This is a genomic window from Vreelandella piezotolerans (genome assembly GCF_012427705.1).
GTDB lineage: Bacteria > Pseudomonadota > Gammaproteobacteria > Pseudomonadales > Halomonadaceae > Vreelandella > Vreelandella piezotolerans.
In genome coordinates, this window is the sequence record NZ_CP048602.1 from 2,414,259 (window position 1) to 2,471,929 (window position 57,671).

The 57,671-nt window shown below is 59.4% G+C and carries 44 protein-coding genes and 1 tRNA gene (2 of these 45 cut by a window edge); 21 read left to right on the plus strand and 24 right to left on the minus strand.

Annotated features, from left to right (window positions below):
• A protein-coding gene (locus GYM47_RS11125; protein ID WP_422822693.1) for a DUF6694 family lipoprotein crosses the window boundary here: on the plus strand, positions 1 to 442 show its 3' portion. The gene continues 365 nt to the left of window position 1, outside the view; only the last 442 of its 807 coding nucleotides appear in the window; its start codon lies off the left edge, out of view; it ends in the stop codon at positions 440 to 442.
• A 70-nt stretch (positions 443 to 512) separates the two neighbouring features.
• Here GYM47_RS11125 and serB read toward each other — a convergent pair whose 3' ends face one another.
• From serB to pgi, 4 genes are all read right to left on the minus strand, one after another.
• Complete coding sequence (gene serB, locus GYM47_RS11130; RefSeq protein WP_153842823.1) at positions 513 to 1,430, minus strand: phosphoserine phosphatase SerB; 918 nt, start codon at positions 1,428 to 1,430, stop codon at positions 513 to 515.
• A 3-nt stretch (positions 1,431 to 1,433) separates the two neighbouring features.
• Positions 1,434 to 3,686: a DNA topoisomerase IV subunit A gene (gene parC / locus GYM47_RS11135; RefSeq protein ID WP_153842822.1), complete on the minus strand. Its 2,253-nt coding sequence runs from the start codon at positions 3,684 to 3,686 to the stop codon at positions 1,434 to 1,436.
• Positions 3,687 to 3,693: 7 nt separating this feature from the next.
• A complete protein-coding gene (gene parE / locus GYM47_RS11140; protein WP_153842821.1) occupies positions 3,694 to 5,589 on the minus strand; it encodes a DNA topoisomerase IV subunit B in 1,896 nt (631 codons plus the stop codon).
• 182 nt (positions 5,590 to 5,771) lie between these two features.
• On the minus strand, positions 5,772 to 7,475 hold the full coding sequence (pgi, locus tag GYM47_RS11145) for a glucose-6-phosphate isomerase (protein WP_153842820.1): 1,704 nt from the start codon (positions 7,473 to 7,475) through the stop codon (positions 5,772 to 5,774).
• 114 nt (positions 7,476 to 7,589) lie between these two features.
• Between pgi and cmoA the strand changes: the two genes are divergently transcribed.
• Both cmoA and cmoB read left to right on the plus strand, forming a co-directional pair.
• Complete coding sequence (gene cmoA, locus GYM47_RS11150) at positions 7,590 to 8,333, plus strand: carboxy-S-adenosyl-L-methionine synthase CmoA (RefSeq protein WP_153842819.1); 744 nt, start codon at positions 7,590 to 7,592, stop codon at positions 8,331 to 8,333.
• Position 8,334: 1 nt separating this feature from the next.
• Positions 8,335 to 9,345, plus strand: coding sequence for a tRNA 5-methoxyuridine(34)/uridine 5-oxyacetic acid(34) synthase CmoB (gene cmoB / locus GYM47_RS11155; RefSeq protein WP_153842818.1), 1,011 nt, complete (start codon positions 8,335 to 8,337; stop codon positions 9,343 to 9,345).
• 16 nt (positions 9,346 to 9,361) lie between these two features.
• Here cmoB and GYM47_RS11160 read toward each other — a convergent pair whose 3' ends face one another.
• The 4 genes from GYM47_RS11160 to GYM47_RS11175 all read right to left on the minus strand — a co-directional run bounded on the left by GYM47_RS11160 (position 9,362) and on the right by GYM47_RS11175 (position 12,891).
• Positions 9,362 to 10,036, minus strand: coding sequence for a zinc metallopeptidase (locus GYM47_RS11160; RefSeq protein WP_139527088.1), 675 nt, complete (start codon positions 10,034 to 10,036; stop codon positions 9,362 to 9,364).
• Between the two features lie 183 nt (positions 10,037 to 10,219).
• On the minus strand, positions 10,220 to 11,338 hold the full coding sequence (locus GYM47_RS11165; protein ID WP_153842817.1) for an App1 family protein: 1,119 nt from the start codon (positions 11,336 to 11,338) through the stop codon (positions 10,220 to 10,222).
• Positions 11,338 to 11,901, minus strand: coding sequence for a type 1 glutamine amidotransferase domain-containing protein (locus GYM47_RS11170; protein ID WP_139527086.1), 564 nt, complete (start codon positions 11,899 to 11,901; stop codon positions 11,338 to 11,340). The genes GYM47_RS11165 and GYM47_RS11170 overlap by 1 nt, the downstream gene beginning before the upstream one ends.
• Positions 11,902 to 12,009: 108 nt before the next feature.
• Positions 12,010 to 12,891: a helix-turn-helix transcriptional regulator gene (locus GYM47_RS11175; protein WP_153842816.1), complete on the minus strand. Its 882-nt coding sequence runs from the start codon at positions 12,889 to 12,891 to the stop codon at positions 12,010 to 12,012.
• 168 nt (positions 12,892 to 13,059) lie between these two features.
• Between GYM47_RS11175 and GYM47_RS11180 the strand changes: the two genes are divergently transcribed.
• From GYM47_RS11180 to GYM47_RS11190, 3 genes are read left to right on the plus strand one after another with little or no spacing between them, the layout of a single operon-like run.
• Complete coding sequence (locus GYM47_RS11180; RefSeq protein ID WP_153842815.1) at positions 13,060 to 13,764, plus strand: ABC transporter permease; 705 nt, start codon at positions 13,060 to 13,062, stop codon at positions 13,762 to 13,764.
• Positions 13,761 to 14,498, plus strand: coding sequence for an ATP-binding cassette domain-containing protein (locus tag GYM47_RS11185; protein WP_139527083.1), 738 nt, complete (start codon positions 13,761 to 13,763; stop codon positions 14,496 to 14,498). Before GYM47_RS11180 ends, GYM47_RS11185 begins: the two co-directional genes overlap by 4 nt.
• 39 nt (positions 14,499 to 14,537) lie before the next feature.
• Entirely contained in the window at positions 14,538 to 15,353 is an 816-nt protein-coding gene (locus tag GYM47_RS11190) for an ABC transporter substrate-binding protein (RefSeq protein WP_153842814.1), read from the plus strand.
• 58 nt (positions 15,354 to 15,411) lie between these two features.
• Here GYM47_RS11190 and GYM47_RS11195 read toward each other — a convergent pair whose 3' ends face one another.
• The 8 genes from GYM47_RS11195 to GYM47_RS11230 form a co-directional block, all read right to left on the minus strand.
• Positions 15,412 to 16,998: an ABC transporter substrate-binding protein gene (locus tag GYM47_RS11195; RefSeq protein ID WP_153842813.1), complete on the minus strand. Its 1,587-nt coding sequence runs from the start codon at positions 16,996 to 16,998 to the stop codon at positions 15,412 to 15,414.
• 37 nt (positions 16,999 to 17,035) lie between these two features.
• Positions 17,036 to 17,926, minus strand: a complete 891-nt coding sequence (locus tag GYM47_RS11200) for a homocysteine S-methyltransferase family protein (RefSeq protein ID WP_153842812.1) — start codon at positions 17,924 to 17,926, stop codon at positions 17,036 to 17,038.
• A gap of 88 nt (positions 17,927 to 18,014) precedes the next feature.
• On the minus strand, positions 18,015 to 19,460 hold the full coding sequence (gene cysN / locus GYM47_RS11205; RefSeq protein WP_153842811.1) for a sulfate adenylyltransferase subunit CysN: 1,446 nt from the start codon (positions 19,458 to 19,460) through the stop codon (positions 18,015 to 18,017).
• Positions 19,460 to 20,419 carry a sulfate adenylyltransferase subunit CysD gene (cysD, locus tag GYM47_RS11210; RefSeq protein ID WP_153842810.1) on the minus strand — a complete coding sequence of 320 codons (960 nt, stop codon included), beginning with the start codon at positions 20,417 to 20,419 and terminating at the stop codon, positions 19,460 to 19,462. The genes cysN and cysD overlap by 1 nt, the downstream gene beginning before the upstream one ends.
• Positions 20,420 to 20,607: 188 nt before the next feature.
• On the minus strand, positions 20,608 to 21,342 hold the full coding sequence (locus tag GYM47_RS11215) for a phosphodiesterase (RefSeq protein ID WP_153842809.1): 735 nt from the start codon (positions 21,340 to 21,342) through the stop codon (positions 20,608 to 20,610).
• Between the two features lie 39 nt (positions 21,343 to 21,381).
• Complete coding sequence (locus GYM47_RS11220) at positions 21,382 to 21,828, minus strand: DUF1249 domain-containing protein (protein WP_139527076.1); 447 nt, start codon at positions 21,826 to 21,828, stop codon at positions 21,382 to 21,384.
• Positions 21,829 to 21,837: 9 nt separating this feature from the next.
• On the minus strand, positions 21,838 to 22,488 hold the full coding sequence (locus tag GYM47_RS11225; RefSeq protein WP_153842808.1) for an NUDIX domain-containing protein: 651 nt from the start codon (positions 22,486 to 22,488) through the stop codon (positions 21,838 to 21,840).
• A gap of 106 nt (positions 22,489 to 22,594) precedes the next feature.
• The gene (locus GYM47_RS11230; RefSeq protein ID WP_139527074.1) at positions 22,595 to 23,239 is read right to left on the minus strand and encodes a TRAP transporter TatT component family protein; all 645 of its coding nucleotides are present in this window, start codon (positions 23,237 to 23,239) and stop codon (positions 22,595 to 22,597) included.
• A 197-nt stretch (positions 23,240 to 23,436) separates the two neighbouring features.
• Here GYM47_RS11230 and greB point away from each other — a divergent pair, with 197 nt between their 5' ends.
• The gene (gene greB, locus GYM47_RS11235) at positions 23,437 to 23,979 is read left to right on the plus strand and encodes a transcription elongation factor GreB (RefSeq protein WP_153842807.1); all 543 of its coding nucleotides are present in this window, start codon (positions 23,437 to 23,439) and stop codon (positions 23,977 to 23,979) included.
• Positions 23,980 to 24,011: 32 nt separating this feature from the next.
• On the opposite strand, the gene GYM47_RS11240 is transcribed toward greB, so the two are convergent.
• The 3 genes from GYM47_RS11240 to GYM47_RS11250 all read right to left on the minus strand — a co-directional run bounded on the left by GYM47_RS11240 (position 24,012) and on the right by GYM47_RS11250 (position 27,598).
• The gene (locus GYM47_RS11240; RefSeq protein ID WP_153842806.1) at positions 24,012 to 25,001 is read right to left on the minus strand and encodes a methyltransferase; all 990 of its coding nucleotides are present in this window, start codon (positions 24,999 to 25,001) and stop codon (positions 24,012 to 24,014) included.
• On the minus strand, positions 24,998 to 25,816 hold the full coding sequence (locus GYM47_RS11245; RefSeq protein WP_153842805.1) for a methyltransferase domain-containing protein: 819 nt from the start codon (positions 25,814 to 25,816) through the stop codon (positions 24,998 to 25,000). The genes GYM47_RS11240 and GYM47_RS11245 overlap by 4 nt, the downstream gene beginning before the upstream one ends.
• A gap of 111 nt (positions 25,817 to 25,927) precedes the next feature.
• Positions 25,928 to 27,598 carry a methyl-accepting chemotaxis protein gene (locus GYM47_RS11250; RefSeq protein WP_153842804.1) on the minus strand — a complete coding sequence of 557 codons (1,671 nt, stop codon included), beginning with the start codon at positions 27,596 to 27,598 and terminating at the stop codon, positions 25,928 to 25,930.
• Between the two features lie 290 nt (positions 27,599 to 27,888).
• Between GYM47_RS11250 and GYM47_RS18620 the strand changes: the two genes are divergently transcribed.
• The 4 genes from GYM47_RS18620 (at position 27,889) to GYM47_RS11270 (ending at position 31,075) form a co-directional block, all read left to right on the plus strand.
• Positions 27,889 to 28,218, plus strand: a complete 330-nt coding sequence (locus GYM47_RS18620; protein WP_139527056.1) for a four-helix bundle copper-binding protein — start codon at positions 27,889 to 27,891, stop codon at positions 28,216 to 28,218.
• Positions 28,219 to 28,475: 257 nt separating this feature from the next.
• Positions 28,476 to 29,105, plus strand: coding sequence for a transporter substrate-binding domain-containing protein (locus GYM47_RS11260; protein WP_153842803.1), 630 nt, complete (start codon positions 28,476 to 28,478; stop codon positions 29,103 to 29,105).
• Positions 29,102 to 30,052, plus strand: a complete 951-nt coding sequence (locus GYM47_RS11265) for a cation efflux transmembrane domain-containing protein (protein WP_153842802.1) — start codon at positions 29,102 to 29,104, stop codon at positions 30,050 to 30,052. The genes GYM47_RS11260 and GYM47_RS11265 overlap by 4 nt, the downstream gene beginning before the upstream one ends.
• Before the next feature lie 9 nt (positions 30,053 to 30,061).
• Positions 30,062 to 31,075: a potassium channel family protein gene (locus GYM47_RS11270; RefSeq protein ID WP_153842801.1), complete on the plus strand. Its 1,014-nt coding sequence runs from the start codon at positions 30,062 to 30,064 to the stop codon at positions 31,073 to 31,075.
• Between the two features lie 7 nt (positions 31,076 to 31,082).
• Here the strand turns inward: GYM47_RS11270 and GYM47_RS11275 are convergent, their stop codons facing one another.
• The gene (locus GYM47_RS11275) at positions 31,083 to 32,813 is read right to left on the minus strand and encodes a GGDEF domain-containing protein (RefSeq protein WP_231125573.1); all 1,731 of its coding nucleotides are present in this window, start codon (positions 32,811 to 32,813) and stop codon (positions 31,083 to 31,085) included.
• Positions 32,814 to 32,936: 123 nt separating this feature from the next.
• The gene (locus tag GYM47_RS11280; RefSeq protein ID WP_153842800.1) at positions 32,937 to 33,158 is read right to left on the minus strand and encodes a DUF333 domain-containing protein; all 222 of its coding nucleotides are present in this window, start codon (positions 33,156 to 33,158) and stop codon (positions 32,937 to 32,939) included.
• Between the two features lie 221 nt (positions 33,159 to 33,379).
• Here GYM47_RS11280 and GYM47_RS11285 point away from each other — a divergent pair, with 221 nt between their 5' ends.
• From GYM47_RS11285 to GYM47_RS11295, 3 genes are all read left to right on the plus strand, one after another.
• Positions 33,380 to 36,628, plus strand: a complete 3,249-nt coding sequence (locus tag GYM47_RS11285; RefSeq protein WP_153842799.1) for a PAS domain-containing protein — start codon at positions 33,380 to 33,382, stop codon at positions 36,626 to 36,628.
• Between the two features lie 138 nt (positions 36,629 to 36,766).
• The gene (locus tag GYM47_RS11290; RefSeq protein WP_139527050.1) at positions 36,767 to 37,255 is read left to right on the plus strand and encodes a pyridoxamine 5'-phosphate oxidase family protein; all 489 of its coding nucleotides are present in this window, start codon (positions 36,767 to 36,769) and stop codon (positions 37,253 to 37,255) included.
• On the plus strand, positions 37,248 to 37,802 hold the full coding sequence (locus GYM47_RS11295) for a CAP domain-containing protein (protein ID WP_153842798.1): 555 nt from the start codon (positions 37,248 to 37,250) through the stop codon (positions 37,800 to 37,802). Before GYM47_RS11290 ends, GYM47_RS11295 begins: the two co-directional genes overlap by 8 nt.
• A 31-nt stretch (positions 37,803 to 37,833) precedes the next feature.
• On the opposite strand, the gene GYM47_RS11300 is transcribed toward GYM47_RS11295, so the two are convergent.
• Positions 37,834 to 37,910, minus strand: a tRNA-Arg gene (locus GYM47_RS11300).
• A 65-nt stretch (positions 37,911 to 37,975) separates the two neighbouring features.
• Entirely contained in the window at positions 37,976 to 38,923 is a 948-nt protein-coding gene (locus GYM47_RS11305) for an AEC family transporter (protein ID WP_153842797.1), read from the minus strand.
• A gap of 130 nt (positions 38,924 to 39,053) precedes the next feature.
• Between GYM47_RS11305 and GYM47_RS11310 the strand changes: the two genes are divergently transcribed.
• Entirely contained in the window at positions 39,054 to 42,131 is a 3,078-nt protein-coding gene (locus GYM47_RS11310; protein ID WP_153842796.1) for an EAL domain-containing protein, read from the plus strand.
• Here GYM47_RS11310 and GYM47_RS11315 read toward each other — a convergent pair.
• A complete protein-coding gene (locus GYM47_RS11315; RefSeq protein WP_153842795.1) occupies positions 42,128 to 44,143 on the minus strand; it encodes a sensor domain-containing diguanylate cyclase in 2,016 nt (671 codons plus the stop codon). The two genes, GYM47_RS11310 and GYM47_RS11315, sit on opposite strands and share 4 nt — an antisense overlap.
• 267 nt (positions 44,144 to 44,410) lie before the next feature.
• Here GYM47_RS11315 and GYM47_RS11320 point away from each other — a divergent pair, with 267 nt between their 5' ends.
• The 6 genes in view from GYM47_RS11320 to GYM47_RS11345 are tightly spaced (at most 1 nt apart) and all read left to right on the plus strand, a layout consistent with a single transcriptional unit that may run on beyond the window.
• Positions 44,411 to 46,429, plus strand: coding sequence for a capsular polysaccharide biosynthesis protein (locus tag GYM47_RS11320; protein WP_153842794.1), 2,019 nt, complete (start codon positions 44,411 to 44,413; stop codon positions 46,427 to 46,429).
• A gap of 1 nt (position 46,430) precedes the next feature.
• Entirely contained in the window at positions 46,431 to 47,666 is a 1,236-nt protein-coding gene (locus tag GYM47_RS11325) for a capsule biosynthesis protein (RefSeq protein WP_153842793.1), read from the plus strand.
• Entirely contained in the window at positions 47,663 to 48,472 is an 810-nt protein-coding gene (locus tag GYM47_RS11330; protein ID WP_153842792.1) for an SDR family NAD(P)-dependent oxidoreductase, read from the plus strand. The genes GYM47_RS11325 and GYM47_RS11330 overlap by 4 nt, the downstream gene beginning before the upstream one ends.
• Before the next feature lies 1 nt (position 48,473).
• The gene (locus GYM47_RS11335) at positions 48,474 to 50,093 is read left to right on the plus strand and encodes an LTA synthase family protein (RefSeq protein ID WP_153842791.1); all 1,620 of its coding nucleotides are present in this window, start codon (positions 48,474 to 48,476) and stop codon (positions 50,091 to 50,093) included.
• Positions 50,090 to 57,415, plus strand: a complete 7,326-nt coding sequence (locus tag GYM47_RS11340) for a type I polyketide synthase (RefSeq protein ID WP_153842790.1) — start codon at positions 50,090 to 50,092, stop codon at positions 57,413 to 57,415. The genes GYM47_RS11335 and GYM47_RS11340 overlap by 4 nt, the downstream gene beginning before the upstream one ends.
• On the plus strand, positions 57,412 to 57,671 hold the start of the coding sequence (locus GYM47_RS11345; protein WP_153842789.1) for an aminotransferase class I/II-fold pyridoxal phosphate-dependent enzyme. 1,072 nt of this gene lie beyond the right edge of the window; 260 of the gene's 1,332 nt are visible here — the first part of the coding sequence; its start codon is at positions 57,412 to 57,414; its stop codon lies beyond the right edge, outside the window. The genes GYM47_RS11340 and GYM47_RS11345 overlap by 4 nt, the downstream gene beginning before the upstream one ends.

The window sequence follows — 57,671 nt, forward strand, 5'->3', positions numbered from 1 at the left end:
ACAAATCCGCATCGATAACGCTCGCTACTACCTTGCCACTAGCCCCTTTGGCGCGCTAGAGCCAGTGATCGAATTGGCCGTAACGAATGGCACGGATCACACTATCTCAGAGCTCATGCTGCGTGGGTTACTGGAAAGCCCCGAGCGGGATATCGCCTGGGTGGATCAAACCTTCTACTACGTGATTTCAGGGGGGCTAGCGCCCGGCGAAAGCGCCACCTGGAGCCTAGCACCCAACCGTTTCGGGCCCTGGGGCAACGATCAAATTCCCCGCAATGCCGAACTATCGCTGACCCTCTTGGGCGTCAACGATGCCAACGGCGAGCCGCTATGGAACGCGCCACCGCTCACCGACAGCGAGACGGAACGACTCACATCGCTGCGCGAGGAGTATGAAGGAATACGCCCTCAAACCGCAGATAGCGGCGCTAGCGATGATTAACAGATAGCCACTCATAAAACGGCGGCGCTGAGCAGATCAGCACCGCCGTTTTCACCGATCTGTCGCCGACTTAGAGAAGCTCAGCGTCGCTATAGCCCAGCAGATACAGCACGCCATCCAGCCCCGCCACGGAAATGGCTTGTCGCGCTTCTGCCCGCACTAGCGGTTTGGCGCGAAAGGCAACCCCCATGCCTGCCGTCGCGAGCATTTTTAAATCGTTTGCGCCATCGCCCACGGCAACGGTCTGCGCCAACGGCACCCCTTCCCGCTTGGCGATCTGCGTCAGCAGCGCCGCTTTACGCTCCGCATCGACGATGGGCTCCTGCACCGCGCCGGTCACTTTGCCCTGCTCGATGACCAACTCGTTGGCATGAATTTCGTCGAAACCCAGCCGCTCCTGCAAATAGCGAGCGAAATAGGTAAAGCCCCCGGAAAGAATCACGGTTCGGAAGCCCAAGCGTTTCAAATTGACCAGCAGGCGCTCGACGCCCTCCATGAGCGGCAGCTCTGCGGCAATGTTCGCCAGTACCGACTCTTCGAGACCTTCCAGCTTGCTCATGCGCTCGCGGAAACTGGCTTTGAAATCCAGCTCGCCGCGCATGGCTCGCTCGGTCACTTCTGCTACTTCTTCACCGACGCCATGGCGCCGGGCCAGCTCGTCGATCACTTCCGCCTCGATCAGCGTCGAGTCCATGTCGAAGCAGGCCAAACGCGGCGCCTCGCCGGAGCGGAGTGGCTGTACGACGAGATCCACACCATGGGTATCTCCTAGCGCCAGCGCCGCCTGACGCAGCGCCGTGAGCGATTCGGGCGCGCCGCTGACGTGAAGCTCCAAACAATCCATGACGCTACCACGTGCCGTGTCAGCCAACGTCTGGCGACGCTCCTCCTGTAGGCCAAACTGCTCCATGAGCGACGCCACTGCCAGCTCCACCGTTGCCGTCAGGCGCGGCGCTATCAGCGTGACCACCACATTCCCGCGTGCCATCCGTTACTCCCCTGCTTCTAAACGATCGACTTTTTGGAAACCTCGCGGCAGCTTACTGCCCCGCCGCCCGCGCTCACCGCGATAATACGCGAGATCGTCCGCTTTGAGCGTCAATTTACGTTTGCCAGCATGAATGATCAGTTCACTTCCTTCCGTCACGATGGCGATGTCGCGCACGAACTCTTCCCGGCGCGACGCGCGGGGGCCGGGGATATCGAGCATTTTGTTGCCCTTGCCCTTGGCCATTTCCGGCAACTGATCCAGAGGAAACAGCAGCAAGCGCCCCTCATTGGAGACCGAGGCGACCCAAAGTCCCTCGCCCTCCGGCACCTCGATGGGAGGCATGACGCTACACCCCTTGGGCACGCTGAGCACGGCTTTACCCGCCTTGTTTTTGCCCGTGAGCGCTTCGAGCTGAGCCACGAACCCGTAACCGCCGTCGCTGGCCAGCAGAAAGCGCGTGGTAGGCGGCGCAAGCATCAACCCCGCCATTTGTGCCCCGGCAGCGACATTCACGCGGCCCGTCACCGGCTCGCCCTGCCCTCGTGCACTGGGTAAGTTATGTGCCGCCAAGGTATACGCGCGGCCCGTATCGTCCAACAGCACCAATGGCTGGTTGGTCTTGCCACGCGCAGCGAGACGAAAGCCATCGCCCGCTTTATAAGAGAGCCCCTCCGGGTCGATATCGTGGCCTTTGGCCGCACGAATCCACCCCTTATCCGACAGCACGACGGTAATCGGGTCGGCGCCCAGCAGCTCCACTTCTGACAGCGCCTTGGCTTCGCTGCGCTCGACCAGCGGCGAGCGGCGGTCGTCGCCATGTTCTTTACCCGCAGCGCGAATCTCTTTTTCGATCAGCGTGGTGAGCTTGGCGTCGCTCGCCAACAGCCCTTGCAGGGTCTTCCGCTCTTTCTCCAGCTCGTCCTGCTCACCGCGAATCTTCATCTCTTCCAGCTTGGCGAGATGACGAAGACGCAGCTCGAGAATCGCTTCTGCCTGACGCTCGCTCAGGCCAAAGGCACTCATCAGCGCAGGTTTGGGCTCATCCTCTTCACGGGTGATACGAATCACCTCGTCGATGTTCAGATACGCCGTGAGCAGGCCTTCCAGAATATGCAGCCGATCTTCCACCTTGCCAAGGCGGTGCTCCAAGCGGCGGCGCACGGTGGCACGGCGGAAACGCAGCCACTCCCCCAGCATGTCGGTCAGCGGCATCACCCGCGGGCGCCCATCCAGGCCGATCACGTTCATGTTGACCCGCACGTTCTTTTCGAGATCCGTGGTGGCAAACAGGTGCGCCATCAGCGATTCGACATCCACACGGCTCGAGCGCGGCTCGATCACCAGGCGGGTTGGCTCTTCGTGGGTCGACTCGTCGCGCAGATCGGCGACCATGGGCAGCTTCTTCGCCTGCATTTGCGCGGCGATCTGCTCCAACACCTTGGCACCGCTAACCTGATAAGGCACGGCGGTAATGACGATATTGGCCTCTTCGCGCACGTAGCGGGCGCGCAGCTTGACCGAGCCACGGCCGGTCTCGTAGAGCTTACGCAGATCCGCTTTCGGCGTGATGATCTCTGCATCCGTCGGGAAATCCGGGGCAGGGACGAACGCCATCAAGTCCGCCGTGGTGGCCTCGGGGTGACGCAGCAGATGGCAAGTGGCCTCCACCACCTCGGAGACGTTATGGGGCGGAATATCGGTGGCCATGCCCACGGCAATCCCGGTGCCCCCGTTGAGCAGCACGTGGGGCAGCCTCGCGGGCAATACCACCGGCTCCTGCATGGTGCCATCGAAGTTGGGCGCCCACTCCACGGTGCCCTGGCCCAACTCACTCAGCAACACCTCGGCAAATTTGGAAAGCTTGGCCTCGGTGTAGCGCATGGCCGCAAACGATTTGGGGTCATCGGGGCTCCCCCAGTTACCTTGGCCATCCACCAGCGGGTAGCGGTAGCTGAACGACTGCGCCATCAGCACCATGGCTTCGTAGCAGGCGCTATCCCCGTGGGGATGGAACTTACCCAGCACGTCACCCACGGTACGCGCCGACTTCTTGTACTTGGCATTGGCGTGCAGCGCCAGCTCGCGCATGGCGTAAATGATGCGCCGCTGTACAGGCTTCATGCCATCGCCAATGTTGGGCAACGCGCGGTCTAGAATGACGTACATCGAGTAGTCGAGGTACGCTTTTTCGGTGTAATCGCGCAGGGACAGACGCTCGATGTCGCCCTCCGCTACCTGAATATCCATGGTCATCGGGGGGTCATACCTCAATGTCTGCCAAGTTACCGTAATCTTCTAACCACTTCTTGCGGTCGCTGGCGCGCTTTTTGGCGAGCAGCATGTCCATCATTTCCAGGGTGCCGTCGCCCTCGTCCAGCGTGAGCTGTACGAGACGGCGGGTTTCCACTGCCATGGTGGTTTCGCGTAGCTGCAGCGGGCTCATCTCCCCCAGCCCTTTGAAGCGCTGAACGTTGGGGGTGCCGCGTTTTTTCGCTAGCTGTTTCAAAATGGCGGCTTTCTCGCTCTCATCCAGGGCGTAATGCACCTCTTTACCCAGGTCGATCCGGTAGAGCGGCGGCATGGCCACGAAGACATGCCCGGCATCGACCAGAGCGGGGAAGTGTTTGACGAACAGCGCGCAGAGCAGCGTGGCGATGTGCAGCCCGTCGGAGTCGGCATCCGCCAGGATGCAGATCTTGTGATAGCGCAGCTTTTCGAGGTCGGCGCTGCCCGGATCAGCACCAATCGCCACGGCAATATCGTGCACTTCCTGGGAGCCGTAAATATCGTGGGAGTCGACTTCCCAGGTGTTGAGGATCTTGCCACGCAGCGGCAGGATGGCCTGAGTATCGCGGTTACGCGCCTGCTTGGCGCTGCCACCGGCCGAGTCCCCCTCGACTAAAAACAGCTCGCTCTGCGCCGGGTCCTGACCGGAGCAGTCCGCCAACTTGCCGGGTAGCGCTGGGCCTGACGTGACCTTCTTCCGCGCAACCTTCTTCGACTTCTTTTGACGCTGCTGGGCGGCGCTGATCACTAGCTCGGCTAGCTGTTCGGCCTGCTCGACGTGATGGTTCAGCCACAGCGAAAAGGCGTCTTTGACGACCCCGGACACGAACCCCGCAATGGTGCGCGACGAGAGGCGCTCCTTGGTCTGTCCCGCAAACTGGGGGTCGAGCATTTTCACCGAAAGCACGAAGGAGGCGCGCTCCCATAAATCCTCGGCGGTCAGCTTGATGCCGCGTGGCAGCAGGCTGCGGTATTCACAGAACTCCCGGAGGGCGTCTAGCAGGCCGGACCGAAAGCCGTTGACATGCGTGCCACCCTGGGGCGTGGGAATCAGGTTGACGTAACTTTCGAGCAGCGCCTCGCCGCCCTCCGGCAGCCACTGAATGGCCCAGTCCACGCCGTGCTCGTCGTCGCTGAAGTGGCCGACGAACGGCTCTTTGGGCAGCACCTCGTAACCATCGGTGGCTTCGGCCAAGTAGTCGCGCAGGCCATCGGCGTAGGCCCACTCGGTTTTGGTGCCATCCGGCTCGACCAGGGTGACCGCGAGCCCTGGGCACAGCACCGCTTTGGCACGCAGCAGGTGTTTCAGTTTGGAGAGCGCGAGCTTCGGGCTGTCGAAGTAGCTCTCGTCCGGCCAGAAGCGTACCAGGGTGCCGGTGGCACGTTTGGCGGCCTTACCGACTTCGTGCAGCTCTTCGACTTTTTCGCCGTGCTCGAAGGCAATGGCGTGACGGGCGCCGTCGCGGGTGACTTCGACTTCCAAGCGTCGCGACAGCGCATTGACCACCGAGACGCCCACGCCGTGAAGGCCGCCCGAAAAGCGGTAGCTCGACGAAGAGAACTTACCGCCCGCGTGCAGCTTGGTGAGAATGAGCTCGACCCCCGATACGCCGTGCTCCGGGTGCAGGTCGATGGGCATGCCCCGACCGTTATCCTGCACCTCGATGGCGCCGTCACTCTGCAGCACCACGCTAATGCTCGACGCATGCCCGGCCAGCGCCTCGTCGACACTGTTGTCGATGACTTCTTGCGCGAGGTGATTGGGACGCGAGGTATCGGTATACATACCGGGACGCTTGCGCACCGGCTCGAGCCCTGAAAGGACCTCGATCGAACTCGCGCCGTACTGGGAGGCATCAAACTGGGTCATGTAACGTCGGTTCCTGAAAAAACGGACTGAACAAAAGCGCAGAAGCGGTCTGGCTGAGTGGCGTGCAAAGACGCCACCTCGAACACTTATCACAGAGGCTCAACACGATAGACCGCGCCTAAACGCACACAGGATAGCGGAAAAGCAAAAAGCTGTATATCCAGCCATATAGATCGAACGGCCTACGCCTGCTCTGCTGCCCACAATGCCTCGATGAGACCGCGGCTAGACGCATCCATACGAGCGATATCGCCCTCGCCATCGATGATGGCCTGGGTATCGGTGGCAATCTGCTTACCCAGCTCGACGCCCCACTGATCGAAGGGGTTGATGTCCCAAATGACGGCCTGAACGAAGACCTTGTGCTCGTAAAGTGCAATCAGCGCGCCCAACGTGGCGGGCGTCAACTGATCCAGCAGCACCGTGGTCGAGGGCTGATTGCCCCGGTATCGCTTGTGCTCGGGGCGCGGGCCATCCTCGTCCAACGCATCGTCACCCAGCATCAGCACGCGGGATTGGGCAAAGCAGTTGGCCAACGCCAGGCGATGCTGGGCCTTCAAGTGGCGGCGGGTATCCGGCTCCTCGACCTCGTCGTAACGCTTCAGGGGAGCAATGAAATCGCAGACCACCGGTTGGGTGCCCTGGTGCAGCAACTGATAAAAGGCGTGCTGGGCGTTCGGGCCGAGCTGCCCCCAGAGTACCGGGCAGGTGGAGTAGTTGACTGCTTGGCCCTGTCGGGTGACCGACTTACCGTTGGACTCCATCTCGAGCTGCTCTAGGTAAGCGGCAAAGTACTCCAACCGTCCGTCGTAGGGCAGAATCGAGTGGGCGCGAATATCCAGAAAGTTGACGTTCCAGATGCCCGCCAAGCCCAATAGCACCGGCAGGTTGTCGGCCAGCGGCGCATCGCGGAAGTGGCTATCCATAGCGTGGGCACCCGCCAACAGTTCTCGAAAATGCGCCATGCCTACCACCAGCGCGATCGGCAGCCCAATGGTACCCCACAGCGAGTAGCGCCCGCCGACCCACTCCCAAAACATCAGCTGATGGTCAGAGGCAATCCCCCACTCACTCATCTTTTCAGGGCTGGCCGATACACCGATGAAATGCTGGCGCACGATCAGCGCCTCGCTGATCGGTTTGGCATGAGGGCTCGCGTCCGGCAGGTCGGCGTGCTGGGTGAGTCGCCCGATCAACCAGTCGCGGGCCGTGTTCGCATTGGAGAGCGTATCGATGGTGGTGAACGACTTGGACGACAGCACGAACAGCGTGGTCTCCGGGTTGAAACGGCTGAGGTAATCCGCCAACTGAGAGCCGTCCATGGTCGAGGCAAAATGCACCTCGACCGGATGAATATCCCGGGGCCGATAGTCCGATAGCGCATGGGTCACCATGAGCGGCCCCAAATCCGAGCCGCCCACACCTAAGTTCACCACGTGACGAATCGGCTTGCCGGTGGCCCCACGCCACTGGCCAGCGTGCAGGCGCTGCACCAGACGCTCCATCTGCGCCAAGCTGTCATGCACGGCCTCGACGATATCCTCGCCTTCCACGTCCAGGCTCGCATCCGCAGGTAAGCGCAAGGCAGTATGCAGCGCCGGGCGGTTCTCACTGACGTTCACCCGTTTGCCGCTCAACAGCGCCTCGATGGCACCGGGGACGCCCGCTTCGTGCGCCAGCGCCAGCAGATGCTCCAGCGTATCGTCGTCCCAACGCTGCTTGGAAAGATCGAGGGTCAGCCCCGCTACCTGACGCGTAAAGTGCTGCCAGCGTCCAGGGTCGTCCCCAAACAGGTTTTTCAAGTGAACGTGTTTAAGCGCTTGCGCATGCTGCTGTAACGTTTGCCAAGCGGGAAGCGTATCGGGAGTTGCTGTTGCGAAAGCCATGTGCCCTCTCCTGTGGCGTCGTTCCGTGAGGCAGGAATCTGAATGGATCAGGCCTGTTCTGCGATAACAAGGGCGCGTAAACTACGCAGCCTCATTAACCATCCTGGCTTGCCCATGAGTGATGCATCTTACCGCGACGCTATCTTTTCAACACCCCTAGACAAGGTGGCTAGGTTCTCCTTTGATGAGCAGGTCGTCGCGTGCTTCCCTGATATGATCCGCCGCTCGGTGCCCGGCTATGGCCAAATCCTGGGTATGCTGAGCCTGATTGCCAAACGCCATCTGCGCCACGGCGCCCACGTATACGATCTGGGCTGCTCGCTGGGCGCCTCCGGCCTTGCCCTGGCAGGCGCCCTGCCCGCCGATGCGTTCCGCTATACCGGTATCGACCTTTCCCCGGCCATGGCCGCCCGCGCCAAGCAGACCTTTCTCGAGGAGTGCCCCGACCATGCGTTGCAGGTCGAAGAAGCCGATATTCGTACCTACGAGTATGCGCCGTCGGGGATGATCATTCTCAACTTTACGCTGCAATTCTTGCCCCCGGCCGACCGGGATGCGCTGCTCGAGCGCCTTTATGATGCACTGGAGCCCGGCGGCGTGCTGATTTTGTCGGAAAAGACCGTCGATGCCGACGAGCGCGACAATGCCTGGCGGGTCGAGCGCTACCACGACTTCAAGCGTGCCAACGGCTATAGCGATATGGAGATCAGCCAAAAGCGCACCGCGCTCGAGAACGTGCTGATTCCCGATACGCTCGATGCGCTGCACGAGCGCTTGTCGCTGGCGGGCTTCCCCCGCTCCATGACTTGGTTCCAGTACCTGAACTTCACCTCGCTGATCGCTTTCAAGGAGGGTTAAGGTGGCGCTACTCCCCGACGATCACCGCGCGCTGTATCAAGCGTTTCTGGACCAAGCCGCCCAGGATGCCTCGCTGACGCCTTGGCTGGCTAAACTCCCCGAGCAGCTCGCCAGCGGACTGGACCGCCAGCGCCACGGCGACCTCTCTGCCTGGGAAAAAGCCGTGGCCAAATTGCCGCCGCTGCCGGACGAGCGCCGTGTGGATTTGAACAGCGATACGCTGACAGTCGAACTCGAGCTCACCGACAGCCAGCAGCGCCAGTGCTTCAACCTGCTGCGCAAGCTGGCCCCATGGCGCAAAGGCCCGTTTAGCCTGGGGGGTATCGAGATCGACACCGAGTGGCGCTCGGATTGGAAATGGCAAAGGGTCTCCCCGCATCTGGCACCGCTTAAGTATCGCAAAGTGTTGGATGTCGGCGGCGGCAGCGGCTATCACGCTTGGCGGATGGCGGGTGCAGGTGCCGCTTTCGTGTTAGTGATCGACCCATCGCCGCGCTTTTACTGGCAGTTCCAGGCAGTGCGCCATTTCGTTGGCAACGCCGACGACGGCCGCACGCAGTTTCTGCCGGTGGGTATCGAAGACGTACCGGAGAACCTGGGTTTCTTCGATACGGTGTTCTCCATGGGCGTGCTTTACCACCGTCCATCGCCGCTCGAACACCTGCAGCAGCTAAAAGACGCTTTGGCCCCCGGCGGCGAGCTGGTACTGGAAACCCTGGTGGTGGAAGGCGACGAGCAGACCGTGTTCGTCCCCGGCGAGCGTTACGCCGCCATGCCTAACGTCTACTTTCTGCCCTCCTCCAAAGCGCTGTGCCACTGGCTTTCGCGCTGCGGCTATACCAATGTGCGGGTCGTTGACGAAGCAGTGACGACACTCGACGAGCAGCGCTCCACCGAGTGGATGACCTACCAGTCGCTGGCGGACTTTCTCGACCCCCATGATCGCAGCCGCACCGTCGAGGGCTATCCGTCGCCGCGCCGGGCGGTGATTCTGGCAAACAAGCCGACGTAGGCAATCTCAGCGTCGCCTAACGCCGGAGAATCACCAGCCAGCGGCCTAGGTTCATCACGCTGGCCAGTGACGCGGCCACGTAGGTAAAGGCGCAGGCGGTGAGAACGTGGCGGGCACCGGCCATATCGGCGGGAGGGACGTACTCTTTGAGCAGAGGCAGCGCACGATTGAAGCTGGCATCGAACTCCACCGGCAGCGTGACGAGATGCACCAGCGCCGCCGTGCCGAAGCTGATCACCGCCATGGCAATGACCATGGCCAGCCCACCGGGTAACCGCGTGAGTAGGAAGAGAAAAGGCGCGGCCATCATCAAAATGGCGCCCAGCTTTTCGGCTTTTTGCGCCAGCGTGACCAAGCGGCTGCGTGCCAGCAGCGGCGCGTAGCCTTCATGGTGCTGAATGGCATGACCCACTTCATGGGCGGCAACGGTCACCGCCGTGAGCGAGCGGCCATCGTAATGGTCGGGGGTCAAGCGCACGCAGCGCGATTCGGGGTCGTAATGGTCCCCCTGCTCGGTACGCTCGACTCGCACGCCCTCGACGCCCAAGCGGCGCAGCAGATGCTCGGCCAACTCCGCGCCGGTGCCCGGGTAGTCGTCACGCCCACGGGTATGGCGCTTCAACACCCACTTCGCCCACAGATTGGGCAAGACGAAAATGGCCAGTGCCAATACGACAAGAAGAATCAGCATCGCAACACCGCAGACCTGCCAGTTAGGAATACGCCAGCATCACCCTATCGATGGGTAATGAGAGGACCGTTCGAGTAGCGTTTCGTTATTCGAATAGGGTTTTCGATAATAGTTTTCGAGAATCGCTCATCGAGAATCGCTCTTCGAGATTAGTTTTTATCACGAATGGCGGGGAAACACAGCTTAGGCAGGCTCGTTGCGATGCGCTTCCACATCACGCTGAACGGCCTGCAAGCCACGCGCCGAAATATCGCCTTGGGCGTGGGCGTGTTCGGCAATCAAAATGCTATCTGCCGCCAGGACCAGCTCACACTCGGTATGGGCTAACTCATCGCGCAAGCGCTGAATGGCGGCCTCCCGCTGTGGATTGTTATCGACACGACGTATGTAGATCGATTTGATCCGATCCGGGTAGGCTTTGACGACCTCCGTATAGACTTCGGGGTCATGTTGACCGCTATCACCAATCAAGATGCAGGGCATGTCGTCGTATAACGCCAGCATACGATCGATGAGTTCTCGTTTGTGTGCTTCCGCTCGGCGGGGCCATGGTTTGCGCCAGGAGATGCCCCACTCGCGCAAAAACAGTATTGGCCCAATCGGAATCCGGTTCATTTGGAAAAAGGCTTCCAGCATCTCATAAATAGCCCAAGGACCCCGGGAGACGTATAGGATCGGGCGTTCACCCTTTTCGGTTTGGCCACGGTAAAGCGCTTGGTAGAGCGACGCCACACCGGGGAATGCCGTTCGGCGGTGCGGCTTACGCACGAACAACCGATAGAGCATTTTGAGCTTTTCCGCGACACCCGTGAACATCACCGTATCATCGATATCGCTAATCACTAGCAGATCCGCTTCAGGAGGTGGAACATAGACCTCGACACTGGTACGAACGGGTGGGTGTCCCTTGGCGCGCACCAAAATATCGGCGCGGTGCCAGGAAACGTCGACCGGCAAGGGCGTCTTGATAGGCAAGTGAGCATCAAAGTAGCCGTCGCGGTCGGTGGTCAAGCAGAGCTGGTTGTCGCCAATTCGTAGATCGACCTGGGCATTGGCGAGGCCACGACGAAAGACACGACGCGCCACATCGGCGGTATCGCGCAGCACGCCGCGTCTTGGAATGGCGCGACCGAGTGCCGCTTGGCGGAACACTCGGCCCATAACGAAAACTTCCTGCTGGGAGCCATAGCCACGATAGGGATGTACCATCACCCCACTGCGGCCGCTGTCCCGCTTCATCGGTTTTGCAATGACGTGGGCAAGCCTTTTGGCGAAGCTTGCCCACTGGTGGTACCACGCCATTAAGCGTGCTGACCTGAATGCCGCCCTTCCTGCAGCTCCTCCAGCAGTTTGGCGTTGAAGGCGTCCAGATCTTTAGGAGTACGGCTGGTCACGAGACCGCTATCGACCACTACCGGCTCGTCGACCCAGTTGACACCCGCATTGCGCAGGTCTTGGGCAACGCTGGGCACGGAGGTCATCTTGCGCCCGTCAACAACGCCTGCATTTATGAGAATCCAAGGCGCGTGACAAATGGCAGCAACAGGCTTGCCCGCTTGAAAGAACGCTTTGACGAAGCTCAGCGCGTCTTCATTCAAACGCAGCTCGTCAGGGTTGAACAGGCCGCCTGGGAGGACCAGCGCGTGATAGTCCGACTCGTGGGCATCGGCTAGCGCCTTATCGGCATCGTAAGTATCGCCCCAATCGGTTTCGGCCCAGGCGCGAATGCCCTTGCCTTCCGGGGACACGACATGCACCTCGACACCTTCTTTTTGAAGCGCCGCGCGAGGCACGCTCAGCTCGGACTCTTCGAAACCGTCGGTGGCGAGAATGGCCACGCGTTTACCGTTCAGTGCTTGATTCATCATGCTCTCCTTTTCGTGATGAGTGTGCGTTTACAACGCCTCTCCCAGTGTGGCGCATCTTATACAATCGTCAAGCGCAGATACCGAAATCGTCCAGCCGCTAGGCGCTTAAGCGTTGTACAACACGCGACCCAGCAGGCGCACATCGTAACCGCTCAGCGTACTGGCCCGCTGGGCAAAACGGGCCGTACGGGCAAACGCAAAGAGCGCCTGTACGGCAGGCTCGAAATAGCTGCGTCGATGCATCACTACATCGAACGACTCCTCTACGAGCGGGACGAACGCCAACTGCTGGCGCTGTGCCGCGGCCTTCATACCAAGGCCGACATCGGCATCGCCCTGAGCGATGGTCAGCGCCAAGTCGTCTTCGCTGAGCGCAGGGTGCGCCGCCCATCTCAAGGCTTCCGGCGGGATGCCCGCCTGCTCTAGCAAGCAGCTCAAGAGTTGCGCGGCCCCGGCACCCGGCTGGCGATGGGCCAGCACGGCTTTGCGCTTGGCAATGTCGTCCACCGATTGAATGCCCAGCGGATTACCCGGAGCTAACAGCAGGCCCTGGCGTCGTGTGGCCCAGTGCAATACGATCAAATCGCGCACGCCCCCAAGGCCCAACGCGGCCGGTTCGTTATAGCGCCCGGTAGCTGCGTCCAGCAAATGAATTCCCGCCAGCATCGCCTTGCCCTCCAGCAAGCGGCGCACGCCGTCGCCACTGCCCTGACACAACGAGGCCAGATCGCTGCCACTTTCGCGCACGGCCCACTCCAACAGCGGGTCCTGGCTGCCCACCAACACGGGCGGCGGCGGCTGCCGCTGCGCTTGGTCGCCCTCCAAGTGGCTAAGCACCCACATATCGACATGCTGGCGGGGAAACAGCAACTTTCCCGTAGCACGGCTGCAGGGAATATGACCTTGTCGGACGAGGTCGTACACCTTGCGCTCTTTCAAACGCAAATAGTCTGCTACTTCAGCGGTGGTCAAATAGTCGTTCGGCATGGTTCATCCTGCATCCAACTGCGTATGACTGCATATATTTCAGCAACCAATGCATTACATCAAGTAAACGTACACTATGCAGCTTGACGAACATGCTGAATTTTTCTCTTTATTCCGCGGCAATCGCACTGGCGTGTGCGCAACCCGGTGCTATTGAATCAGGTCCTTATGGCAGCTAGTGATAATCCTTTCTACACGGCGCTCACGCTGATTCTGGGCATGGACTCGAACTTGATCGACATCGTGGCGCTTTCGCTGCAGGTGTCGCTGAGCGCCGTGCTGATCGCCAGCGCTTTGGCGCTGCCGGTGGGTGCCGCGCTGGCGTTGTGGCGCTTCCCTGGTCGCAACGGCATGATCGTGGTGCTCAACGCGCTGATGGGGTTACCGCCGGTCGTGGCGGGTCTATGCGTCTATTTGATGCTCTCCAGAGCGGGGCCGCTGGGATCGCTTGGCCTGCTGTTCACACCCAGCGCCATGGTGGTTGCCCAAGTCATCCTGGTCTTTCCCATTATCGCTGCGCTGACACGCCAACAAGTGGAAGCCTTGCACCACGAGTATGACGAACAGCTTCGCTCACTCGGGCTAACGCCGCTACGCATGATGCCCACCCTGCTGTGGGATGCACGCTTTGGCCTGCTGACGGTCGTTTTGGCTGGCTTCGGCCGTGCCAGTGCCGAAGTGGGTGCGGTGATGATCGTCGGTGGCAATATCGATGGGGTGACGCGCGTGATGACCACCAGCATCGTGCTGGAAACCAGCAAGGGCGATCTGCCGTTGGCACTCGGCCTGGGCATCATCCTGCTGGCGCTGGTCACGTTGATCAATGCGCTGGCCCATGCGGTCAGTGAAGCGGCCAAGAGGCGATTAGGATGAACGCACCGCTCACTTCCTCCTCTCTCACCCCACTGGCCGATGTGCCAGCCCTACACTTTCAGCAGGCGAGCTTTACCCACCGCGGCCACGCATTGTTGGTGCCGACCACGCTCACGCTGTCTGGCTGTCAGCGCACGCTCATCATGGGGCCCAACGGAGCGGGTAAAAGCCTATTCATGCGCTTGGCCCACGGGCTGCTCAGCCCAAGTAGCGGCCAAGTCCGTTGGGAGGGCAAGCCGCCGGTGCAGGCCATGGTGTTCCAGCGGCCGGTTCTGCTACGCCGCTCGGTGATCGATAACTTGCGCTATGCGCTGGCCGTCAAAGACGTGCCACGCCCAAAACGCCAAGCGCTCGCCCTACAAGCGTTGGAAAAATTTGGCCTTGCCGCACTGGCCAAGCGCCCTGCCCGGGTGCTGTCGGGCGGCGAACAGCAGCGTCTAACCCTGGCCCGCGCTTGGCTGCTGAACCCCGCCGTGCTGTTTTTGGATGAACCGACCTCGGCCCTCGACCCTGCCGCCATCAAAGCCGTCGAGGACGCGGTCAACGAATTTCACCAGAGCGGCACGCGCATCGTGATGACGACCCACGACTTGCACCAGGCGAAGCGGCTCGCCGATGACGTGCTGTTCATGTATGGCGGACAGGTATTGGAACACACCCCCGCCGAGCGTTTTTTCGACGCCCCGACCTCTTCCCAGGCCAGGGCGTTCATCCGGGGCGAGCTGGTTTGGTAAGCCCCACCCAGCGTTGAACAAGACCCAAAGGAGCAGACCGTGAACAAAACCACCACGCTAATCACCGCCAGCGTATGCACGACCGCCTTGGCCTGGAGCGCTTCGCTACTCGCGGATGACGATTTCATTACGCTCGCCTCTACGACCTCGACCGAAAACTCAGGACTGTTCGACGCCATCATTCCCACCTTCACCGAGGCCACCAGCATCGGTGTGCGCGTGGTGGCCGTCGGCACCGGACAGGCGTTCGAAATCGGCCGCCGTGGTGATGCCGACAGCCTTCTGGTACATGATACGGCAGGCGAGGAGCAGTTCGTGGCGGAAGGTTACGCTACGGAGCGTTTGGACGTGATGTACAACGACTTCGTGATCGTAGGGCCCAGCGACGACCCGGCGGGCATCAGTGACAGCGAGAGCGTCGCCGACGCCTTTGCACGTATCGCCGAGAGCGAATCACCGTTTGCCTCACGCGGCGATGATAGCGGTACGAACCGCGCCGAGCTGCGTTTGTGGGAAGATGCGGGCGTGACGCCCCAAGGCGAGTGGTACCGGGAGCTCGGCAGCGGTATGGGCCCGACATTGAACACCGCTGCGGGTATGGACGCTTACACCTTTACCGACCGTGCCACCTGGGTCGCGTTCGATAATCCGCAAAACCTCACGCTGCTCTTCGAAGGCGACGAGGCGCTGTTCAATCAGTACGGCAGTCTACTGCTCTCGGAGGAGCGTCATCCGCACCTGAAGCACGATTTAGCCGCCCAGTGGCATCAATGGCTGGTCTCTGAGGAAGGCCAGCAGGCGATTGCCGACTTTGAAGTAGACGGCCAACAGTTGTTTTTCCCCAACGCTGAGTAAGCCTATCGACAAAGCGCCAGCCCGCATTGAACGGGCTGGCGCAGGAATCACCCTCGGTTCAACTGGCGATCCACATCTTTTCGACCGAGCGAGTCGCTACTTCTCCCGGCACGTCGACATACCCCCGCACGTTGGCGCGATTGGCCGAAATCGAATCCATATACAGCGGTGCCACGGTGCTACCCTCCTGCTGATAGAGCACCTGAATGTCGTGGTACATCTGACGCCGCGTGGCCTCGTCCTGCTCGCCGCGCGCCGCGATGATCAATTGATCGAGCTGCTCATTGGCCCAGCGCGCTTCGTTCCACGGCGCGTTGGATAAATTGACCATGGAGAGATAGGCATCCGCCGTAGGGCGGCTCGACCAACCGGACGCGCAGAATTCGTGCTGACGCCACACTTCCGACCAATAGCCATCGGCGGGTACGCGATTGACCTCCAGCGGGATGCCTGCGCGCTGGGCCGACTGCTGATACAACTCCGCTGCCGACACCGCCCCTTCGAAGGTCGCGCCATCCGCAGTGCTCAACCGAATGGGCCTGTCCATACCCGATTGGCGCCAATGGTGAAGCGCTTTGTCAGGATCGAAGGCGTGGCTGGGCAGGTCGGTGGTGAAATAGCGGTTGCTGGGGAACAGCGGCGTATCGTTACCTACTTGGCCATAGCCTTGCACCAGCAGATTCAACAGCTGCTCTCGGTCGAGGGCGTATTTCATGGCCAAACGAACGTCTTTGTTATCGAAGGGCGCACGATCAGCCAAGCCAGGAAACGTCACTTGGAAGCTGCCCGAATTACGGTTGATGGTGAGCGATGACGCGCCCTCCAAACGGCTGACGATGCTCGGCGTCACGCGGTTGACGAAGTGCACCGACCCACTCATCAGCGCCGCCACCCGGGCGGTGGCATCGTTGAAGGCGCGGGTTTCGACGCTATCGACGAAGGCACGATCCGACTTCCAGTAGTTGTCGTTGCGCTTGACCAGGGTACGCACACCCGGCTCGAAGCTTTCCAGCACGAACGGCCCGGTGCCGATACCCTCATCGAAATTGGCACCTGCCGGCGTGATGGCAAAGTTTACCTCTCCCAGCAAATACGGCAGATCCATATTGGGGGCAGAGAGCGTCATGACCACGTCGTGGCTGCCACGGGCGGCCAGCTCGGTGATCTGCTCCATGTAGCCCTTCACCGCCGAGGGCGAGTCCTCGGCTCGGTGATGGTTCAGCGAGTAAACCACGTCCTCGGCGGTGAGGGTCTTGCCGTTGTGGAACGTCACCCCTTGCCGCAAGGTAAACACCCAGTGCGTCGCATCCGTCGTCTCCCAAGACTCGGCCAAACCGGGCGCCAGAGACCCGTCATCGTGAAGTTCGGTCAGGGTGTTAAACAGCTGGCGCCCCACATGGTACATGTACTGCTCGAAGTAGTAGGCCGGGTCCAGGCGGTCGCTGCTGGAGGCATTGTCGATCGCCAAAATGAGATGCCCGCCGCGTTGCGGAGTGGCCTCCGTTTGCGCGCTCGCCCAGCGCGGCAGCAGTAGCCCGCCCAAAGCGCTGGCAGACACCGACAGCGCGGCGGAGCGCTGCAGAAACTGGCGCCGGGTCACGCCTGCCAAGTGCCCCTCGGCGGGCACGTCCGTTCCTTTCTTCATGGGGGAGTCGTCCTATGCAATCAATTACGACCAGCGGTCAGTCACGCACCGCCTCGGCCAACTTGGCAATATGCTCGGGGCCAATGCCACAGCAGCCGCCGATCATGCTGGCCCCCGCCGCCTGCCAGCGCTTGGCGAAGTCGGCGTAGGCGTCTGGCCCCAGGTCATCGCGCATATCGCTCACACCGGCGTTGGCGGCGATGCGGTTGCTCTGCGGCACGAAGCTATTGGCGTACACCCCCAAACGCAGCGTGGCCCCTTTGGCGTCCACGGCCGCCTGCGCCTGGCGTAGCGCCTCTTCCATCAACTCGGCTTGGCTACAGTTGAACAGCAGCGCCTCGCCACCCGCCTCGAGCACCGCATTTACTGCCGCCTCCACCCCCTCGCCGGAGCGCAGCGCGCAGGGCAGTTCGCCGTTTTCGTCGGCGTCTTGCAAGGTGAACGAGAACCAACGCGGACGAGGATCGTTCCCCAGCGCAGTGGCCACCGCTCGAGCCTCCTGCGTGGCGCCCAGCGTCTCTGCCAGCCACACGTCCACGTAAGGGGCCTGCCCTTCGATCAGCGTTGCCAACAGCTCGGGCGCGCGCTGGGCATCGAAGAGCGCCGGCTGATAGGAGCCGAACAGCGGCGGCAGCGATCCGGCGACGGTCACCGCCTCCCCCGCCACGCTGTCACGCGCCAACTTTCCCGCCAGCGTCGCCAGCGCCAGGCCGCGCTCGGCAAAACACGCCTCGCCAATATGAAACGGCACGACGGCATAGGCATTGGTGGTAATCACCTCGGCGCCCGCTTGGATGAAAGCGCGATGCGCTTGGGTCACACACTCGGGGGCTTCCATGAGCGCCAGCGCCGACCACTCCGGCTGGCGAAACGGCGCTCCCAGCCGCTTTAACTCACGCCCTAAACCACCGTCCAATAGGGTTAACATCGACTCTCGCTCCTTGGTGTCTCGATTCAGCTTTACCTAAAAGTTGACGCCGCAGAGCGGCGTCAACAAGGGTTCAATGGGGGCAGTGTTAGCGTCCCAGCAGTGACCCAATATCTTTGGCTTCCCAATGCGGGAAATGTTTACGCACCAGGGCGTTCAGATCGCGCTCGAAGGCCGCCCAGTCGGTGGTCACCGCCTGCTCGCGAGCGTTCACCACGCCGCGAATCATACCCGCGCCCACGGTCACGTTGGTCAGCCGGTCGATCACGATGAAGCTGCCGGTGCCTGGGCTGGTGCGATAGTCGTCGACGGGGATAGCGGCGGTCAACTCCACCTCACAGCGGGCAATGGCGTTGAGGCTCAACGCATCGGTGGCATGCTTCTCCAGCGTGTTGACGTCTATCTGGTACTCGATGGCGCTGACCTGCCCCGCCAAATCCCGGGTGGCCAGCTTGATGTCGTAGAGCTTGCCGGGCGTGAGGGCATCTTCGTGCATCCACACGATATCGGCGCTGAAGACGTTCGACAGCGGAATCTCGGCATCGGCGCTGACGATCCAATCGCCGCGGGAAATGTCGATCTCGTCTTCCAGGGTGACGGTCACCGCCTGGCCGGGATAGGCCGCATCCAAGTCGCCGTCGAAGGTCACCACGCGCGCCACACGGGACGTTTTACCGGACGGCAGCGCCTTGACCGCCTGGCCTGGGCGCAACACTCCTGCCGAGAGCGTGCCGCAGTAACCCCGAAAGTCCAGGTTCGGGCGATTGACGTACTGAACAGGCAGACGCAAGTCGGTGAGGTTCTGGTCGCGGGTGATCTCGACGTTTTCCAGCAGTTCGATCAGCGTTTTGCCCTCGTAGCGCTGGCCATCCTCGAAGTACCAGGGCGTTTGCTCGCTGCGGTTGACGACGTTGTCGCCATTGAGCGCCGACATTGGCACGAAGCGGATGTCCGGCGCCTGCAGGTTGGTGGCGAATTCGCGGTACTCGTCGACGATCTCGTTGAAGCGCGCTTCCGAGAAGCCCACTAAGTCCATCTTATTGACCGCAATGACCAAGTGCTGAATACCCAGCAGGTCGGCAATGAAGCTGTGGCGACGTGTCTGGGTCTGCACACCGTAACGTGCGTCGATCAAAATGATCGCCAAACTGGCCGTCGAGGCGCCCGTGGCCATGTTGCGGGTGTACTGCTCATGTCCTGGCGTGTCGGCAATGATGAACTTGCGCTTGTCCGTGGAGAAGAAACGATAGGCCACATCGATGGTGATGCCCTGCTCGCGCTCGGACTGCAAGCCATCCACAAGCAGTGCCAGATCCACCGTATCGCCGGTGGTGCCGCTGGTTTTAGAGGCCTGGGTGATGGCTGCCAATTGATCCTCGAAGATCATCTTGGAGTCATGGAGCATCCGGCCGATGAGGGTAGATTTACCGTCATCGACGCTGCCGCAGGTAATGAAGCGCAGCAGGTCTTTGTTTTCGTGCTCGTGCAGATATTGCTCGATGTTATCGGCAATTAACGTCGATTGGTGTGCCATTAGAAGTACCCCTCACGCTTTTTCTTCTCCATGGAACCGGCCTGGTCGTGGTCGATGGCACGGCCGCTGCGCTCGCTGGTTTTGGTCAACAGCATCTCCTGGATGATTTCCGGCAGCGTGGCGGCCTTGGACTCCACCGCGCCGGTGAGCGGGTAGCAGCCCAGGGTTCGGAAACGCACCCACTTCTCTTCAGGCACTTCGCCAGGCGCTAACGGCAGACGGTCATCGTCCACCATGATCTGCATGCCGTCGCGCTCGACCACCGGGCGTTTGGCGGCGTAATACAGCGGCACGATCGGAATCGACTCGAGGTAGATGTACTGCCAGATATCCAGCTCGGTCCAGTTGGAGAGCGGAAAGACACGAATCGACTCGCCTTTATTGACCTTGGCGTTGTAGACGTTCCACAGTTCGGGGCGCTGGCTCTTCGGGTCCCAGCGATGGTACTTGTCACGGAAGGAGTAAACGCGCTCTTTAGCGCGCGATGCTTCCTCGTCGCGGCGCGCACCGCCAAACGCGGCATCGAAACCATGTTGGGTCAAGGCCTGCTTGAGCGCCTGGGTTTTCATGATGTCGGTGTACTTGGCACTACCGTGATCGAAGGGGTTGATATTGGCCGCCCGCCCCTCCTCGTTGGTGTGCACGATCAGCTCCATGCCAGCTTCTTCCGCCATACGGTTGCGGAACGCGATCATTTCGCGGAATTTCCAGGTGGTGTCGATGTGCATTAGCGGGAACGGCGGCGTGCCGGGATAGAAGGCTTTGCGCGCCAGGTGCAGCATCACCGAGGAGTCTTTACCGATGGAGTACATCATCACCGGATTGCTGAACTCCGCCGCCACTTCTCGAATGATATGGATCGACTCGGCTTCGAGCTGCTTCAAGTGGGTCAGTCGGGCAGCATCTGGTGCGCTTGGCACCTGTTGCGACGCCGCCGACGGCGCAGAAAACTGGTTCATTACCTACTCCCTCACAAAACGGTGCTTGCGTTTATTAGACGGCTTTTCAAGGAAGCCTTTGCAAACAGGTACACTGCCCAGCGCGTACGAAACGCAAAGCGGGCATTTGTGGGTAGGGTAACGCCAGGTCAATAATAACCCAAAAGAATTAATAACTATCTTTTTAGAACCATAATGCCTAACAGACGCTAGACGGCGACGCGCTCCACCCAGGTCTGCCACTCATGGCCGTGAATATCGACGATACGATAGCCAGGGCGCGACGCTTCATCGATGGCAAACGCCTCTGCGCCCGGCAGAAACTGGTCTGACATGGCCGGGCAGCCGTAGACCCCGATATCACTGCCTGCCACTGGATGAAACTGCGCATAGGCTTGATGGGCATGGCCAAACAGAATCATCTTGACCTGCGGGTAAGCACTCAACAGCTGCCAAAACGCCTCGCGGTCTTGCAGGCCGATGGCATCCATCCAGGCAGCCCCCACATCCACCGGCGGGTGGTGCATGGCAATTATTGTAGGGCGATCGTCTTGCTCGAGCCGCCCTGCCAGCGCGCTCAGGGTATCGCTCCCTAACTCGCCGTGGGGCTTGCCGACGACCTGGGTATCGAGCAACAGCAAGCGCCACTGATCCAAATCCACTTCGTCGAGCAGCGGCTGCTCGGCACTCATCAGCTCTAGCTGATCATGGTTACCCGGTATCCAAAACCACGGACAGGGCATCGCACTCAGCGCTTCTCGGGCGTGGGCATAGGACGCGGCAGTTTCGTCTTGGCTGACATCCCCTGTGAACACGACGACGTCGGGTCGCTCGGCAGCAACGGCTTCCAGTACGCGCTGGAACTGCTGCCACGGAATACCCGCGCGGGAGCGCGCCCGTTTATCTGCATGTAAGTGTGAATCGGTGATTTGGATAAGCCGCATTCACCTGGCTCCCTTGACCTGAATCGTATACGACGTGAATTAACGTAGTTCGGGTATGTCCACAGCATGCCCATGGGCAAGGCCGTGGGCCAACCATTCGCCTAGGAAGCAATTGAGCTGAAGCTTCTCGTCCGGCTGGTGCATACGGGCGTTGGGATAGCGGTAGCGGCCGCTGAAGTGGCGTTCGCGCTGAAAATCGATGACCTCCGCCATACGCACATCATGATAGAGATGTACCCGCATGCGCGGCCCTTCGATGACGCTATCCAGTGGCCCGCTCTGGGTCACTTCCACCAGCGTGGTATAGGGCGCTTGCTGAAGAATGGTGAGATGCAGATCGCCAAAGTGCTGGTGGTCGCCACGCAGGGCGATATCACGGCGCTGACCGCTCTCCATATCCCCCACCAGACGCAACAGGCGCAAATAGTTCGCGCTGCATTCGCCCTGCAGGGTTTTTAAATCGGTAACGTAGGCGGCTCTTGCCATGATGACTCCTTACTGGGTTCGCTTGGCGTCCGTCGTCGAGAGGGCGGCGCGTTGCGAGGCGGCACGCAGCGATGCCCGCTGCCCCGCCAGCCAATGCAGCCCAATCAACGACATGGCGTTGTCGAGTCTTCCCTGCTCTAAGAGTTCCCAAGCACGAGTAAACGTGACGATATGCACGCGGATGTCTTCGTGCTCATCGTCCACGCCATACACACCGCCTAGCCCTTGGGTATCCACTAGGCCGCAAAACAGCGTCACACGCTCGTTGCAGGCGCCGGGGCTAGGGTAGTAGGTGTGCAATTTGGTCAGTTGCCCTACTTGGCAGCCGGCCTCTTCCACCGCTTCGCGTCGAGCAACGTCCTCCAGGGATTCCTCTTTATCCACGAGACCCGCGACGAATTCTAATTTCCACGGAGAGGCGGGGTCATCGATCGCCCCGGCGCGAAACTGCTCGACTAGCACCAGCGCGTCACGGTGTGGATCGTACAAAAGCACACCGACCGCATCGTGGCGGTGATGCACTTCGCGGCGCATGGCTTTGCTCCAGCCACCCTCGAACAAGCGATGGCGCAGCTCCAGCGCTTCCAGGCGAAAGAAACCTTGATAGAGGGTATCGCGTTGGATGAGCTCGACATCCTCACGACCAAGCGTAGGGCCCATACGGCACTCCCGGTGTTCACAATCGTCCTATTATCAATGCTGCTCACCGGGAATGCCAATGCGGTGATTAACCGCGCGTAGGGTTCAGGGGAAAAGGTACATCATTTCATAGCTGACCAAGCAACGCCTCGGCCTCACGGCGCAGCGCCTCATCGGACACCTGGCGATTCTCTCGGGCCGTGCCGTTCACCGCGCGCTGGGCATGCTCGCGCGCCGCTGGGGTGTTGCCCTCTTCTTTTAAAAACGCCGCGTAGTAGTAGTTGACATCGATGCCGTCCGGGCGCAGCTCCAGCGCGCGCTGGAACATGCGCTCGGCAGTATCGCTGTTACCAAATCCCAGCGGGCGGCCTGGGGCTCGGTCATATAAAGCACCCAGCGTGACATAGGCCGAGCCGTTGCCTCCCGTGGGGTCGATCTCGATGGCGCGCTCCAACACGTCGCGGGCGTCACCGGCCGTCCCCAGCGCGCCCAATCCACCGCGTTCACGCGCGTAGGAGGCCAGCACAATACCCTGCCAAATCAGCACCTCGGCCTCATTGGGATACTGGTTGGCGAGCTGCTCGGCTTCGCTGGCGAGCGCTTTCAGCGTGTCTTCCCGCTGATTCGCGGGCATTTGCGTCACCGTGTGCTCCCAACGGTTCTTGAGTGAAAAGACCTCCCCCTCGAACGCCGATGCACTCAAGGGGGCCAGCGCCAGCGTGCTGCCCAGGGCGGCGGCGATCAACAAGCGGGAAAAGGGAATAGCGCGCATGGAAACCTCCAGGTTTGTTGTTGTAGCGGCTTTTTCATCGGGGCCTTCAGGCCCAACGATAGCTTACCTAGACAATGTAACGAACGTTTGAATGATTCGCCAGACATTCACGACGTTGTTATAAAACACCCCCTCGACGTAAGCTTATGGCTACCCGCAGAAGCGCCCGTTTGGGCGTACAAGGAGACGATGGACGTATGAAAGGTCGCAACATGACCCGCTGGCGGGATCCGGCGAAAGACCCACGCCAAGCGCCCAAAAGCAATTTGATCACCGCCGAAGGGGCCGCCCGACTGCGCGGCATTCTCGATCACCTTTCACGGGTAAAGCGCCCGGCGCTATCCGCCAAAGTGGGCGAAGCCGCCGCGCTGGGTGACCGCAGCGAAAATGCGGATTACACCTATAACAAGAAGGAACTCAACCGAGTCATTGCGCGCATCCGCTATCTCACCAAGCGGCTCGACGAGTTGCAGGTAGTGGACCGACTGCCCGCCAATACCGACAAGGTCTTTTTTGGGGCCTACGTGAGTCTGGAGGACGACGAGGGAGCAACACTTCAGATTCGCATCGTCGGCCACGACGAGCTCGATACGCAAAAGCGCTGGATCAGCATCGACGCGCCCATGGCAAAGGCACTGTTGGGCAAAGAGGTCGATGACGACGTCACGGTGCTGACTCCCAACGGCGAAACGTTCTATACCGTGACGGCCATTCACTACGATACGCCAAGCGGCCCATGAGCTCGACGCCAAAGAACAACAGCCAAAGACGACTAGTTGACGGCGCGATACACCCGGAAACGCCGGTTGTCCGACAGCGTCTCGAACTCGCCCAGCGCGCGCTGTAATCGCTCCGGATAGGGCAGAAACGCATTGGCCACCAGCCACAACTGCCCTTTTGCCTGGAGGTGCTCTACCGCTTGATCGATCAAGCGCGAGCTGGGGCCATAGCTGATGTCTCGCTCCTGGTGAAACGGCGGGTTACTCACGATGACATCGAATCGCTCGCCGTCCAACGCCGAGTAAACGTCGCTCTCCAGCACCCTGCCCTCCAGCGCGTTCTCACGCAGCGTTCGTCGGCAGGCTTCGGCGGCGAAGGCGCTGACGTCGACAGCCGTGACCGCATGCCCGCGTTTGGCGAGCCACGCGCTGATGATGCCGTCGCCACAGCCCATATCAAGCACTTTTAGCGGTTTTTTCGGCAGCGCTTTCTCCAGGGCCTGCAGCAGAAGCTGCGTTCCCTCGTCGACTTTGCCGTGACCAAACACGCCTGGGTGGCTGACCAAACGCATATCCAGGGCGTCAAAGGTTTGCCAGGCGCTCTCAGGCGCTGCCATGTTCACCGTGCGGGTGGCAAAGAGCGTGCAGCGGCGGGCGTTATCGAGCTTGTCGCACGCCATGCCCAGCTCATCCAGTATCTTAGGCACGCGTTTGATGCCCCCTTGATGCTCGCCCACGATATCGACCGGCGTATCGTCAGGCAGCACGTGGCAGAGCCACGCCAGCCACCATTTGCCTAGCTGATGGGCTTTGGGCCAAAACAGCACCACCTGACCGTCGGGTAGGCAGTCGAACGGCGCGAAAGGACTCATGGCTTGACGCGCACTGGTCTGCCACTGCTCCCGCAGGGCAACATTGTCACTCACCATCGCGGCGGAGAGGTTTAACAGCCACGTATCGTCTGGAGGCGAGACAGGCCATAGCCGAGCGGCCTGCCCGTAGTAACGTTCCAGCAGCTGGCAAGTAGGCAGTTGAGCACTCATACATCAGCCTCGGGTTTGGTAACGGTATAAAGCAAATAGCGGCCTAAACGCCAATGGGGGTCTTGCTGGCAATACTGCTTTTCAAGCGCCAGCAACGCTGCTTGATCGCTTGTCTTCTCAGGCGCCTGACGCACGTAATCCTGAAAAATACGGATACCCGCGACACTCTCGATACGTAAGCCGTTCTGACTCACCCACTGGCCAATCTCGTCATGGGTAACGGGGGTAATCGGCGTTAAGCGCTGGCGCTTGCCTTTACCTTCCAACTGATCGCTCAAGGCTTTTTGATAGTTGCCCTTCACCACGTTGGAAAAGCGCAGCGCGTCGCGGTTGAACACCATCAGACTCAGTTGACCACCGGGAGCAAGCAGCGTTGCGAGGGTTTTCAGCGCTTGCTCGGGATTGCCTAACCACTCCAGCACCGCGTGACAGGCGATCAGCGGCCAAGGACCAGGTGCTTGGCTGGGCAGCGCCTGTAGAGGAGCCTCCACATAGCAAAGCTGCCCCGGTGGCCACGCCACAGCGGCCTCTTGCTCAGCGTGCCACGCCTTGGCGTGGGACAGCATATCGTGGGAAGGCTCCGCCATGGTGACCGTGTGACCACGTGCGGCAAACCAGCCGGAGAGCTGCCCCAACCCACCGCCAACATCCAGCACGGGCTGGGCCGTCAAGCGCAGCATTTGCGGCAGCAGATAGTCCAACATCGCGAGGCGCAGCTCGCCCCGGGGTGCTTGGTAGAGCGAGCGAGAGAACTTATCTGCCAAGCCATCAAAGTAGCGGTCGCCAGCGTCGGTTAATTCGTAGGTCGGGTGCATGCCTCTAGCCACCACAGTTTAAAGGGGCGCTAGTTTACCCGTTATCGTCAGGAAAATCGCACCCCAGGCAGCATGGTTGAGCAGTCCAAGGCGCGATGGTCACAGCTAGGACTAGAACTGCTCCCACTCACCCGCTGACGACTGCTTGGAGGGCAGCACTTTGGCGGCGGACTGATGGAGCCCAAGCGGCTGCGAGCGGCGTAGCGCTGGCAAAGGCTGCGCGCCTTGTGAGGTTCTGAAGGCGTTGACGCTGTTGGTCAGAGCGGCGGCTTCCCCACTGAGGGTATCTGCCACCCGCCGGTAGCTCTCCATATCCGAGGCGCTGGCTTGGGTCGTGCTGTCGATCTCGGCAATGGCTAGTCCTACTTGGGCAACGCCGTCGCTCTGCTCGCTGGCCGCTCGGCTAATCTCTGCCATCAGGTCGTTGACCCGCTGACTGGCATGTCGGATACGTTGGGTCGCCGCTTGCGTTTCTCGCGTATGAGACGCGCTTTCCAGCACGCTTTGATTGGTGTCCACGATCATGCGCTGCACTTCTTTGGCCGCTTCAGCGGTCTGATTGGAGAGCTTTCGCACCTCTTGGGCCACTACCGCAAAGCCACGTCCGTGTTCGCCAGCACGCGCCGCTTCCACCGACGCATTGAGAGCCAGAATATTGGTTTGAAACGCGATGGCATCGATGGCTTGCACCATGTGTTTCATCCGTTCGGACTGCTTGGTCAACGCGTCCATGGCCTGAGCCAACTCGTCTGTCAGGCGCGACGCGTTGCCCACTTCGGCGAGGTTGGTATCGGCCGCCTTGCTCGCAAGCTGCGCATTCGAGGCGCTTTGACGCACGGTGCTGGAAATCTCCTCCATGCTGGCAGCCGTCTCTTGTACCGCGGAGGCTTGCTGTTCCAGGCGATCCGCCATGTTGGCGTTATTGCTTAGAATTTGGCTCACCACCGGGCCAATGGTGTCCATATTGCGCTGAATATCACTGGCGGTAGAGAGCAGCGAGCGGCGCATGAGCTGAAGTGCCTCAAGCGTTTGACGAAGCGATTGGCGGCGAGTGGAAGGAATCACCGTGTTCAAGTTGCCCGCTGCCAGCTGCAGCGCAATGTCTTTCAGCGATGCGACCGAACGACTCAAGGAGCCTAGCAGCAACGCGTTCACCGACCAGATCGCACTTGCCAGCACTAGGGCAAGCACAGCCAAAGACCAGCTCTCGAGAGAAAAGCGTTGCGTGATCCACAAGCCACCCCCCAGTAGCACTACGCTCGCCAAAGACGACAGAACGACGCGCGCCTTCACTCCCTCCCACTGAAACGATGGCAACTTGCCGCGCAACCCTTTGCGCTTGAGTTTGCCGCGCTTTAAATAGTAGGGGCAGTTGTTTTCACGCATTTGACGATACAGGTGATCGAAATAGCGCGCCTTCTCTTCACCCGCATAAGAGCGAAGCGACGCGTAGCCTTGTAGCTCGCCTTTATCGACGACGGGCACGACATTGGCGTGCACCCAGTAGTGGTCGCCGTTTTTACGGCGATTTTTGACGTATCCTTGCCAAGAGAGCCCTTCTCTCAGGGTTGCCCACATATCCCGGTACACCTCGGGCGGCATATCCGGATGCCGAACGACATTGTGCGGTTCATTCATCAACTCTTCGATGGCGAAGCCGCTCACCTCGATAAAGCGCGGGTTGGCATACGTAATATAGCCGTTGATATCCGTGCGGGAGATTAAGAAGTCATCGGGTTCAATCGGATAATTCGTTTGTGATACATAGCCGTTATTACGCATTGCCACCCCCTTTGGGAGAATACTTTTTACACCTGCAAGCCCAGTAGGCGTACTATGGCTCAGACGCTAAAAAAAGTAACGGTAGTTACCTAGCATGTCACATTATTTGACATTCCCCCTTAGGCTCAACATAAGCTATACAATGCTTAAAAAAACCTTATTGAAAAATTAAACAATATTAAAAATTAGAGGCATTGCAGGTACGTTGTCTCATCGTCGGCTAGCTTTAACTCTCGACCCATAAGGGAATACCTCCCCTTCGTTGACTAGAGTGGCTACAGGAGCTGACGATGCATTTTGGAGCGTTCAAGGAAAAAATCGAGGCTTGTCATATCTGCGCCGCGTATTGTGACCAGTGCGCTACCCAGTGCCTTCAAGAGGATGAAGTACACAAAATGGCCGAGTGCATACGCATGGATATTCAGTGCGCTCAGATCTGTCGCTTGGCGGCGTCCTACATGGCCCAAAACAGCGAATACGCCAATGACATCTGCCAACTTTGCGCCGACATTTGCCAAAAGTGTGCCGACGAGTGTGCCAAACACGACGCTGATCACTGCCAAGCGTGTGCCCAAGCTTGCCAACAGTGTGCCAACGCCTGTGCGAGCATTGCCGCTTAATGTCCGCGCCTTTAACGACATTGTCTTTCAATGGCTCAGCCGTGCTGATAACAGCACGGCTGTTTCTACTGTGTTCGTTATATCATGCAGTAGTGAACGAAACATAAAAGTAGCCGCTTATTAGCCGCCCCTTTAATACTAAGATTTACATCAACGTGAGAAAAAAATCGTCACATAAAAGTTACGCACTATGCCTATGTATAGCGTTTTTTTTAACGCTTGTTGGCTGTCGCTATCCCCAAAATGTAGAACGCAAAATGAGCGATATCGAGGGCGGCACACTCTTCATCGGTATCACGGAAAACCCACCTTGGGTCATCGCTACCGCTGCGGGCCCCAAAGGGGTGGACATCGGCCTTCTATCCCAGTTTGCCAATAGCCTCGATGCGTCCATCGAGTGGCACTGGGGCAGTGAAAACGAGCTACTGAAAGCGCTCAACCACCACCAGCTCGATATTGTGGCCGGCGGCTTTACTCACAATACGCGTCTTACTCAGCTAGCCGCCACGACACGCCCGTACTTCACCTCACATCATGTCATTGGTATCGCGCCTCATCACCCTAACGCTCACGCAGCGGGCGACGCTGCCCTCGAGGGCCAAGACATCGCCGTGGCGCGTCTCAATAGCGTCACGCAGTCGATCCGTGCGCTGGGCGCGACCCCCGTGATCACCGAGCGCGTGCATGACGCGCCGGGCTGGGTAGCTGGCCCTCAATGGTGGTTAGAAGCCCATGGCTTTCGACCAACGGCTCATCGACTCACCAGCGAACACCATGTGATGGCGCTACCCAAAGGGGAAAACGCCCTCATGTTGGCGCTTCAACGCCATCTCAATGACCAATCCTCTCTTTATGAGCAGCTAAAACGCGTCGAGGCCGCTGAATGAAAATACGCAAGCCCTACCGTATGCCTGCTGACAAACAGCGCCAGCTCGATTATTTGGTGAGACTGGAGTGGTGGAACTTGGGGTTTCGGGTCTCAATCATTCTGGTGCTTGGGCTGGTGTTAGGCAGCAGCCAAGCCATGAAAGCGGCCTGGATAGAGGACATCCTATCGCTCATTCCTCCCGTGGCATTCTTGATCGCCATGCATTTTCGTAACCGCCCCCCTAACGATACCTTTCCCTACGGCTACCAGCGCGCCACGGTGATTGCGTTTTTATGCGCGGCCACGGCACTGAGCCTGATGGGGAGCTTGCTGTTACTGGATTCGATCATGAAACTGATCAGTCAGGAGCACCCCTCAGTAGGCGCTATCTCGCTCTTTGGGCATACGTTTTGGATGGGCTGGTTAATGATCGGTGCCCTCATCTACAGTGTGAGTCCTCCCATGGTGATTGGCCGCTTGCAGACCAAAGCCGCCATACAGGTGCATGAAAAAACCGTCTATGTCGATGGTAAGATGAGCAAAGCGGACTGGATGACCGGCTTGGCAGCGATCATCGGCATTTTGGGGATTGGTGCCGGTATCTGGTGGGCAGATGCGCTAGCGGCAGCGCTCATCGCCATCGATGTGACCAAGGACGGCGTGGTGAACCTGAAAGAGGCCGTGGGTGATTTATTGGATCGCCGCCCGCGATTTACGTCGAACACCCAACCCGAGCCGTTAGCCGAGTCGCTGGAAACGGCACTCAAACGATACGAGTGGGTCTTGGACGCTGCCGTTCGACTACGAGAAGAGGGACACGTGTTCAGCGGTGAAGCATTCATTGTCCCGCGCGATACGCATCGACTGGCCGAGCGCGTTGCCTCGGCAGAGGCCATGCTGAATCATTATGATTGGCGTATTTATGAAGTGGTGGTGAGTGTCACCCCATCCGATTCTTCGAACTAGGAAGCGAGCATGATAGGACATCACTGGCTCGGTATCGTTGGCATCCTTCTAATAACCCTTGCCAATTATGATGCCATCAAGACGACGCTGTCTGCCTCTCACTCTGGCCCTTTGACCAACCGCTCCATTAGCACGGTATGGACCCTGTTACTGGCATTGCATCAACGTCATCGCTGCCACCGCGTACTGTCTGCAGCAGGCCCTTGGCTGACCGTAGGTTTGATGACCGTTTGGCTGCTGCTTGCCCTAGTCGGATGGTGGCTACTGTTTTGCAGCACCGAAGACGCCGTGGTGAACGCCACGACCAAAGCCCCTGCCAACGATGTCGAGCGCCTGTACTATGCGGGCTATACATTGACCACTTTGGGCTACGGCGACTTCGTTCCGGGCAGCGACACTTGGCGGCTTGCACCACCGCTGGCAGCTGCCAACGGCTTTTTTCTCTTTACGCTCACCATTACGTATATGCTGAGCATCATGGCCAATGTCACCGAAAAACGCCATGTCGCGCTGTCCATCCATGCGCTGGGCAATAGCCCCTTACAAATTCTTCGCGCGACCCATGATAATGGGAAGTACACAAGCTTGGTACAGCAGCTACAACCACTCCAACAGGCCATTAGCCGGTTGGGGCAGCAGCATCTGGCGTATCCCATTTTGCACTATTATCACGACACTAACCGTCAAAAATCGCTACCGGTTGCTCTCGCGAAACTCTATCAAGCGCTGGTCATTGCACAAATTGCTTGCCCCGATATCGACCACGCGACGCGGCAACAGCTTAAAACGGGCATCGTCACGCTTGAAAACTTTCTCGCGACGTTAGACAGCGCGTTCATCGACCCTACCCCTACCCTCCCAGAGCTACCTTCGCTAGCAGAGTACCAACGATTGCCTGGCATCACCGCCGCTCACCAAGAGATACATCTACAGCTTGCCACCCGCCAACAGCGGTTACTGGCTGCCTACGTGCATAAAGATGGCTGGGCATGGCCAAACGTCTGGCAAAACGAGTCATCATAGCCGCTAGCTACTGCTCGCTGGACGACACGGCCCCTTCCCATACTTCACAACGGTCGCGGCCGTTATTCTTGGCTTTGTACAACGCTGTGTCGGCTAAGCGCAGTAGCCTTTTAGGGTCCATGGTGTGAGCCGGATACGTGGCGATTCCGCAAGAGAGCGTAATGCGCCCAAGCGGCTGATGAAGGTGACTCAACGCTTGGTCACGCTGTGCCTTCAGCAGTTTCTCGGCACGCGTTTGCGCCTCGGCCGTTCCGGTGCCCGGTAGGAGCGCGACGAACTCCTCGCCCCCCAACCGACACACCACGTCCGTACCGCGAAAATGCTTCTTTAACAGCGCCGCGACCTCGATCAAAACGGCATCGCCAGCGTCGTGGCCAAAGTTATCGTTCACTTTCTTGAAATGATCGATATCGATCATCAGCAGCGAAAGCAGGCTTCCCTTACGCTGCGCGAGCGCCATTTCCTGATGTAGCAAGGTGTCGAAATGGCGACGGTTATTGAGGCCGGTCAGGGCATCCTGAAGCGAGAGCCCCTTGAGCTGCTCGACCAAGGTATCTAGCTCTGCCGTCCGCGCCGTCACCTGTGCTTCTAGCGTCTGGTTGGCCGCAGCAAGCTGACGCTGCGTATGACGATAGTGCCACAGCGAAATCCCCACGATAGCCAAAGAGAAGCCCAACGCCCCATAGCTCAGTGGCACATCGCGCCGAGGGATCAGCTCGTGCGCCACCAACATATCCAGCAACAGAAGTGGCGCAAACAGCAGGAAACTAGTGACGAACAGCCGCTGCTCCAAATTCAAACGACGCACTCGCAGCAGCGCCAGCAGAAGCATGAGGGGGAGCGTGAGCAACAGCAGCACATCGAATATGGGGAACGTTAGTGCCAAGTTCACCACGCCAAGTGCGACCAGACCAATCGAAGCCACGAGGTACGCCAAATGGAGCTGCCATAAACGCCTCATCCAGCGCTTTGGTACACCATCCAACCAGTGGCTCAGCAACAAGCCTATGGCAATGGGCAGTGTAAAGTAACTGGCGGCTCGTAAAATGTCCCAGGTAAGCGGCGCGTCTGCCAACAGCTGCCGAACGGGAGTCTCTGCCAACAGCATCAACCCTGACGAAAACGCAAACAGCGCGATGGCGAAAAAGCCCCGACGCTCAGGTCCAATCATGGCAAAAATCGCTGCCAACGTCGCCAGTAGCAGGCTGAAGGCACTCACCGCAAGGTCCTGTACCGAAGCGTGGAGCATCCCCTTCAGCGCATCGATACGATCGGTGATTTCTACATCGCCCCACAGCCCGATGCTGGTGTAATCGGAGTGGATACGCAGCGCCAGCGTCTTGCCCGCCGAGTTCTCCGGCAGCGGAACCAAATGCCACGGCCAACCGATGAAACGAGGCGCCTCCATATCGCCATGCTGATAAATCAGCGTGCCGTCGAGGTAGATCTGCCCCACCAAGTTAATGCTGGTAATGTGCAACACCGGGTCACGCCACTCTCCCTCTGGCAAGACCGTTTTAAACCACACGGACTTCTGGCCGTTGCGCTCCGGGGGGTTAGAAGGAAAATCGATGGGGGTCCAAGGCGCGTCATCTTCTAAAGGAGCATCTCCCCAGCGATACTCCCAATCGGTCAGCGGTGCAGGCGCGCTAGCGTAGGCCAAAGAACCGGACAGCAACAGCAAGCCAGCCATTATTCCTACGCATAAAAAGCGCAACAAGACGTTGAACGTACCCATCCGATCCCCTAGCTGGCATGACCCACCAGCTCACCTTATTTTTTTATTGACACTAACCTTATACGCTCAAAATTGCGTTGATAGCACGTTTGATGCGTTTCAAACGCTTATTCGTTGGTGGCGTTAATCATTATCCAATCGCTCTGTTCGATATAAGTGCCACTCGTTTTCGACCCGACCATCCGGCAGTCGACAGTAACGCCCCGTTCCCAAAGCGCTTTCGCGGGTGAGGCGCTCGCCGCCCAGGCTGACGCAATACGCCGCAGCCGCCGTCTGCATATCAGCGCCTTCTCCTCCCGCACAGCCTACTAACGTCAACATCATTATTAAGACGCTATGTTTCATTCGTGGTACTCCTCACTCTACTTCGCCGCATCAGGCCCGCCAAACGGCGCTCCACAATTTTTCACATCTCAACGACGCTCAAGCCACGTCTCTCTCTACACCCCACCACCATAAGCCATTATGCTGTGAAGGCAGCTTGACGGACCAATATAAATGTAAGCGCAGCGGCTAGCGCGTCGTCACCCTTGCACACTTTCAGTAGGTCACTCGATGGTCACGCCATGAAAACACCCCAGGGCTCAATAAGCCGCGCTACACCTTCGTTAGAAGCGAATGTTGACCACGGTTTGAACGATGGCAAGCCCTCTCGTTTCGAGCGTGTGGCGCGCCTCGCGCAACAGGTATTCGGCGTGCCCATCGTGCAAGTCTATCTACGTCAACATGACCGTTTGGAGCTCGCGACGAGCCAGGGCTTGTCGGAAACCAGCGCAGCCGCGTTAGCACACACATTTCGTCGCCATGCGCTCTTTCCAAGCGATTGTTTGATCGTCGAGGACGCCCAGGCGGATATCCGCTTCGCCGATCACCCCATGGTTCAGGCCGCCCCCTTCGTCCGCTTCTTTGCCGGGATACCGTTGGCTACGTCTTCGGATCGCTCGGCAGGCTGTCTCTGCCTGTTCGACACGGTTCCAAGAGCCTTCACGAAAGAACAGATTGCGCTGCTTCACGACATCGCCGCAACGATAGAGGCACTGATCCAGGACGATATCGGTCACCACGCCTCTCACTCTGCGCTGTCGCTGGCACTGCAAAAAAGCGAGCGCCGTGCCCGATTGGTCATCGAAGGCACTGGCGTCGGCACCTGGCAGTGGAACGTACAAACGGGAGAGACCGTTTTCAACGAGCGGTGGGCACAGATCGTTGGCTATACGCTGGAAGAGCTCAGCCCCATCACCATCAATACGTGGTTGGACCTTGCACACCCCGACGACTTGGCTCACTCTGCCGCCCTACTCGATGCGCATTTTCGAGGAGAAACGGAAAGCTATAGCTGCAAAGCAAGAATGCGTCACAAGCAGGGCCACTGGGTGTGGGTGCACGACCGCGGGCAGGTGTTCGACTGGACCTCAGAGGGTCAGCCGCTGTTGATGTATGGCACCCATACCGACATCACCCACGAGATCGAGGCGCAGCAGGCCTTGCAAGCCAGCCGGGATGAGTTTGCGTCACTGTTGAGCAACATGCCCGGGGTGACCTATCGCTGCTTACCGGATGAGAACTGGACCATGCTCTACATCAGCGGGCAAATCGACCAGGTCAGCGGCCATACCGCGAAAGAACTCATCAATAACGCGTGCCTCAGCTATGCCGACATCATTCATCCCGACGATGCCGCCGCCGTGGGCGACGCGATCGAAACCGCCCGCGCCGCCAGCGAAGGTTGGCATATCGAGTACCGGATACGCCACCGCGATGGCCGTTGGCGCTGGGTCGAAGAGCGCGGCAACTGGGTGACAGGCGATGCCCAACACCCCTTGATCATGGAAGGGTTCATCGTCGACATTACCCGTGAGCACGAAGCCCGCGTGCAGCTTCGCAAACACCACGATGCGCTGCTGCTGCTCAACGATATCGCGTTCAATACGCTCGACACCCTCGATGCCAAAATTCAGTATGCACTGCATACGACGCGTCACTATCTCGGTTTGGACCTAGCGATTCTCAGCCAGATCGAGGGCGAGGTATACACCGCTCGATGGGTAGAGTGCTCCCCCGGCATGCCACTGGCGGCCGGTGAGCGCTTCGATTTAGGCAGCACTTGGTGCCAACTACTCTTCACCGGACAGAAAAAAGAGCTGTTTATCGCCAATGTCGCCAACAGTGAGTTTCATGCTCACCCCTGTTATCAAGCCTTTCCTCTTGGCGCCTATGCCGCCATCGTCATCGAAGTGGAGGGCCAAGTGTTCGGTACGCTCAACTTCTCCTCAGCCTCACCCCGGGGCAGCGAGTTTGATGAAAGCGAAACCTTGTTTCTAAGACTACTCGCCCGCTGGCTGGCCGATACCTTGACCAACAGTTTGAGCAACGAGCGGATTACCAAGCTCATGGCGCAACTGCCTGGCGTCATTTATCAGTACCGACAGTTTCCCGACGGACGGCCCACGTTCCCGTTCAGCTCACCGCAAATTCAAACCCTTTACGGCATGACGCCCAAACAGGCGGCCCAAGACGCCACTCCCGCCTTCGAGCGCATCCATCCAGACGACCTGGCATCCGTGGCGTCCGCCATACAGCATTCCGCCAACGCGCTCGGGGACTGGCATGCCACGTATCGCGTACGAAACGATCAGGGCGTGTACCGCTGGACAGCCGGTCAGGCGCGACCAGAGCGGCTCGCCGATGGCAGCGTGCTATGGCATGGCTACCTGCACGATATCCATGAACAAGAGTTGGCACGAAAAGCCCTGGAGCGCAACGAGAGTCGTCTTAGAGGCCTTTTTGAGTTTGCTCCCATTGGCATTGCGCTCAACGATTACGAGACCGGGCAGTTCATCGATCTCAACGACGCCTTGACGCTGCCCTCCGGTTATACCCGCGACGAGTTCGTCAAGCTCAGCTACTGGGACCTTACGCCCCGAGAGTACCAAGCCATGGAAGAGCAAGTACTCGTGAGCCTTAAAAACGAGGGCCGCTACGGGCCTTTCGAAAAAGAGTACATCCGCAAGGATGGCAGCCGCTACCCGGTTCGTTTGCAGGGCATGCTGAGCCATGACCCCGACGGGCGCCCCGTCATCTGGTCACTGATAGAGGACATTACCGAGCGACGACGGCTGGATAAGATGAAAAATCAGTTCATCGCTACCGTGAGCCACGAACTGCGCACCCCGCTCACCTCCATCAATGGCTCGTTAGGGCTTCTAGCAGGCGGCGTCGTGGGCGAACTGCCTGCCCCCGCCAATGCGCTGTTGGAAACCGCCCAGCGCAACGTGCAGCGGCTTGCCACGCTCATCAACGACCTGCTGGATATGGAGAAATTGGTGGCAGGCAAAATGCCCATGAACCTGGCCGCGCAGCCATTGACCCCGCTGGTGGTAGAGGCGATCGACTCCATGGCCGGGTACGGCGAGCAGCACGGGGTCCGTATTGAAGCCACGCCACAGTGGCCAGAGGTGCGCGTCAACGTCGACGGTCCACGGCTGATTCAAGCGCTAACCAACTTGATGTCGAATGCCGTCAAATTCACGCCGAAAGATCGTCCGGTCGAAATCTCCGTTGCGCACCAACAGTCAACCGTCAACATTAGCGTCCGCGATCACGGACCAGGTGTCGACCCCGACTTTCAACCCCACCTCTTCAAGCGTTTTTCCCAAGCGGACGCTAGTGACACGCGCAAGCTCCCCGGTACCGGCTTGGGGCTCGCCATTACCCGAGAAATTGCCCAGCAGCTGGGGGGCGAGGTGTACTACCGAGATGCCGACGGCGGCGGTGGCGAATTCACTATCGAACTCCCCGGAGAGCTGATTTGCTGATCTCCTCAATGGCAGCTAGGCTAATGAAAGGATTTGTACAACACCGCACGAATCCTATTAGCTTTTGCATAAGCATTGCCCCAGAAAGAGGCGCTTGGCAATCGCCCACTGCTAGCCATTCATAAGGAGAGTGACACCATGTCTAGCCCAGAGCATAAGCAAAAAATCTGGAAAATGATCAAGGATATCAAAGTCGGCATGCTGGTGACGTTAGACCATGACATGCCACGCGCCCGCCCCATGCACCTCGTGCAAGACGACTACGACGGCACGCTTTGGTTCTATACTCGCCGTAGTGCTGAAAAAGTACTGGAAACCAAAAGCGATCACGATGTCTGTCTTAGCTTTTCGGACCAAGACGACGGTGTCTACGTCTCCTTATCCGGTAAGGCCAACGTCATCGACGACCGTGAGCTGATCGACAAGTACTGGAACCCCTTCGTCGCGGCCTGGTTCCCTGAAGGCAAAGACGACCCTGATGTCGCCCTACTGGAAGTGAAAGTAGAAATGGGTGAGCACTGGAAAGCCAAAGAGAGCAAAACGTTCCAGCTGTACGAAATCGCCAAAGCCAATCTCAAAAAAGACGCCACACCCAACTTGGGCGAAAACGAGAAGTTCGGTGGATAAGCCGTTCATGAAGCGCCCGGCTGCCCGGGCGCTTTGTTCGATCGCGTGGATGGCAACGGTCTGGATAACGCATGCGCCCGCCTCATCCGCCAATGAGGCATCCCCCGCGTCCGAAGCGTGCGCTCCCACCGAACGGCAGCAAACGATGCTTGACCGCGTCAACCAAGCTCGAGGCCAAGCCCGCCAATGCGGCGAACGTTCTTTCGATGCCGCTAGCCCCCTTACTTGGAGCTGCTCGCTCACCACCGCCGCCCAAGCTCACGCCGACGACATGGCCACGAACGACTACTTCAGCCATACCGGGCAAGGCGGCAGCAGCATGAGTGATCGCGCTACTCAGCACGGCTATACGTGGCGAAGGATTGGCGAAAACATCGCCGCTGGCCACACCACCGCCGACGCAGCCATCGAAAGCTGGATCGAAAGCCCAGGCCACTGCCGAAACCTCATGAACGATGCCTTCACCGACATGGGCATGGCGCACGCGGAAGATAGTGACTCGCGATTTACGCACTACTGGGTGCAAACGCTAGGCGCGCCGCGCTAGTCGTTAGAAACGAAGAAGACATGGGGGCGTTTGGCGTCCCTGGCAGGAGTCGAACCTGCGACCTGCCGCTTAGGAGGCGGCTGCTCTATCCTACTGAGCTACAGGGACTAACGGGGCGCATAGTATAGCGGTTTGATCCGCCCCGGCCAACCGCGGTTTTGCATCGGCAGAGGTCATATCCAACCGAGCAGGCGAAGAGCGAAGATACCCAGTGTTACGGTCACGCTGGCCATGAGCGTGGTCATGGCGATGATATTGGCGGCCAAGGCCACGTTTCCATTGATCGCTTTGACCATCACGAAGCTGGCGGCAGCGGTGGGGCTGGCAAAGAAAAGAAACAGTAAGCCGAGCTGATTCCCCGAAAACCCCATCAGCCACGCAGCCAATGTGGAAAGCACGGGTAAAACCACCATTTTCATACTGCTGGCGCTGAGCGCCACTTGGCTTCCCTCTCGCATGCTGGATACCGATAGCGTTGCGCCGATGCATATCAACGCGAGCGGTAGCGTGAGCGAGGCAAAGTAATTACCCGAGGTCATCATCCAGCTGGGCAGCGACACCGAGAAAGCGGTAAAAGGTAGCGCAGCGAACACCGAAAGAATCAGCGGATTTTTAATGATATGACCCAGCAAACTCCGCCAATCGGTCGCTTGGCCGGGCTGATAGGCCGCCAAGGCAACGACGGAGAGCGCGTTATACATCACGATCACCACCCCCAGCAGCAAACTACCGGCGGATAACCCATAATTGCCGTACATGCCCGCCGCCAAGGCCAAGCCTACGACCCCACAATTTCCGCGAAACGCTCCTTGAACATAAATGCCACGGTCGGCTCTTGGCACGCGCAGGTGCGCCCAACCCCAACTCAGCAAAAACTGGCCCAACGTGGCGAGGGCAAAAAAGAGCAGTAACGGCACATCAAGAGCAACGCTCAAGTCAGCTTTGACTAGGCTGAGAAAGATCAGCGTGGGCAGTGTGGCTTTGAAAACGAGAGACGAGGCGGTCGAAATGAAAGCGCTATCGATCCAGCCCAGGCGCTTCAAGGCAATCCCGATGAACACCATGGCAAAAACAGGCAGGGTCACGTCTAAGGTGCGTGTAAAGAGTTCAAGTAAGTCCACGAAGGCGCTCTCAGTCGAATCAGCATCCTCTTATACTCTACCGTTGACTGAGATTTGTCGACTCGCTAGACAGTCTCGTCACCATAAGGGAAAGTAAGCACAAACGCGCACCGTCACTGATAGGTCACTTATGGTTTTGCCCCTCAACCATGAAAACGAAGAGCAGCGCCTTCTCACGCTCAAGCGTTATACGCTAGGGGACTTGTCGGCTGACGACCACTTCGACCGTATCACTCAACTGGCTGCTGCCTACTGCGATACGCCCATTGCGCTAATGACGCTCGTCGATGACACCCATGTGTGGGTCAAGAGTAGCGTGGGCCAATCCACGCAGCGGATGCTGCGAGAACACTCATTCTGCGGCATTGCCATCGAAAAACGAGCGCTGTTCGAAGTACAAGATGCCCGTCAGGACGCCTCGCTAAAGCAATTACCCCTGGTGAGTTCGCCTCCGCACATCGTGTTCTATGCCGGAGCGCCTCTGATCGCAGACAATGGCAGCGTCATCGGCACGCTCTGCGTCATGGATACCCAGCCCCGTCGGCTCTCCAGCGTACAAAGCGCGCTACTTCAGCAACTGGCCAGTAGCGCGGTCCTGCAGTTCGAGCACTATGTATCTCAACGTGCCTACGATGCCATTGGCAACGCAGCGATTGGTCTCTGGGAAATGGACGTGCCCAGTCGCGCTACGCACTGGAACGATGTCGTCAACGAGCTCTACGACGTAGACAAGCGTGATGCTCGCACCTTCGAGCAGCGCATGGAGGCTTATACCCCCGAGGACCGCCAGCGCCTGATGGACGCCATCGATTCGGCTATCGAGCAAGGCCTTGCGTTTAACGACACGTTTCAATTGATCACGGTCAGTGGCGAGCCGCGCTGGGTCAGAATCACCGGCAACCCGCTAGTGGTCAACGGCCACGTGGTGCAGCTCATCGGTACGATGCTGGATGTCACTCCGCGTAAACAGATCGAAACCCAATTACTGCGCCAGCAGGCGTTGGAGCAAGCCATCATGCGTGCTCAGGCGAGCTTCATCGATGGCCAAGGCAATGCCAAAGCGCTCGACCCGCTGCTCGAAGATCTATTGGCATTGACCAGCAGCGAATATGGCTTCATTGGCGAGGTGCTATATAACGAGAGCCAGGTCCCCTACCTCGTCGCCCACGCAATCACCGACATCACGTGGGATCGAGCCTCCAAGCTGTTTTATGATCAGAATGCTCCCGATGGAATGGTGTTCAGCAATCTCGACACCCTTTTTGGTCATGTAATGCGCCATCAACAGGTGGTGATCTCCAATACGCCCGCCCTCGATACCCGACGAGGCGGGTTACCGCCAGGGCATCCGCCGCTGAATGCCTTCTTGGGCGTGCCGATTCACTCTAACGGCCACTGTATCGGGATGATTGGCCTCGCTAACCGCCCGAACGGCTATGACGACGCCCTGGTCGAATTTTTGGCACCGCTACTAGGTAGCATAGGGCAGTTCATCAATAACCTTCGCAATCACCGTCAGCAGCGCCAAGACCAGCAGGCCATTGCCCGCCTGTCGATGGTGGCCAAAAATACCAGTAACGGTGTCGTCATCACCGATGCCAAGGGCAATATCGAGTGGATCAACGACGGCTTTACACGGCTAAGCGGCTATACCTTCGAAGAAGCCGTGGGTAAAAAACCTGGCAAGCTAGTCCAGGGAAGCGCCACCGATAAAGCCACCGTGCGGCGTATTGCGCATGCGCTGCGCGACAGGCAGCGGTTCGAAGAAGAGCTGCTCAACTACCGTAAAGACGGCACGCCTTATTGGGTGCACATTAGCTGTAACCCACTTCCCGATAGCGAGCAGTCAGGTGGAGGGTTCATTGCCATTCAGTCGGATATTACCGACACGAAGCGTCACGAAGAAGCGCTGTATAAAGCTGCGAACATCGATGAATTGACGGGACTACCCAATCAACGCTTAGCCCGCACGCAATTAGAGGCGCTCATCCAGCAGCGCGAACCGTTGACGGTCTACGTGCTAAATATCGATGACTTCAAACGCCTTAACGACATGTTCGGCTACCCCGTGGGTAATCGTATTCTAACGCGCATAGCGAAACGCCTGCAGGCGTCGATCAAACCGTTGCGCGGGCAAGGCATTGCCGCACGGCTTAGCGGCGATGAGTTCGTGGTGGTCGCCCCCACCCAGCACTTCAACAGCGCAGCGCTGCAAAGCGCCATCCAGCAACCCATGAAGGTACATGGGCATAGCTTGAAGCTAACGACGTGCATTGGGATGACGTGTTTCCCAGAGGACGAAGTAGACCCTGACACGCTCTTTCGACACGCTTACCAAGCGCTGTATAAAGCCAAAACCCAAGGCGTCTCCCAGTGCGTTCGCTACAGCACCGATGAAGAGTACCTTTCCCGGCTACGTCAGCAAGAGCGCACCGCCATTCAGCATGGATTGAGTCACGGCGAGTTCCAGCTTTTCTATCAACCTCAAGTCGATTTGCAATCGAAAGAGGTGGTAGGTGCCGAAGCGCTGATCCGCTGGCAGCATCCTACGCGGGGGATTTGCGCTCCAGGTGAGTTTTTACCCCTCATCGAAGGCAGCGAACTGGAGTTTCTACTGGGAGAGTGGGTCATCGAAGCCGCTCTGAAACAGCTTCAGCAGTGGCAAAGCGTCGGTATTTCGCTGCAGGTCAGTGTCAATGTCAGCCCGCAGCACCTGCTGCACCAAGGATTTTTGCCTCAGCTGGAAAAGTTATTAGCCCGCTATGCCGATGTGCCCACCAAGCTGCTGGCCATCGAAATTTTGGAGTCCGCCACGCTGGATGACATGCAAGCGGCGCTGCATGTACTCGAAAACTGTCAACGGCTGGGGATCGACGTGGCGCTGGACGATTTCGGCACCGGTTACTCGTCGCTGGCGTACTTTCGCCGCCTGCCGGTGCAGTTGATCAAAGTCGATAGAGACTTCGTTCGCGATATGCTGGCGAGCGAAGATGATCGTGCGATCGTAGAGAGTATCGTCTTCTTGGCCAAGAAGTTCGCGCGCCCCGTGCTAGCAGAGGGCGTCGAGACGCTGGCACACGCTCAAGCGCTCCTGTCGCTGGGCTGCTACTTAGCCCAGGGCTACGGTATTGCGCGCCCCATGCCCGCCGAAGCGCTCCCCCAGTGGCTGATCACCTGGCAGCGGGAAGGTTTCCCAGACGCGTCTTAATCGAACAGCTCTATGGGGTCGAACTGTTCGGGCAATTTGACGACCACGGCGTCTCGCCCCTCCCCTTTGGCTTCATAACTGGCCGCATCTGCCCGGGAAATCGCCACATCGACCGTTTCGTCGCTTTCATCGAAGGTCGTCACGCCGATGCTGAGCGTCACGCTGTACTCTTTGCCCTCATGGGTCACGGTCACCTCGCTCACCGACTGACGCAACGACTCTGCGATACGCTCGGCCTGTCCCAGCGTACAGCTGGGCAGCAGCACGGCAAACTCATCTCCCCCTTGGCGCGCCACATGGTCACTGCGACGCACTTCCCAGGCCACGATTTGAGCGATACGGCGGAGCATCTCGTCTCCCAGCGCGTGGCCGCCCTCATCGTTGATAGGCTTGAAATGGTCCAGATCGAAGAGAAGCAGCGCAGAGGGCGTGCTGGTCTTCTGGAAGTCGGCGAATGCCTCTTCCAACCGGCGCTCGAACCCACGTCGATTGAGTAGCCCCGTCAACGGGTCGTGCTCCGCCTCCCAGCGCTGCAACGCCTCTTGCTGGCGACGCTCGGTGATGTCCTTCACGACCCCGACCAAGCCCAGCGAGTGCCCCCCTTGAGACAACATGACCACCCGTGCATGAATGTCCAGCCACAGCGTTTCATGGTCGCTGCGCACGAACCGTAGTTGGCGCACGAAATCGCTACCGGTTTTCAGGCTGTGAACCCACATGTCCCTCGCCCCTTCTCGGTCGTCAGGGTGCACCTGCTCCATCCACGCCTCCATGGGCGTATCGGGAGGGATATCCAGCATCTCCAGCAGTGCCGGGTTCATATAAGTGATCTTGCCGCCAAAATTGGCAACGAACATGCCCTGGGGTGTAGCGCTCAATACGGAATCCAAAAACGCCTGGCGCTCTTGCAAATGGCCAACCAACTGCTGGCGCTCATGCTCTACGCGGTTGAAAGTCATCGCGACTTGCTGCAACTCCTGCATGCTGGTGGCGAGATCGAGACTCGCGCGCTCGCCCTTACCCACTTCACCAATTTGCGATTCAAGATGGTCCAATGGCTTGAGAATGCGCGCCAGCAGCCACCATAAGAGCGGCATCATGAGTAACGCCAGGACGAACCAAATGCCCAGCAGCTTATAAATGAACCCCGAGAGCGGTAACTGTGCTTGAGTGGTGGGCAAAAACAGGCCTACTATCCAATCGGCTGGCCACACTTGGGCATACGCTTGCAGCGCTACGCGACCACTCGACAGTTCGGCAACCCCTTCCCCTCTCCAACCCGCCAGCGCAAGCTCTAACATCGGGTTCAATTGGACGTTGCTGATCTCGGCGTTCACCAACTCGTGATCAGGATGGTAAAGAATTTTGCCAGAAGCGGTCGAAACGGCCGCATAGCCACTGTCACCCAAACGAATGGTGCTCAAACGATTGAAGAGTCCGCTGCTCTTGAGGCTGACGATGCCCCCGACAAAGCCCGCAAAACGCCCGTTTTCATCCAAACGAGGAATGCTGATGAGCACCAGCGGCATACCGCTAGCCCGGCCCACGAAGGGCTCGCTCACGTAGGGGCGGCGAATACCGCGCACCATTTTGAAATACTCGAGGTCTTTGGTCTCGAGGCCCACTCGCCCCACCACGCTCGGCCAGTCGCTCAAAATCACGCCGTTCTCATCGCTGACCACCAAACCTTCGAACCAAGCCAGCAGGGAGTCGTTCTTTTGCAGCTCGTAATTCAACCAGGTGGGATCGTCTGACAGCCCAATGGCCCCGTTCAACCGCTGTAGCGCGTTGATGCGCTGGTTGATCTGTTGGGTAATCTCATCGGCCAGCAAATCGGCTTCATAGCGCAGGTGGGCGATATTGGTCTCGTGCACCATGATTTTGCCGACCTGCCACGCCATGCCCAGCACGGCCCCCGCCAAGATGGCCAGCGCACAGGAAAGCCCCAGCAGCAGCCGGCTTTTTAGCGAACGAAACGTAATCAGTCGATGGATCAGGGGGGCTAGGCGCACCAGAAATCCCTATTTCGTTAACTTTCCTTGAATGGGGTTCGCGAGTTCAGACGCTATCATGGCTCGAAAGAAATAACTTATCAAAAACAACTGAAATGTGCGCGTTGAGACAAATCAACTTAGCTATTTTTTTTCTAAACCGTTTCTTTGCGTAACGAAAGCGCCTTAACTCTAAGCCAAGCGCGTGCGAATTGATAACCACGCTTATTTCACGTATGTTCGCCGCCTATCTCGCAAACCACCCGACAAAACATTTCGGCACACTCCATGGCAAAACGTACGGCGGGTTACACCTCTAAAGGCATTGGCAGCATCACACCACTCGCCGCATTTTTAAGAGAATTCGACGACGTCCTCCCGCTTCGTCCCCTCAGTGCCCAGCCAGACGCCGTCATTGGATGGGGGTTGAAACCTACCAGCCGCCGAGCGAGGCGCTACGCCGACAAGCGTCGTCTTCCCTACGTCGCCCTGGAAGATGGTTTTTTACGCTCTTTAGGGCTAAGTAGTGCCGGTTACCAACCGCATAGTCTCGTAGTGGATTACAGCGGCATTTATTACGACGCCTCACGACCCAGCGACCTAGAGCAGTGGCTAGCGACCGCCGACTTTTCGTCGGAAGAAGTATCCAGGGCCGAACATTGCATCGCCTTACTAAAGCGTTATCGCTTATCGAAATATAACCATGCGCCGGACAAGCCTCTGAGCGCTAGTGGCGCCAGCGTGTTAGTGGTCGACCAAACGGCGGGGGATGCATCCATCGAGTATGGTGGCGCGAGCGCCGCCAGTTTTTCAGCCATGCTGGAGCACGCACTGGCCTATCACCCCCAGGCCAAAGTGCTGGTCAAAATTCATCCCGATGTGATTGCGGGTAAAAAGCAAGGGCACCTTACCAGCGCTCTTCAGCACCCGCGCTGCCAGGTGATCAGCGAAGATATCAACCCCTGGGCCCTGTTCGACCAAGTCGACGATGTCTATGTGGTGACTAGCCAGCTTGGCTTCGAAGCGCTCATGGCGGGCAAACGTGTCCACTGCTTTGGCACTCCTTTCTATGCTGGCTGGGGCCTGACCCAAGACCAACTCCCCTGCCTCCGGCGCACGCGTTCTCGTACACTGCCAGAAGTGTTCGCGGCGGCCTATCTTCGCTATTGCCGTTACGCCAACCCCTACACGGGCCAGCCATCCACGCTGGAAGAGACGATATACCTCATCGCTGACCAAAAGCGTCAGCAAGAGCGGTTGAGAGGCGCATGGCTCGCTTGCGGCTTCTCCTCTTGGAAGCGACGTTTCATCAGCGATTTTCTGGGTCCTGCTGCCCGCGTTCGTTACCAAAAGAGCCTCCCCAAGCAAGCCGTCGAGTCTCAACGGCTGCTGGTATGGTCGAGCCGTATCGACGGCACCTTCAAAACGCAGCACAGCGAACTGTTGCCTCATCTTTGGCGCATGGAAGACGGTTTTATCCGCTCGGTAGGCCTGGGTGTCGACCTCACTCAACCCCTGTCACTGGTGATAGATCGACACGGTATTTATTACGACCCCAGTCAGCCAAGCGACCTGGAAACGCTGCTCAACGAGCATGAATTTAGCGATGACTTACTGGCCAGGGCCGCCGAATTGCGCCAGCGCCTCGTCACCCTGAAGCTATCGAAATATAACGTGCCAGGGGCGGCTGACGTTGCCTTACCCGATCATCGAACGGTCATTTTAGTGCCGGGACAAGTCGAGAGTGATGCGTCCATCGCCACCGGCTCACCGGAGATCCGCACCAATAGCGCGCTGCTAAAAGCCGTGCGCCAATCTCAGCCGAACGCTTTCATCATCTACAAGGCACACCCTGATGTGATCAGCGGGGCTCGGGTGGGCAAACTCGATACTGATGCCAAACGTCTGTATGATTTGGACGCTAGCCACGTCGACATCACCGCTTTGCTAGAGCGCGTGGATGCCGTGCATACAATGAGCTCGCTGACCGGTTTTGAAGCCCTGTTGCGTCATCGTCAAGTGACGACCTATGGCCTGCCTTTTTATGCGGGTTGGGGGCTAACGCAAGACGCCCTGCGCTGCCCCAGGCGCAACCGGACGCTCACCCTGGATGCCCTCGTTGCTGGCACGCTATTGCTGTACCCCAATTACGTCGACCCCACCTCTGGTCAGCTTTGCAATGCCGAGACCGTCGTCAGCCTATTGGAGCGGGCAAAGTTACAACAATCTAATGCACAAACACCGCTACTTACATGGAAGCAGCGCCTTTATCGCTGCTATCGTAACTTGTTGATTGGAAGCCATTGAGTTGAAGCAGAAGCGCGCATTCTTATTCTTACAAGGCGTTTGCTCGCCCTTTTACCAACGCTTAGCCCGCCGCCTCACCGACGACGGCCACCGCGTGGTGAAAGTTAACTTCAACGCGGGCGACCTCCTCTATTGGCAACGCACGCACAGTCATAGCCACTTGTTTCGTGGCCCTCTGAACGAACTGCCCGCCTACGTCACCTCACTATGGCAACGCTACGGCATTACCGACCAAGTCCTGTTCGGAGACCGGCGTCCCGTGCACCGCCCAGCGGTCGACCAAGCCCCGGCCGCAGGCATTCGCACCCACGTGTTTGAAGAGGGCTACTTCCGCCCCTTTTGGATCACGCTGGAACGTGAGGGAGTCAACGGCCACTCGCTGCTGCCTCGCGATCCCACCTGGTTTTATGAAACGGGCAAAGCGTTACCTGAGCTTCCCTCTCCAGTACGCTTTCGCTCATCGTTTAAAATCCGCGCCATGCACGATGTGGCGTACCATGTGGCCGGGCTGGCGAACCCCCTGGTCGCACCGCGCTATCGCAACCACGCGCCCATTACCGCACCGGTGGAGTATGCGGGCTACCTAAAGCGCTTCACGCTTCTCAAACAGTGGAAAAAACGCGACGCAGCACGGATTAAACGATTGATCGGAAGCGGCAAGCCCTACTTCATGCTGCCGTTGCAGCTAAATACCGATGCGCAAATTCGTGACCACTCTCCCTACGCCAACATGGAAGAGGTCATGGACCACGTGATGGGCTCGTTTGCCGAGCATGCACCAAGCGATGCCTTGCTGTGCATCAAGAACCACCCGCTCGATATGGGACTCGTGGATTACCCCTCCATCATTCAACGTCTCTCAGACTTTTACGGCTTGGATGGGCGCATCGTGTACCTCGAGTCCGGCGATCTGAATGCGCTGATCAAGCATGCAGTGGGCACCGTCACGGTGAACAGTACCGTAGGCATCGTCTCACTGGAATCACACTGCCCCACCTTTGCGCTCAGCGACCCCATTTATAATCTGGCAGGCCTTACCTATGAAGGCTCGCTGGAGGAGTTTTGGCACCAGCCACCACCGCCCAGTGCCGAATTGTTCGGCTATTTTCGCAATACCGTGATGCATACCGCCCAGGTAAACGGCGGTTTTTACTGCCAGCCCAGTATCGATCTCGCGGTCAATAATGCTGCGCACATATTAGAAGCCTGCCCATCCCCTTTGGAGAAGCTGCTGTGAGTGTTGATGCAACGTACTCGACGAAGACACCACACACACGCTGCGTGCTGATCACCGGCGCCACAGGGGCCATCGGTGGAGCGCTCGCCAAGGCGTATGCGTCTCCCCAAACGCATCTGATTCTGCATGGACGCAACGTCAGCGCCTTAGAGCACGTGGCTAACGCCTGTCGCGAAAAAGGGGCTGACGTGTCGCTCTCCTCCATCGACCTCACCGATGATGAGGCACTGGCGCAGTGGCTCACCACGCTCAGTGCCGAGCAGTTGCCGGATATCGTGATCGCCAACGCAGGCAAGAACACACATCCTGATCAGTTGGGCGAGCTCGAGCCCTGGGCCGATGTTCAAGATCTGCTGGACATCAACCTCATCACCCCCATTGCCATGGCGCAGCACTTGGTGCCCGCCATGCGCGCACGGGGTAGCGGCCAACTGGTATTCATTAGCTCACTGGCAGGTTGGCATGGACTACCCAGCACGCCCACGTACAGTGCCAGCAAAGCGGGCATCAAAGCGTATGGCGAAGCCTTGCGCGGCTTGCTCGCCCCCTGCGGCATCGGGGTAACGGTCGTCATGCCCGGCTACGTCACCTCCCCCATGTGCAATGCCATGCCTGGCCCCAAGCCCTTTGAGTGGCCACCCGAACGAGCCGCCAAAGTGATCGTTCGTGGCATTCGCGCCAACCGTGCGCGAGTCAGCTTCCCGTTTCCGCTCAACTTCGGCACTTGGTGGCTGGCCGTCTTGCCAGCAGGCGTGTCGCAGTGGCTCATCAAACGACTGGGTTTCGATCATGTAGGAGGCCGGTAAGATGCTTGACCACCTGCTCCTATCGCTTAGCCTGCCGCTCTTCATCGGGCTAGTGTTCAGCCTAGCGTTCGAAGCGCTGCTGTCTCCACGGCCTGCTCCTCTCTGGCATCGCCCGATGGCAGCCAATGTTATTCATCTTGGTAGTTGGCTACTGCTATTTGGGCTTTTCACGCTGCTGCTCCAGCGCCCCTGGTTTGCCGTGGTCTTCGTGCTGTCACTCCAGCTCGTGGTGGTCCAGTCGAGCAATACCAAGTCCAAAACGCTCAACGAACCGTTCATCTGCCACGACTTCGAGTACTTCTGGGACGCCATCCTGCACCCACGGCTTTATGTCCCGTTTTTTGGCATTGGCCTCGCCATCGCGGCCAGCAGCGCGGGGGCCATCGCTATTGGCAGCTTTCTCTATGTGGAGCCGTCGCTGGTTAGCCAGTGGAGCACTGTGCTCTTTTTACAAAGCACCGGACTGCTCGCCGGGCTCGGGGCGGTGCTGGTAGCCGTTGGTTTACGCTCACTCGGCGCCATGTCCCTGCAACCGGTCGAGGATCTACATCGCGTAGGGCTACACGCCAGCCTTTGGGCCTATGGGGTAGCCTTGATGCGCTCGTCACCGCCTGACCCTTTGGCATCCCCCTACGCGGCTGCCAGCCAGCCCAGTGCCGTCGCTTCACCAGATAGCGCCGAGCGACCCAATGTCGTCCTGGTCCAGAGTGAATCCTTTTTCGATCCGCGCCCATGGTGTCCAGAGGTTGCGCCGACGCTACTGCAACATTTCGATGCTACCTTTACCGAGGCCGTCGAAAAGGGCGAACTGAGCGTGCCGGCCTGGGGGGCCAATACCGTACGCACCGAATGCGCCGTGCTCACGGGGTTGGCACCCAGCGCCTGGGGTGCCCGCCAGTTCAACCCCTACCGCACGCTAAGCCGTCACCCGCTACCCAGCGTGGCGAGCGCTTTTCGCGCGCAGGGATACCGCACTATTTGCGTGCACCCCTACCCCGCTACCTTCTACATGCGCGATAACGTCATGCCGCAGTTGAGTTTCGATACGTTCATCGATATCAGCGCGTTTGACAGTAGCGACAAACACGGGCAATACATCGGTGACCAGGCCGTGGCACGAAAGGTTGGACGCCTGCTGAAAGATGACGATAATAGGCCGCTGTTTATTTTCGTGATCACCATGGAAAACCACGGCCCGCTGCATTTGGAGGCGCCTACGCAGGCACGCTTGGCGGCGACCCTACCCAACGCGACTTGGCCGCTTGCAGACCACCTGCGTGAACTCGCCGTCTATTTGCACCACTTAGGTGAAGCTGATCAAATGTTGGCGAACGTTAAAACCGCGCTAAACGAGCGCATGAGGCCTGGCATACTGGGCTGGTATGGCGACCATGTGCCTATACTGCCAGATGCCTACGGGCACTTCATGCCCCCTACGGGCAGCACCCCATACATGATATGGTCGACGCAACCAACGCCGCCCGACCAAATGCCTGCCAAGCAGCCGCCGCAGGACATAGCCGCCAACGAACTTGGCCTTCGGCTATTTAAACAAGTGTTTGGACACGATATAAGTAACGATGTGATCAAGGCAGAACCAGAACCTCAGGAGCAAGAATGACTAAACGTGTGGCCATCATCGGCGCCGCCCATCGTTTCCCCGGCACCACCCCTGAAACGTTCTGGCAAGACCTGCAAGCCGAAAAAGACCTCGTCACCCAAGTGGCCCCAGATCGCTGGAGCCACGACGCCTTCTGGCACCCAGACAAACGCCACCCCGGCACCAGCGTCACTTTCGCAGCGGGCAGCCTGGGCGATATTAGCGGGTTCGACGCAGCGTTTTTCGGCATTTCTCCCCGCGAAGCCGCCAACATGGACCCGCAGCAGCGCATGCTGCTAGAGCTCGCCTGGGAAACCATGGAAAGTGCCGGCATCGTACCCAGCACGCTGCGTGGCAGCCAGTGTGGTGTCTTCGTGGGTGTCGCCAGCCTGGACTACTCGTACCGCTTGGCAGATGACATGGCCGCCATCGATGCCTCTACCGCCACGGGTAACACCTCGAGTATCGCCTCCAACCGTCTCTCTTACGTATTCGACCTGCACGGCCCCAGCATGTCGCTGGATACCGCGTGCTCGTCCTCGATGGTGGCGTTTCACCAAGCTTGCCAATCCATTCGTAGCGGTGAAACCACGATGGCGCTGGCGGGCGGTATCAGCCTGCACTTGCACCCCTATGGCTTCATCATCTTTTCCAAAGCCAGCATGCTGTCGCCCACCGGACGCTGTCAGGTGTTCGACGAAGCGGGTAACGGCTACGTACGCTCCGAAGGCGCAGGACTTTTCCTGCTCAAAGATTACGACTTAGCCGTCGCCGACGGTGACAACATACTGGCCGTGGTCGCCGGGTCAGCCGTGAATACCGACGGTCATAAATCCGGCCTGACGGTACCCAATCCCAGCGCTCAAACCGACTTGATGCGTCGCGCCTACGAGCAAGCGGGCATCTCCCCCGATGAGATCGACTATTTAGAAGCCCACGGCACCGGCACCGCCGTTGGCGACCCCATCGAAACCCGCGCCATTGGCGAGGCCATTGGCAAGCATCGGCAAACGCCGCTGCCGATTGGTTCGGTAAAAAGTAATGTCGGCCACTTAGAAACCGCCTCGGGCGTGGCGGGGCTTGCCAAAGCGCTTTATAGCCTGCAGCACCGCGAGGTGCCCGCGACCATTGGCATTCGCAAGCTGAATCCGCGCATCAAGTTCGACGAATGGAACTTGAGCGTGGTCACCAAAGCCCAACCGCTGAAACCCAAAGGCCGTTTGGTGATTGGCATCAACTCGTTTGGCTTTGGTGGCGCCAACGCCCACGTCATTTTGGAGAGCGCACCGGAAAAAGCGGAAACGCCTCGTCAAACACCCGCTACCCCGCTGCCCATTCGCCTTAGCGCCCGCAGCGAAGCGGCCCTGACCGACAATGCGCTGGCGCTGGCCAAGCACCTGCAGGTATCCGGGCAGGATTTTTACGATATAGCCCATACGCTTTATCACCACCGTGAGCAGCACAGCCACGGCGCGCTCTGCTTTGCCAGCAGCGCTGACGAAGCCGCCACGGCACTGCGCCAGTTTGCCGAAGGAGAGGCCAGCCCCGTCATGACGCTAGAGCGCCTCGCCAATGCCCGAGGCCCGGTGTTCGTCTACGACGGTAACGGCTGCCAGTGGGAAACCATGGGCCATGACCTGCTGGATACCGACGCCGACTTCACGGCCGCCATCGACCGTGTCGACGCTCTGTTCCAGCGCTACGGTCGCTTCTCTCTGCGTGACGAATTAGCAGGCCGCAACCGGTCAGAAGGCGAAGAGAGCCGCTTCGTACGCACCGAAATCGCCCAGCCCGCACTGTTTGCCCTGCAGGTAGCGCTGACCGAGTGGCTAAAAGCGCAAGGCATCACACCAGCCGCCGTGTTTGGGCACAGCGTAGGCGAGGTAGCGGCCGCGTGGGCATCTGGCGCACTGAGCCTGGAAGACGCGGTCAAAGTGATTTATTACCGCAGTGACTATCAGGGCAAAACTCGCGGCCTAGGGGAAATGACGGCGGTGGCGATGAGTGCCGATGAGATCACTCCTTGGCTCGCCAAGCCCGAATTCGACAAGATCAGTCTGGCGGGCATCAATAGTCCCAAAGGCATTACCCTGGCGGGCGATCGCGACCAGCTCGGCGAGCTGGAAGCTGCGCTGAGTGCCGACGGCACTTTTGCCAAGCGTCTGCCGTTGGATTACGCCTTCCACAGCCCTGCCATGGATAGCATCCAGTCGGGTGTGGTCGTCGCGCTGGCGGACATCGAGCCCCAAGCCACCCAGATCCCCTACGTCTCTACCGTGACCGGGGCGATCAGTGAAGGCACACAACTGGATGCCCACTACTGGTGGCTCAACATCCGCGAGCCGGTGCTCTTCGATAGCGCAGCGACCGCCCTCATCGAGCAGGGTTACAACGTCTTCGTCGAAGTCGGAGCGCACCCGATCTTACGCCGCTATCTCAACGAATCGCTGCGCCAGCAAGAGCGCAGCGGCTTGGTCTTCGGCACCATCGAGCGCCACAAGCCAGGGTTAGAGGGCTTGAACCGCACCACCAGCCAACTGCTGCTCAGTGGCTTGAGCCTCGACAGCCAGCACTTCTTCCCCGTGGAAGGTCAACGCGTGCTGCTGCCACGTTACGCATGGCAGCGCACCCAGCTCTGGGTCCAGGGCACCCACGATGGACAAGGCCTGCTGGCGCGCTATTACCAGCACCCGTTGCTTGGCTACCCGCTGGCCCAGCAAGAGCACACTTGGGAGAGCCAATTAGACACCAAGCGACAGCCTTGGCTGGCCGACCATGTGGTGGGTGAAGGGGCCGTCTTCCCCGGCGCGGGCTTCGTCGAGCTGGCGCTGGCCGCCGCGCTACACCAGAAAGAGACGCCGGTTCTCGATATCGAAGAGCTGGAGATTCGCGCACCGCTGCTGCTGGACGGGCCCAATGGCCGTACCATGCGTCTCACCCTCAACCCCGATGATGGACGTCTGGCCATCCACTCCCGAGAGCCCGCCACGGGAAGCGAGTGGCAGCTCAATGCCGTGGCACGCCGGATGCGCGAAAGCCGCGGTTTCCTGCTCAACCGCAGGGCGCCAGCGCTACCCAAACGTGATGCTGACTACACTCTGGACGAGCATCTGCACATGGCCGAACGCATTGGCCTGCACTATGGCCCAGCGTTTCAGGCGATTCAACGTGGCTGGATCGAGGGCGATAGCGTCATTGGAGAAATCGCCCTCTCAGAGGCGGTGACGGCTCAGTTAAACACGCTACACGTGCATCCGGGAATTCTGGATAGCGCTTTCCAAATGTTCATTCCGCTGCTGGCACAGCACAGTGAATTCGCCGCCCAACTCGCCTTCGTACCGGTGCGCGTCGGTCGTATCCAAGTCAATGCCGAGGCAGGCGCGCCCGTGTTGGCGCGTGCGGTCATGGGCAAACGCGCGCCGCACTCTTTCACGGCGGACTTCGAGCTTTACGATGCCCAAGGGCGCGCCGTGGCGGTGCTGAGCCAAACACGCTTCAAGGCCATTCGCCTCAACCGTGCGCACCACCAACACTTTAGCTATTTAGACGTGGAGCTCACGCCCGCTCCGCTGAAAGCCGCCGCGCTACCGCTTCCCGCAGACGCGCTGACGCGCCTGATGGGCTTGAGCGATGCTTACACCGCCAGCACTGGCCAGCGCTATGCGCAAGAAGTTGCCCCCCTGCTCGATAGCCTTAGCGAGGCCTTCGTCCAGCAGGCTAACGGCGGCGATGACGACGCATCCCCAGCGCCAGAGACCATTTGGCAGCTCTTGGTGCAGGAGTATCCCGACTACTTCGCGCCCATTCACCTCGTCGGCCGCTTGGGCCTGCACCGTGAACCGCTACTCAATGGCCGTGATACGCTGGAAAGCTTGGGCATCACTGCCGAGCATTTGGCCGGCATCAATCGTGTCCTGGTGGGTGAAAGCGGTTGGCAAGTTCTGGCCCAGGAACTAGGTGCGCTGATGGAGGCCTCTCTGGCCACTCTGCCAGATGGCCAACGCCTCAATCTACTGGAAGCAGGCCCCTGCGCGCCCGCGCTGGGCCAGCGCTTGCTGGAACAGCTTGCCCACGGCGCCCCAGGTACGAACGACCGTTATCGCTACCGCGCGCTCACCACGAGCGACACGGCGCGCCACCAGGCGGAACAGTTGCAAGAGCGCTACCCGCTGATGGACATTCAGCCATTAGACGAGGCGCTACCGGCGCTGACAGCCGCGCAAAAGGCACAGCTTGCGTTCGTCAGCGCAGATGTCACCCAACCCGAACGCACACGCCAACTGATCGACGCCCTGCCCGCGCAATTGGCGCCCGGCGCGCAGATCATGGTGATTGGCCTTCATCCGAGCCGTTGGCTGGACGACCTGCTGGCAACGCCGGGCATCGACCAAGCGGCGCTCGAACAGAGCACGCTGATCGAGTGGCTGAGCCACCAGGGGCTGAGCGTTTCCGCGCCTATCGAACTAGAGGAAGCGGGCGCTTACTTGCTGCATGCGCAACACCCAGAGCTTGGTGACACCGACGCGCAGGTAGCCAGCGCGCAGACCCTATTGATAGCCGATGCATCACGAGAAGCGCTTGCTGCAGAGCTGGCGGAGCATCTAAGCCACCACACGGGCCACCGCGTATGGCGTCGGATCAGCGACGCAGCGCCGCAAACGCTACTCAATGACGCGCTGGCCGACCTCACCGACACACCTGTAGCACTGAACGTGCTCGATCTGCGTGAGCTAGGCAGCACGTCCACCGAGGCACAAACGCAGCGCTGTTTCGCCGCGCAGCAGTGGTCGTTGGCGCTGGAAGCGAGCGGCCTGGACGCGCAAGGCTGCCATGTGACCTTATGGCTGACCACTCAAGGCTACCAGCGTGCCGACGACGCCGCGCTATGGGGCTTTGGCCGCTCGCTGGCCAACGAGGCCGTGGGCCACAGCGTCACCCTCGTTGACTTGCCAGATGCCCCCATTGCGTCTGCGCTCGCCACCTTCGCGGCCTCTATCGCGGAACCGGATAGCGAAAACGAGCTGGTGATGACGCAAGAAGGCACCCGCTTTGCCACGCGCCTGCGTACCCTGCCCGCGCCGCACCCGCATACCGCCAGCAACCCCGCACCTCGCCAAGCCATGACGCTCGGCTTCGCCCTGCCCGGCCAATTGCGCCAGCTACAGTGGCGGCCTCGCCAGTTGCCCGAGCTTGGCGCTGACGACGTCGAGGTACGCGTCAAAGCGACCGGTCTCAACTTCCGCGATGTCATGTATACCCTGGGCTTGCTGTCGGATGAAGCCATCGAAAACGGCTTTGCTGGCCCCACCCTCGGCCTCGAGTTTTCCGGTGAAGTGGTGGCCGTGGGCAGCAACGTTCACCACCTAACGCCCGGCCAAGGCGTCGTAGGGTTTGGTCCCGCCAGCTTCAGCGACCGCCTGATGGCCAGCCAGCACGCTGTGGCGCCCCTGCCGGAAGGCATCAGCTACGCCGCTGCCGCCACCATCCCGACGACCTTTTTTACCGTGTACTACGCGCTAAAACACTTGGCACGTTTAGAACCCGGCGAAAAAGTGCTGATTCACGGCGCTGCTGGCGGTGTGGGCATTGCCGCGCTACAAATCGCCCAGTGGATGGGGGCCGAGATTTACGCCACGGTGGGCTCGGAAGAGAAGCGTGATTTCCTCCGCCTAATGGGCGAAGAGCGCCTGTACGACTCCCGCTCGCTCACCTTCGCAGAAGAGATCCTCGAAGACACCCAGGGTGAAGGCGTCGATGTCGTCCTCAACTCCCTGGCCGGTGAAGCCATTAACCAGAACCTGCGCGCTTTACGCCCGTTCGGTCGCTTCCTGGAGCTTGGCAAGCGCGACTTCTACGAAAATACCCATATCGGTCTACGGCCGTTCCGCAACAACCTGAGCTACTTCGGCATCGACTCCGACCAGCTGATGAAAGTGCAGCCGGCCCTCACTCAGCGCCTGTTCGGCGAAATGATGGCACTGTTCAACGACGGCACGCTGAGCCCGCTGCCGTTTACCGCCTTCAGCCACAGCCAAGTCATCGATGCCTTCCGCTACATGCAGCAGGCGCGCCAGATCGGCAAGGTCGTCGTCACCTACGAGCAGCCCATTGCCCCGCCGCGCCAGGAGCAGCTAGGCACCGCCAATATGCAGCTACCCAGCGATGCCAGCTACCTGGTGACCGGCGGCCTGGGTGGCTTTGGCCTAAAAACCGCACAATGGCTGGTCGATAAGGGCGCACGCGAGCTGATTCTACTCAGCCGCAGCGGCCCGGCCAGTGAAGAAGCGCAAGCAGCCGTGGCTGACTTCGAAGCGCAAGGTGTGAACGTGCTGGCGGCGGCGTGCGACATTACCGACCGCGATGCCCTGGCACAGGTGTTCGAGCGCGCCAAACGCGAGCTCAGTCCGCTGCGCGGTATCGTGCATGCCGCCACGGTCATCGATGACGGCTTGATTCGCAACCTAGATGCCGAGCGGATTCAAAACGTGCTGTCACCGAAGATCGACGGTGCCAAGCACTTAGAGGCGCTGACGGCCAACGACACCCTCGACTTCTTCGTGCTCTACTCATCGGCCACCACCCTGTTCGGCAACCCTGGCCAAGCCAACTATGTGGCTGCGAACCACTGGCTCGAAGCGTTCGCGGCCCGCCGTCGCGCCCAAGGTCTACCGGCCACCTGCGTGCGTTGGGGCGCCATCGACGACGTTGGCTTCTTGGCGCGCAATACCCGCACCCGCGACGCACTGCAAGAGCGCCTGGGCGGCTCGGCACTACGCTCAGACGACGCCCTCAAGGTGCTCGAACAAATGCTGCTGACGCCTGGGCCAAGCCTGGGTGTGCTAGAGCTCGAGTGGGGTGCGCTGGCGCGCTTCCTGCCCACCTCCAGCGTGCCGCGCTTCGATGAGATTGCGCGGTCCAGCGATGACGACGGTAGCCTGGATAGCGACGACGACATCAGCGCGCTGCTGGCAGATCTCTCGCCCGAAGAGCTGCACAGCACGATCACCGAGCTGCTGCGCGCCGAACTGGCCAGCATTCTGCTCATCGATGAAGAAAAAATCGACGTGAATCGCTCGGTCTACGACATGGGCTTCGATTCGCTCATGGGGGTCGAGTTAATGACGGCTATCGAGAACCGTTTAGGCGTCCAAGTACCGGTGATGGTGCTCAGCGAAGCCTCCACGCTGGATAAGCTTGCAGGCGTGCTGATTCAGAAACTGCACCAGCACGATGAGGATGTTGAAGAGTCGCCACAAGATGCGTTAGCCTCTCTGGCCGCCCGCCACGGTGCGGATGGCATCAACAGCGAGCCCGCATCCTCCCCTGCGACCGAGACACCATGACCGCCAAGCGTTCTGAGTTAAAACGCCAGCTTCTGGAAAAAGCGCGCCAGCGCCCCACCGCCAGAGCCGCCGCTCCCTCTGCCCCCAGCGCCCAAGGCGCGGGGGCAACCCGTTCCGTGCCCGAGCGCTTTACGCGCTTCGATGCGCACCCAGGCTATCAGCAGCTCATGATGATGCGCCAAGGCGCTGAGCAGCTCGGCCTGGAGGTGCCCTTCTTCAAGGTACATGAGGGCTTGGCGGGGGCCACGAGCGTGAT

Excerpts from the sequence above, each read along its gene's own strand:
- GYM47_RS11195 (WP_153842813.1), bottom strand. The coding sequence starts at position 16,998 with ATGAAGAAAGGAACGGACGTGCCCGCCGAGGGGCACTTGGCAGGCGTG.
- GYM47_RS11215 (WP_153842809.1), bottom strand. The coding sequence starts at position 21,342 with ATGCGGCTTATCCAAATCACCGATTCACACTTACATGCAGATAAACGG.
- GYM47_RS11270 (WP_153842801.1), top strand. The coding sequence starts at position 30,062 with ATGATAGGACATCACTGGCTCGGTATCGTTGGCATCCTTCTAATAACC.
- GYM47_RS11170 (WP_139527086.1), bottom strand. The coding sequence starts at position 11,901 with ATGAATCAAGCACTGAACGGTAAACGCGTGGCCATTCTCGCCACCGAC.
- GYM47_RS11165 (WP_153842817.1), bottom strand. The coding sequence starts at position 11,338 with ATGGCGTGGTACCACCAGTGGGCAAGCTTCGCCAAAAGGCTTGCCCAC.
- cysD (WP_153842810.1), bottom strand. The coding sequence starts at position 20,419 with ATGAACCAGTTTTCTGCGCCGTCGGCGGCGTCGCAACAGGTGCCAAGC.
- cmoA (WP_153842819.1), top strand. The coding sequence starts at position 7,590 with ATGAGTGATGCATCTTACCGCGACGCTATCTTTTCAACACCCCTAGAC.
- GYM47_RS11230 (WP_139527074.1), bottom strand. The coding sequence starts at position 23,239 with ATGCGCGCTATTCCCTTTTCCCGCTTGTTGATCGCCGCCGCCCTGGGC.
- cysN (WP_153842811.1), bottom strand. The coding sequence starts at position 19,460 with ATGGCACACCAATCGACGTTAATTGCCGATAACATCGAGCAATATCTG.
- GYM47_RS11320 (WP_153842794.1), top strand. The coding sequence starts at position 44,411 with ATGGCAAAACGTACGGCGGGTTACACCTCTAAAGGCATTGGCAGCATC.
- GYM47_RS11200 (WP_153842812.1), bottom strand. The coding sequence starts at position 17,926 with ATGTTAACCCTATTGGACGGTGGTTTAGGGCGTGAGTTAAAGCGGCTG.
- serB (WP_153842823.1), bottom strand. The coding sequence starts at position 1,430 with ATGGCACGCGGGAATGTGGTGGTCACGCTGATAGCGCCGCGCCTGACG.
- GYM47_RS11245 (WP_153842805.1), bottom strand. The coding sequence starts at position 25,816 with ATGCACCCGACCTACGAATTAACCGACGCTGGCGACCGCTACTTTGAT.
- GYM47_RS11185 (WP_139527083.1), top strand. The coding sequence starts at position 13,761 with ATGAACGCACCGCTCACTTCCTCCTCTCTCACCCCACTGGCCGATGTG.
- GYM47_RS11290 (WP_139527050.1), top strand. The coding sequence starts at position 36,767 with ATGTCTAGCCCAGAGCATAAGCAAAAAATCTGGAAAATGATCAAGGAT.
- GYM47_RS11225 (WP_153842808.1), bottom strand. The coding sequence starts at position 22,488 with ATGGGCCCTACGCTTGGTCGTGAGGATGTCGAGCTCATCCAACGCGAT.
- pgi (WP_153842820.1), bottom strand. The coding sequence starts at position 7,475 with ATGGCTTTCGCAACAGCAACTCCCGATACGCTTCCCGCTTGGCAAACG.
- GYM47_RS11175 (WP_153842816.1), bottom strand. The coding sequence starts at position 12,891 with ATGCCGAACGACTATTTGACCACCGCTGAAGTAGCAGACTATTTGCGT.
- GYM47_RS18620 (WP_139527056.1), top strand. The coding sequence starts at position 27,889 with ATGCATTTTGGAGCGTTCAAGGAAAAAATCGAGGCTTGTCATATCTGC.
- parE (WP_153842821.1), bottom strand. The coding sequence starts at position 5,589 with ATGACCCAGTTTGATGCCTCCCAGTACGGCGCGAGTTCGATCGAGGTC.
- GYM47_RS11260 (WP_153842803.1), top strand. The coding sequence starts at position 28,476 with ATGAGCGATATCGAGGGCGGCACACTCTTCATCGGTATCACGGAAAAC.
- GYM47_RS11250 (WP_153842804.1), bottom strand. The coding sequence starts at position 27,598 with ATGCGTAATAACGGCTATGTATCACAAACGAATTATCCGATTGAACCC.
- GYM47_RS11280 (WP_153842800.1), bottom strand. The coding sequence starts at position 33,158 with ATGAAACATAGCGTCTTAATAATGATGTTGACGTTAGTAGGCTGTGCG.
- parC (WP_153842822.1), bottom strand. The coding sequence starts at position 3,686 with ATGACCATGGATATTCAGGTAGCGGAGGGCGACATCGAGCGTCTGTCC.
- GYM47_RS11240 (WP_153842806.1), bottom strand. The coding sequence starts at position 25,001 with ATGAGTGCTCAACTGCCTACTTGCCAGCTGCTGGAACGTTACTACGGG.
- greB (WP_153842807.1), top strand. The coding sequence starts at position 23,437 with ATGAAAGGTCGCAACATGACCCGCTGGCGGGATCCGGCGAAAGACCCA.
- GYM47_RS11275 (WP_231125573.1), bottom strand. The coding sequence starts at position 32,813 with ATGGGTACGTTCAACGTCTTGTTGCGCTTTTTATGCGTAGGAATAATG.
- GYM47_RS11310 (WP_153842796.1), top strand. The coding sequence starts at position 39,054 with ATGGTTTTGCCCCTCAACCATGAAAACGAAGAGCAGCGCCTTCTCACG.
- GYM47_RS11180 (WP_153842815.1), top strand. The coding sequence starts at position 13,060 with ATGGCAGCTAGTGATAATCCTTTCTACACGGCGCTCACGCTGATTCTG.
- GYM47_RS11265 (WP_153842802.1), top strand. The coding sequence starts at position 29,102 with ATGAAAATACGCAAGCCCTACCGTATGCCTGCTGACAAACAGCGCCAG.
- GYM47_RS11160 (WP_139527088.1), bottom strand. The coding sequence starts at position 10,036 with ATGCTGATTCTTCTTGTCGTATTGGCACTGGCCATTTTCGTCTTGCCC.
- GYM47_RS11340 (WP_153842790.1), top strand. The coding sequence starts at position 50,090 with ATGACTAAACGTGTGGCCATCATCGGCGCCGCCCATCGTTTCCCCGGC.
- GYM47_RS11285 (WP_153842799.1), top strand. The coding sequence starts at position 33,380 with ATGAAAACACCCCAGGGCTCAATAAGCCGCGCTACACCTTCGTTAGAA.
- GYM47_RS11220 (WP_139527076.1), bottom strand. The coding sequence starts at position 21,828 with ATGGCAAGAGCCGCCTACGTTACCGATTTAAAAACCCTGCAGGGCGAA.
- GYM47_RS11335 (WP_153842791.1), top strand. The coding sequence starts at position 48,474 with ATGCTTGACCACCTGCTCCTATCGCTTAGCCTGCCGCTCTTCATCGGG.